48 protein-coding genes, 1 tRNA gene, 1 pseudogene and 1 riboswitch (2 of these 51 only partly in view) are annotated in these 57,016 nt (G+C 64.0%); of the genes and pseudogenes, 29 read left to right on the top strand and 21 right to left on the bottom strand.

The genetic code is table 11. The features are described from left to right. Positions 1-615: the 5' portion of a tetratricopeptide repeat protein gene (locus tag FJ948_RS16620; protein ID WP_140706183.1), read on the bottom strand. The gene continues 216 nt to the left of window position 1, outside the view; 615 of the gene's 831 nt are visible here — the first part of the coding sequence; its start codon is at positions 613-615; the stop codon falls past the left edge of the window. Positions 616-745: 130 nt separating this feature from the next. Between FJ948_RS16620 and FJ948_RS16615 the strand changes: the two genes are divergently transcribed. The 5 genes from FJ948_RS16615 (at position 746) to pdeM (ending at position 6,740) form a co-directional block, all read left to right on the top strand. Next, a complete protein-coding gene (locus FJ948_RS16615; protein ID WP_140706182.1) occupies positions 746-2,110 on the top strand; it encodes a leucyl aminopeptidase family protein in 1,365 nt (454 codons plus the stop codon). 72 nt (positions 2,111-2,182) lie between these two features. Next, positions 2,183-2,533, top strand: a complete 351-nt coding sequence (locus FJ948_RS16610; protein WP_015319324.1) for a MarR family winged helix-turn-helix transcriptional regulator — start codon at positions 2,183-2,185, stop codon at positions 2,531-2,533. A 31-nt stretch (positions 2,534-2,564) separates the two neighbouring features. After that, positions 2,565-3,425: an NlpC/P60 family protein gene (locus tag FJ948_RS16605; protein ID WP_140706180.1), complete on the top strand. Its 861-nt coding sequence runs from the start codon at positions 2,565-2,567 to the stop codon at positions 3,423-3,425. 67 nt (positions 3,426-3,492) lie between these two features. Continuing rightward, positions 3,493-6,027 carry a ligase-associated DNA damage response DEXH box helicase gene (locus FJ948_RS16600; RefSeq protein ID WP_140706178.1) on the top strand — a complete coding sequence of 845 codons (2,535 nt, stop codon included), beginning with the start codon at positions 3,493-3,495 and terminating at the stop codon, positions 6,025-6,027. Continuing rightward, on the top strand, positions 6,024-6,740 hold the full coding sequence (pdeM, locus tag FJ948_RS16595) for a ligase-associated DNA damage response endonuclease PdeM (RefSeq protein WP_140706176.1): 717 nt from the start codon (positions 6,024-6,026) through the stop codon (positions 6,738-6,740). Before FJ948_RS16600 ends, pdeM begins: the two co-directional genes overlap by 4 nt. Positions 6,741-6,743: 3 nt before the next feature. Here the strand turns inward: pdeM and FJ948_RS16590 are convergent, their stop codons facing one another. From FJ948_RS16590 to FJ948_RS16580, 3 genes are read right to left on the bottom strand one after another with little or no spacing between them, the layout of a single operon-like run. Continuing rightward, complete coding sequence (locus tag FJ948_RS16590; protein ID WP_140706174.1) at positions 6,744-7,679, bottom strand: DmsC/YnfH family molybdoenzyme membrane anchor subunit; 936 nt, start codon at positions 7,677-7,679, stop codon at positions 6,744-6,746. Positions 7,680-7,685: 6 nt separating this feature from the next. Then, on the bottom strand, positions 7,686-8,420 hold the full coding sequence (locus FJ948_RS16585) for a 4Fe-4S dicluster domain-containing protein (RefSeq protein WP_140706172.1): 735 nt from the start codon (positions 8,418-8,420) through the stop codon (positions 7,686-7,688). Beyond that, positions 8,417-11,347, bottom strand: coding sequence for a molybdopterin oxidoreductase family protein (locus tag FJ948_RS16580; protein ID WP_181173696.1), 2,931 nt, complete (start codon positions 11,345-11,347; stop codon positions 8,417-8,419). The genes FJ948_RS16585 and FJ948_RS16580 overlap by 4 nt, the downstream gene beginning before the upstream one ends. Before the next feature lie 278 nt (positions 11,348-11,625). On the opposite strand from FJ948_RS16580, the gene FJ948_RS16570 reads away from it, so the two are divergent. Continuing rightward, a complete protein-coding gene (locus FJ948_RS16570; protein WP_140706168.1) occupies positions 11,626-12,528 on the top strand; it encodes a LysR family transcriptional regulator in 903 nt (300 codons plus the stop codon). Between the two features lie 2 nt (positions 12,529-12,530). On the opposite strand, the gene FJ948_RS16565 is transcribed toward FJ948_RS16570, so the two are convergent. From FJ948_RS16565 to FJ948_RS16550, 4 genes are all read right to left on the bottom strand, one after another. Further along, entirely contained in the window at positions 12,531-13,787 is a 1,257-nt protein-coding gene (locus FJ948_RS16565) for an Hsp70 family protein (protein ID WP_140706166.1), read from the bottom strand. 169 nt (positions 13,788-13,956) lie between these two features. Beyond that, positions 13,957-14,745 (bottom strand): TIGR02186 family protein, encoded by a 789-nt coding sequence (locus FJ948_RS16560; protein ID WP_140706164.1) that lies wholly within the window; start codon positions 14,743-14,745, stop codon positions 13,957-13,959. Continuing rightward, the gene (locus FJ948_RS16555; protein ID WP_140706162.1) at positions 14,745-15,668 is read right to left on the bottom strand and encodes a sulfite exporter TauE/SafE family protein; all 924 of its coding nucleotides are present in this window, start codon (positions 15,666-15,668) and stop codon (positions 14,745-14,747) included. The genes FJ948_RS16560 and FJ948_RS16555 overlap by 1 nt, the downstream gene beginning before the upstream one ends. Positions 15,669-15,860: 192 nt before the next feature. Further along, on the bottom strand, positions 15,861-19,976 hold the full coding sequence (locus tag FJ948_RS16550; protein ID WP_140706160.1) for a peptidoglycan-binding protein: 4,116 nt from the start codon (positions 19,974-19,976) through the stop codon (positions 15,861-15,863). A 456-nt stretch (positions 19,977-20,432) separates the two neighbouring features. Between FJ948_RS16550 and FJ948_RS16545 the strand changes: the two genes are divergently transcribed. The 8 genes and pseudogenes from FJ948_RS16545 to FJ948_RS16510 all read left to right on the top strand — a co-directional run bounded on the left by FJ948_RS16545 (position 20,433) and on the right by FJ948_RS16510 (position 29,704). Further along, complete coding sequence (locus tag FJ948_RS16545; RefSeq protein WP_140706589.1) at positions 20,433-20,894, top strand: MerR family DNA-binding transcriptional regulator; 462 nt, start codon at positions 20,433-20,435, stop codon at positions 20,892-20,894. Between the two features lie 264 nt (positions 20,895-21,158). Then, positions 21,159-22,949 carry an acyl-CoA dehydrogenase gene (locus FJ948_RS16540; protein ID WP_140706158.1) on the top strand — a complete coding sequence of 597 codons (1,791 nt, stop codon included), beginning with the start codon at positions 21,159-21,161 and terminating at the stop codon, positions 22,947-22,949. 46 nt (positions 22,950-22,995) lie between these two features. Beyond that, positions 22,996-24,168, top strand: coding sequence for an acyl-CoA dehydrogenase family protein (locus FJ948_RS16535; RefSeq protein WP_140706156.1), 1,173 nt, complete (start codon positions 22,996-22,998; stop codon positions 24,166-24,168). 34 nt (positions 24,169-24,202) lie between these two features. Then, positions 24,203-25,411 (top strand): acetyl-CoA C-acetyltransferase, encoded by a 1,209-nt coding sequence (locus tag FJ948_RS16530; RefSeq protein WP_140706154.1) that lies wholly within the window; start codon positions 24,203-24,205, stop codon positions 25,409-25,411. Positions 25,412-25,425: 14 nt separating this feature from the next. Beyond that, positions 25,426-27,645: a 3-hydroxyacyl-CoA dehydrogenase NAD-binding domain-containing protein gene (locus tag FJ948_RS16525; RefSeq protein WP_140706152.1), complete on the top strand. Its 2,220-nt coding sequence runs from the start codon at positions 25,426-25,428 to the stop codon at positions 27,643-27,645. 31 nt (positions 27,646-27,676) lie between these two features. After that, positions 27,677-28,056 (top strand): annotated as a pseudogene (locus FJ948_RS16520) (thioesterase); the annotation flags it as partial. A gap of 124 nt (positions 28,057-28,180) precedes the next feature. Next, the gene (locus tag FJ948_RS16515; protein WP_140706150.1) at positions 28,181-28,825 is read left to right on the top strand and encodes a helix-turn-helix transcriptional regulator; all 645 of its coding nucleotides are present in this window, start codon (positions 28,181-28,183) and stop codon (positions 28,823-28,825) included. A gap of 9 nt (positions 28,826-28,834) precedes the next feature. After that, positions 28,835-29,704: a thermonuclease family protein gene (locus FJ948_RS16510; protein WP_348642981.1), complete on the top strand. Its 870-nt coding sequence runs from the start codon at positions 28,835-28,837 to the stop codon at positions 29,702-29,704. On the opposite strand, the gene FJ948_RS16505 is transcribed toward FJ948_RS16510, so the two are convergent. Further along, positions 29,670-31,316 (bottom strand): lysine--tRNA ligase, encoded by a 1,647-nt coding sequence (locus FJ948_RS16505; protein WP_140706146.1) that lies wholly within the window; start codon positions 31,314-31,316, stop codon positions 29,670-29,672. The two genes, FJ948_RS16510 and FJ948_RS16505, sit on opposite strands and share 35 nt — an antisense overlap. 158 nt (positions 31,317-31,474) lie before the next feature. On the opposite strand from FJ948_RS16505, the gene FJ948_RS16500 reads away from it, so the two are divergent. Beyond that, positions 31,475-31,888, top strand: a complete 414-nt coding sequence (locus tag FJ948_RS16500; protein ID WP_140706144.1) for a tellurite resistance TerB family protein — start codon at positions 31,475-31,477, stop codon at positions 31,886-31,888. 20 nt (positions 31,889-31,908) lie between these two features. Here FJ948_RS16500 and FJ948_RS16495 read toward each other — a convergent pair whose 3' ends face one another. Beyond that, positions 31,909-32,760, bottom strand: coding sequence for a transporter substrate-binding domain-containing protein (locus FJ948_RS16495; RefSeq protein WP_140706142.1), 852 nt, complete (start codon positions 32,758-32,760; stop codon positions 31,909-31,911). 258 nt (positions 32,761-33,018) lie between these two features. Here FJ948_RS16495 and FJ948_RS16490 point away from each other — a divergent pair, with 258 nt between their 5' ends. The 3 genes from FJ948_RS16490 (at position 33,019) to FJ948_RS16480 (ending at position 35,242) form a co-directional block, all read left to right on the top strand. After that, positions 33,019-33,750, top strand: coding sequence for a LuxR family transcriptional regulator (locus FJ948_RS16490; protein ID WP_140706140.1), 732 nt, complete (start codon positions 33,019-33,021; stop codon positions 33,748-33,750). 98 nt (positions 33,751-33,848) lie between these two features. Beyond that, a complete protein-coding gene (locus FJ948_RS16485) occupies positions 33,849-34,487 on the top strand; it encodes an acyl-homoserine-lactone synthase (protein ID WP_140706138.1) in 639 nt (212 codons plus the stop codon). Beyond that, positions 34,484-35,242, top strand: coding sequence for an enoyl-CoA hydratase-related protein (locus FJ948_RS16480; protein ID WP_181173695.1), 759 nt, complete (start codon positions 34,484-34,486; stop codon positions 35,240-35,242). Before FJ948_RS16485 ends, FJ948_RS16480 begins: the two co-directional genes overlap by 4 nt. Before the next feature lie 64 nt (positions 35,243-35,306). Here FJ948_RS16480 and ppk2 read toward each other — a convergent pair whose 3' ends face one another. Then, a complete protein-coding gene (gene ppk2 / locus FJ948_RS16475; protein WP_140706136.1) occupies positions 35,307-36,215 on the bottom strand; it encodes a polyphosphate kinase 2 in 909 nt (302 codons plus the stop codon). Between the two features lie 111 nt (positions 36,216-36,326). Here ppk2 and FJ948_RS16470 point away from each other — a divergent pair, with 111 nt between their 5' ends. The 3 genes from FJ948_RS16470 (at position 36,327) to FJ948_RS16460 (ending at position 39,544) form a co-directional block, all read left to right on the top strand. Continuing rightward, positions 36,327-37,592, top strand: coding sequence for an ATP-binding protein (locus FJ948_RS16470; protein ID WP_140706134.1), 1,266 nt, complete (start codon positions 36,327-36,329; stop codon positions 37,590-37,592). Between the two features lie 116 nt (positions 37,593-37,708). Continuing rightward, a complete protein-coding gene (gene phoU / locus FJ948_RS16465) occupies positions 37,709-38,434 on the top strand; it encodes a phosphate signaling complex protein PhoU (RefSeq protein ID WP_140706132.1) in 726 nt (241 codons plus the stop codon). Between the two features lie 102 nt (positions 38,435-38,536). Next, positions 38,537-39,544 carry a magnesium and cobalt transport protein CorA gene (locus tag FJ948_RS16460; RefSeq protein WP_140706130.1) on the top strand — a complete coding sequence of 336 codons (1,008 nt, stop codon included), beginning with the start codon at positions 38,537-38,539 and terminating at the stop codon, positions 39,542-39,544. Positions 39,545-39,608: 64 nt separating this feature from the next. On the opposite strand, the gene FJ948_RS16455 is transcribed toward FJ948_RS16460, so the two are convergent. After that, positions 39,609-40,127 carry a GcrA family cell cycle regulator gene (locus FJ948_RS16455; protein WP_127275610.1) on the bottom strand — a complete coding sequence of 173 codons (519 nt, stop codon included), beginning with the start codon at positions 40,125-40,127 and terminating at the stop codon, positions 39,609-39,611. 356 nt (positions 40,128-40,483) lie between these two features. Here FJ948_RS16455 and FJ948_RS16450 point away from each other — a divergent pair, with 356 nt between their 5' ends. The 3 genes from FJ948_RS16450 (at position 40,484) to FJ948_RS16440 (ending at position 43,772) form a co-directional block, all read left to right on the top strand. After that, positions 40,484-41,683: an aspartate aminotransferase family protein gene (locus tag FJ948_RS16450; RefSeq protein ID WP_140706128.1), complete on the top strand. Its 1,200-nt coding sequence runs from the start codon at positions 40,484-40,486 to the stop codon at positions 41,681-41,683. Positions 41,684-41,699: 16 nt separating this feature from the next. Continuing rightward, positions 41,700-42,611, top strand: a complete 912-nt coding sequence (argF, locus tag FJ948_RS16445) for an ornithine carbamoyltransferase (protein WP_140706126.1) — start codon at positions 41,700-41,702, stop codon at positions 42,609-42,611. Positions 42,612-42,740: 129 nt separating this feature from the next. Then, positions 42,741-43,772, top strand: coding sequence for an Hsp33 family molecular chaperone (locus tag FJ948_RS16440; RefSeq protein ID WP_140706125.1), 1,032 nt, complete (start codon positions 42,741-42,743; stop codon positions 43,770-43,772). 188 nt (positions 43,773-43,960) lie between these two features. Here FJ948_RS16440 and apaG read toward each other — a convergent pair whose 3' ends face one another. Then, on the bottom strand, positions 43,961-44,353 hold the full coding sequence (gene apaG, locus FJ948_RS16435) for a Co2+/Mg2+ efflux protein ApaG (protein WP_140706123.1): 393 nt from the start codon (positions 44,351-44,353) through the stop codon (positions 43,961-43,963). Positions 44,354-44,573: 220 nt separating this feature from the next. Between apaG and FJ948_RS16430 the strand changes: the two genes are divergently transcribed. The 3 genes from FJ948_RS16430 (at position 44,574) to FJ948_RS16420 (ending at position 46,413) form a co-directional block, all read left to right on the top strand. Beyond that, positions 44,574-45,725, top strand: a complete 1,152-nt coding sequence (locus tag FJ948_RS16430; RefSeq protein ID WP_140706121.1) for a ceramide glucosyltransferase — start codon at positions 44,574-44,576, stop codon at positions 45,723-45,725. A 108-nt stretch (positions 45,726-45,833) separates the two neighbouring features. Next, the gene (locus FJ948_RS16425; protein ID WP_140706119.1) at positions 45,834-46,103 is read left to right on the top strand and encodes a BrnT family toxin; all 270 of its coding nucleotides are present in this window, start codon (positions 45,834-45,836) and stop codon (positions 46,101-46,103) included. Positions 46,104-46,155: 52 nt separating this feature from the next. Continuing rightward, on the top strand, positions 46,156-46,413 hold the full coding sequence (locus FJ948_RS16420; protein WP_318013091.1) for a BrnA antitoxin family protein: 258 nt from the start codon (positions 46,156-46,158) through the stop codon (positions 46,411-46,413). 30 nt (positions 46,414-46,443) lie between these two features. On the opposite strand, the gene FJ948_RS16415 is transcribed toward FJ948_RS16420, so the two are convergent. Continuing rightward, entirely contained in the window at positions 46,444-47,634 is a 1,191-nt protein-coding gene (locus FJ948_RS16415; RefSeq protein WP_140706117.1) for an O-succinylhomoserine sulfhydrylase, read from the bottom strand. A gap of 56 nt (positions 47,635-47,690) precedes the next feature. Continuing rightward, positions 47,691-47,768: riboswitch (SAM riboswitch) on the bottom strand. Between the two features lie 140 nt (positions 47,769-47,908). Here FJ948_RS16415 and FJ948_RS16410 point away from each other — a divergent pair. Beyond that, the gene (locus FJ948_RS16410) at positions 47,909-49,003 is read left to right on the top strand and encodes a 2'-deoxycytidine 5'-triphosphate deaminase (protein WP_140706115.1); all 1,095 of its coding nucleotides are present in this window, start codon (positions 47,909-47,911) and stop codon (positions 49,001-49,003) included. Between the two features lie 51 nt (positions 49,004-49,054). On the opposite strand, the gene araD1 is transcribed toward FJ948_RS16410, so the two are convergent. From araD1 to chvE, 4 genes are all read right to left on the bottom strand, one after another. Beyond that, positions 49,055-50,047, bottom strand: a complete 993-nt coding sequence (gene araD1 / locus FJ948_RS16405; RefSeq protein ID WP_140706113.1) for an AraD1 family protein — start codon at positions 50,045-50,047, stop codon at positions 49,055-49,057. Between the two features lie 203 nt (positions 50,048-50,250). Then, a complete protein-coding gene (gene mmsB / locus FJ948_RS16400) occupies positions 50,251-51,543 on the bottom strand; it encodes a multiple monosaccharide ABC transporter permease (protein WP_140706111.1) in 1,293 nt (430 codons plus the stop codon). Further along, entirely contained in the window at positions 51,540-53,072 is a 1,533-nt protein-coding gene (gene mmsA, locus FJ948_RS16395; protein ID WP_140706109.1) for a multiple monosaccharide ABC transporter ATP-binding protein, read from the bottom strand. Before mmsA ends, mmsB begins: the two co-directional genes overlap by 4 nt. A 187-nt stretch (positions 53,073-53,259) precedes the next feature. After that, positions 53,260-54,330, bottom strand: coding sequence for a multiple monosaccharide ABC transporter substrate-binding protein (gene chvE, locus FJ948_RS16390; RefSeq protein ID WP_140706107.1), 1,071 nt, complete (start codon positions 54,328-54,330; stop codon positions 53,260-53,262). 291 nt (positions 54,331-54,621) lie between these two features. On the opposite strand from chvE, the gene FJ948_RS16385 reads away from it, so the two are divergent. Next, on the top strand, positions 54,622-55,611 hold the full coding sequence (locus FJ948_RS16385; RefSeq protein ID WP_140706105.1) for a LysR family transcriptional regulator: 990 nt from the start codon (positions 54,622-54,624) through the stop codon (positions 55,609-55,611). Between the two features lie 85 nt (positions 55,612-55,696). Here the strand turns inward: FJ948_RS16385 and FJ948_RS30270 are convergent, their stop codons facing one another. From FJ948_RS30270 to FJ948_RS30910, 3 genes are all read right to left on the bottom strand, one after another. Continuing rightward, positions 55,697-56,017, bottom strand: a complete 321-nt coding sequence (locus FJ948_RS30270; protein ID WP_181173694.1) for a hypothetical protein — start codon at positions 56,015-56,017, stop codon at positions 55,697-55,699. Between the two features lie 271 nt (positions 56,018-56,288). After that, positions 56,289-56,362: transfer RNA gene (locus FJ948_RS16375), tRNA-Gly, on the bottom strand. Between the two features lie 52 nt (positions 56,363-56,414). Next, on the bottom strand, positions 56,415-57,016 hold the 3' end of the coding sequence (locus tag FJ948_RS30910; RefSeq protein ID WP_281405361.1) for an acyltransferase family protein. Its footprint extends 721 nt past the window's final position; the window shows 602 of its 1,323 coding nt (coding positions 722-1,323); its start codon lies off the right edge, out of view; it ends in the stop codon at positions 56,415-56,417.

Raw genomic sequence — 57,016 nt, 5'->3', positions numbered from 1 at the left:
CTGCTGGGCGGCCGAGCGCATATAGGTCTCGGCGGTGCGCAGATCCCCTTCCAGCACATAGGACATGCCCAGATTGGAAAGGATGGAAGGCTCGTTGGGCTTGAGTTCGAGGGCCTTGCGGTAGAGCTGGCGCGCCTCGTCCTTCTGGCCGATCTGATCGAGAATAGCCGCCTCCGCCGACACCAGCCTCCAGTCGGGATATTCCGGCGTCTGTGCGCGGCGCACCGCATCGAGCGCCGGCTCGAACTGGCCGTTGGCGGCCAGCGCCTTGCCATAAGAGGCCAGTACGTCGCGGTCCTTGGGATAGGCGATCGCCAGCTTGCGCATCACGGCGAGCGACTGGTCGGCATCTCCGTCCATCTGCAGCGCCGCCGCGAAGTTGGTCGCGATTCGCTTGTCGGTGGGGTTTCTGGCGTAGGACTGGCCGAGAGCGGCGGTGGCGTTGTGCAATTCTCCCGCCGACATCGTCTCCAGCGGCTTGCCGCTGGTGCGGCCAATCGAGCCGGTGGTGAGTTTGTCGGTCGCGCAGCCCGCGACGCCTGCCGCGAGCGCCAACGCCAAAGCCGTGGTTATGAGCCGTGTTCGCCTGACAGTCATCGTGCGGTTGATCGGCATTGGCACCGGCCTCCATTCATGCGCGTGGCCATTTGCGTGGCCATCTTCCCTCCCGCAGAAATATTCTGTTAACCCTAACGGACAGTTAAGAAACGCCGACTCGGGCTTGGGCTCGGCATGGAGACATCGAATGCCTGTCGAACTCGTCGAGAAGAAATCGGATGGTGCGTTGCCGGTCTATTTCGTCGGCCGTGACGGCTTGGAGGCTGCGGGCCTTGCGCCATCCACCATTGCGTGGGCCAGGGCCAACGGATTTTCCGGTGAATCAGGCAGGATGCTGGCCGTGCCCGGCGAACACGGCGCGCTTGCCGGCGCACTGTTTGGCATTGGCGACGGAGAGGGCGCGCTTGCTCTCGGTGTGTTGTCGAAGACCCTGCCTGAAGGCGACTGGCACTTCGCCTCGGCGCCCGCCGAGCCGGAACTGGCGGCGATCGCGTTGGCGCTCGGCGGCTATGTCTTTACCCGCTATGGCAAGAAGCCGGGCAAGGCGCTGCGCTTCGAATTGCCGGCCGGCGTCGATGCGCGGCGCGTTCGCCGCGTCGCCGATGGCGTCTTCCTGACGCGCGACCTGGTCAACACGCCGACCAGCGACATGGGGCCGGACGATCTGGAACGAGCCGTGCGGACCCTGGCCGAGGCGCACGAGGCCGAGGTATCGGTGATCAAGGGCGACGATCTCCTCGAACAGAATTTCCCGATGATCCACGCCGTCGGCCGCGCCTCGTCCGATGCGCCGCGTCTGATCGACCTGACATGGGGGCAGCAGGGCGCGCCGAAGGTGACGCTGGTCGGCAAGGGTGTCTGCTTCGACACGGGCGGCCTCGATATCAAGCCGTCATCGGGCATGCTGTTGATGAAGAAGGACATGGGCGGCGCGGCCAATGTGCTGGGGCTTGCATCCATGATCATGGCTGCCGGGTTGAATGTAAGGCTGCGCGTGCTGATCCCCGCGGTCGAGAATTCGATCGCGGGCAACGCCTTCCGCCCCGGCGACGTGCTGGCGAGCCGCAAGGGTATCTCGGTCGAGATCGGCAACACGGACGCTGAAGGCCGGCTGGTTCTGGGTGATGCGTTGGCGCTTGCCGACGAAGAGGAACCGCGGCTTCTGATCGACATGGCGACGCTGACCGGAGCCGCCCGCGTCGCGCTCGGCCCCGACCTGCCGCCCTTCTACACCGATGACGATGCGCTTGCCTCGGAACTGGCCGCGGCATCGCTGGCGGTGGAGGATCCGCTCTGGCGCATGCCGCTATGGCGGCCCTACGACGCGAAACTGTCGTCGAAGATCGCCGATATCAACAACGTCACCACGGACGGTTTCGCCGGTTCGATCACCGCGGCGCTGTTCCTCAAGCGCTTCGTAGAGAAGACCGCGAGCTGGGCGCACTTCGACATCTTCGCCTGGAACCCCGCCGACCGTGCTTACGGTCCTGCCGGCGGTGAGGCGCAAGGCATTCGCGCCTTGGAGCAGATCATCTCGAAACGCTTCGGCTGACGGCCGCGAGCAGAGCCGGCAAATCGCGGAAACTGAAACGGAACCGAAACAATTTGCCATCATGCTGGCGCGATGTCGATTGCGATGCGCCCGAGCCAGGCCTTGCGACTGTGGCAGCAAGTGATGCTGTCGCAGGTGCGCGAGGACGCGCCCGACCTGACCATGCGCCAGACGGCGATCCTGTTCACAATCTATCTTGATCCGCCACCGCATACGGTGCGCGGGCTTGCCGCTCGCCTCAACGTCACCAAGCCGGTCATCACGCGCGCGCTCGACACGATGGGCGCGCTCAAACTGGTGTCGCGCCATCGCGACGAACTCGACAAGCGCAATGTCCTGATCAAGCGCACCGTCGAAGGCGCGCTCTTTGTCGAGCGCTTCGGCGATGGTATCATAGCCAAGGCCCACGAACTGCCGATCTGACTGTAGTGCCCATTCAACAGGGTTGCCGATTTTGACCGCTCACGACGCACGCCTTCATGCTTTCCGCTCCGATCTCGCCGATGCCAGGTTGAAAGGAGAGGTCGCCGCCGACCGCTTCGTCGCCGGTCGGCCGGCGCGCATTTCGGTCCCGATGGCCGATATCCGCAAGGCGCCGAAGACGGATTCTGGCGTCAACACGCAAGCCTTGCTCGGCGACGACGTCCTGGTTTTCGAGGATAGAGAAGGCTGGGCCTGGATCCAGGCCGAGCGCGACGGCTATGTCGGCTACGTCGCCGAAGCCATGTTGGGCACGCGCGACCATGCGCCGACCCATATCATCTCGGTGCCGCGCACGTTCCTCTATCCCGGTCCCGACCTGCGCTTTCCGATCGCCGGGCAACTGTCGATGGGATCGACCGTAACGGTGACGAGTGCCGCCGAAACGCGCGGCACGCACTATGCCGTCCTGCCTTCCGGCGAGGCCATCATCGCTGGCCATCTGCGCCCTGTCGGCGAAATGGCCGGCGACTATGTCTCCGTCGCCGAGACGTTTCTCGGCACGCCCTATCTGTGGGGTGGCGTTTCCGGCTTCGGTATCGATTGCTCCGGCCTGGTGCAACTGGCCATGCGCATGGCCGGCCGGCAGGTGCTGCGCGATTCCGACATGCAGGCCGCTTCGATCGGCGAACAGCTTGAGCCAGGCCCTGATTTTTCGGGGTTGCAACGTGGTGATCTCGTGTTCTGGAAAGGTCACGTCGCCATCATGACCGACGCCGAAACCATGATCCATGCCAACGGCCACACCATGCTGGTCTCGCGCGAAGGCCTGAAGGAAGCGGTCGCCCGCATCGGTTATCTCTATGGCGGCCCGACAGGGTTCCGGCGGCCGTAAGGCTTTTCGATCCCCTTTTGTTCCGATTCTGCTTGGCGATTGCGCGTCGCCGCGCTACCTCTGGCGGGTGACCGAGCTGCCGCGCCTCGCCGACCAGAATGCCGCCGTCGCCTTGCCCGAGCCATTCGTAAAATGGTTCGGCGAGAAGGGCTGGTCGCCGCGCGCGCATCAGATCGAACTGTTGGCGAAGGCGCAAGCCGGGCAATCGGTCCTGTTGATCGCGCCGACCGGCGCCGGCAAGACGCTGGCCGGCTTCCTGCCGTCGCTGACCGAACTGGCCGTCAGGCCGAGGCGAAAACCAGGCCAGGCGCGGCGCGGCATCCACACGCTGTACATCTCGCCGCTGAAGGCGCTGGCCGTCGATATCGAGCGCAATCTCGGCAAGCCGGTCGAGGAGATCGGTCTGCCGGTCACCATCGAGACGCGCACCGGCGACACGCCCTCACACAAGCGCCAGCGCCAGAAGCTTGCACCACCCGACATCCTGCTCACCACACCGGAGCAACTGGCGCTGCTGATCGCGGCGGGCGATGCGAGGCGCTTCTTCGAGGATTTGTGCTATGTCGTGCTCGACGAACTGCATTCGCTGGTGACGTCGAAGCGCGGCCATCTGCTGGCGCTAGGGCTGGCGCGGCTGCGCAGCTTCGTCCCTGACCTGCAGATGATCGGGCTGTCGGCGACGGTGGCCGAGCCGGACGAATTGCGGCGCTGGCTGGTCAGCCAGAACCCGCCCGGTGATATGGCGGAATTGATCACCGTGACGGGTGGCGCGAAGCCCGAAATCTCGATCCTCGATTCCGAGGAGCGCGTACCATGGGCGGGGCACTCGGCGCGCTACGCCACGCCGGAAATCTACCGTGAGATCAAGCGCCACAAGACGACCTTGCTGTTCGTCAACACACGCAGCCAGGCGGAGCTGCTGTTCCAGGAATTGTGGCGGGTCAACGAGGACACCTTGCCGATCGCGCTCCATCATGGCTCGCTCGACGTCGCCCAGCGCCGGCGTGTCGAGAAGGCGATGGGCGACAACGCGCTGCGGGCCATCGTCGCCACCTCGACGCTCGATCTCGGCATCGACTGGGGCGATGTCGACCTGGTCGTGCATGTCGGCGCGCCCAAGGGCGCCAGCCGGCTGGCGCAGCGCATCGGCCGTGCCAATCACCGCATGGACGAGCCGTCGAAGGCGATCCTGATCCCCGCCAATCGTTTCGAGGTGCTGGAATGCCGGGCAGCCCTCGACGCCAATTACCTTGGCGCGCAGGATACGCCGCCGCTGGTCAATGGGGGGCTCGACGTGCTGGCGCAGCATGTGCTCGGCTGCGCCTGCGGCGCACCGTTCCGCGCCGATGACTTGTATGAAGAAGTGCGAACGGCGGCGCCCTATGCCGGCCTTGATCGGCCGACCTTCGACCGTGTCGTCGATTTCGTCGCCACCGGCGGCTATGCACTGAAGAATTACGAGCGCTATGCCCGCATCCGCCTGAACAAGGACGGACTGTGGCGGGTATCCAATCCGCGCGTCGCCCAGCAATACAGGTTGAATGTCGGCACCATCATCGAGGTGCCGGCGCTCAACGTGCGCTACGTCAAGGCCGGCAGCAAAGGCGCGGCGTCGCATGGCGGCCGCGTGCTCGGCAAGATCGAGGAGGCGTTCCTCGAAACCTTGACGCATGGCGACACCTTCATGTTCGCCGGCAAGGTGCTGCGCTTCGAAGGCATCCGCGAGAATGAATGCTTCGTCTCGAACGCGCCCGGCAGCGACGCCAAGGTGCCCTATTATGGCGGCGGCAAGTTTCCGCTCTCGACCTATCTGGCCGAGCAGGTCCGCATCATGCTGGACGATCCGCGGCGTTGGAAGAAGCTGCCGGAGCAAGTGGCGGACTGGCTGCGGTATCAGGCCGACAAATCGATGCTGCCGAAGCGCGACGATTTGCTGATCGAGACCTTTCCGCGCGGCAACCGCCATTATCTGGTCGCCTATCCCTTCGAGGGCAGGCTGGCGCACCAGACGCTCGGCATGCTGCTCACCCGTCGCCTCGACAGGGCGGGCGCCAGGCCGCTTGGCTTCGTCGCCACCGACTATGCGCTCGCCATATGGTCGCTGGGTGACATGGGCGCCATGTTCAAAGCCAGGAAACCTTCACTCGGCGCGCTGTTCGACCAGGACATGCTGGGCGACGATCTCGAAGCCTGGCTGGCCGATAGCTGGCTTCTCAAGCGCACCTTCCGCAATTGCGCGCTGATCTCGGGCCTGATCGAAAAACGCCACCCCGGCCAGGAGAAGAGTGGCCGCCAGCTCACGGTGTCGACCGACCTGATCTACGATGTGCTGCGCAGCCATGAGCCGGACCACATCCTGCTTCAGGCGACGCGTGCCGACGCGGCGACCGGCCTGCTCGATGTCAGCAGACTTGCCGACATGCTCTCGCGCATCCAGGGTCGAATCATGCATAAGGCGCTCGAACAGATATCGCCGCTGGCCGTGCCGATCATGCTCGAGATCGGCAAGATGCCGGTGAACGGCGAGGCCGATGAAACGCTGCTGATGGATGCGGCGACGCTGGTCGAAGAGGCCATGGGGCCTGGGATGGTCGACGAATGAATTTTTCGCTGGCGCGCGCATCGCTGATCGCCGAGGCCGACCTTGTCGGCATCGCGGGCGAGCGCGCGGTCTGCGATCCGCGCGGCGTGCTCTATTTTCCCGAGTTCAGGCTGCTGGCGGTTTCCGATCTGCATCTGGAGAAGGGTTCGTCGCTGGCAAGGCGTGGCACGCTGATCCCACCCTACGATACCGGCGCGACCCTGCTCAGGCTGCAGGCTGTCATCGCGGACTACCAGCCATCGGTCGTCATCAGCCTGGGCGACTCCTTCCATGATGGCGGCGGCGCCGGGCGCATGCATTCGAGCTTCCGCGAACGGCTGGAAGCGCTGATGGCGGGCCGTGACTGGTTCTGGGTCGCCGGCAATCACGATCCTGAAGCGCCGGCGGACCTGCCCGGCGAGACCGTGCGGGAACTGGCCATAGGCTCGCTGCTGTTCCGGCACGAGCCATCGAAGGTGCGCGTCGAGGGCGAAATATCAGGCCACCTGCATCCTTGCGCCCGCATCGTGCAGCAAGGCCGTTCGGTGCGCAGGCGCTGCTTTGCCGGCGATGGCGGCCGCATGATCATGCCGGCCTTCGGTGCCTATACCGGCTCGCTCAACGTGCTCGATCGCGCCTATGCCGGCTTGTTCCGGCTGGAAACGCTGATGGCCTACATGCTGGGCAACCAGCGCACCTTTGCCATCTCCGGTTCGATGCTGCGCCCGGGCTGAGTTCTACCGCCCGTAATACAGCATGACCGTGTGCTTCGCCTCGGCGAAGAACAGCCAGCGCTCGACCAGCATGCCGGCGAACTGGGCGATCGCGGCGAACGCCGACAACACCGCCGCAAACGGCCACGGCAAGGCACAGGCAGCAATCAGCAACAGGATCGGCAAGCCGAACGCCAGCGCCTGCGTGATCCGGCGCAGCTTCGCGCCGTGCTTGCGCGCGATGCGAAAACCCATTTCCTTGAGCAGGTAGTTTTCCTCGGTATGCGGCCATTCCAGCGATCGCACCGTGCCGCCGGCGAGCCCCGTCGCCGTGTTTGCATTGGTCGCGATTTCAAGCTGGTCATTGTGGCGCCATGTCGTCAGCTTCCAGCCCCAGCCGAGCAAGGTGAGCAGTCCCGAAGCTGCGAGCAGGACAGTCGAGCCGAGCGCAAACCCTTGCAGCAGGGCATTCACAAGCACGCAGCCGCTCATCGCCGAGAAGATGAGATAGCCGGGCAAGGTGTAAGGGCTGTGCCATTGGGCGATGGGCTTCAGCGAGGCATAGATCATGCCGGTCATGCAGACAGTGACGATGGCACCGACGGTGGCCAGAACGCCCGCGGCCGCCACCCAGCCATCGAGGCGGCCAAGCAAGATCCAGCCCATGCCGAAGAGACCCGCGGGAATGAAGGTGGCGACCGAGGCGAGGCCTTCGCGCGACAGCCATGAACTGCGCCATTGCGAGAACGCCCGCCAGGCACGTTCAGGCCTGCCGAGATGCCCGGTCGAGGACAGCAGGCCGGCCGCGATCAGGCCGAGCGCCAGCCCCATGCCGACAAAGCCCAGCCAGAGATCGGGCGCGACGAAACCGAGCGGGCCGAGCACGCCGAGCAGCGCGAGCAACCCATAGCCGGCACCCGTGGCGGTGGTGAAGAAGACGACCGAAAAAGCTGGATGCATGGATGGTCAGCTTGAAAGCATGCGGTCGACCCAACCGAGGAAGCCGCCCTCGGCCCGTACCGACTCCAGCGCTTTGGCGGGCACGGATGGGGCGCGTTGCGTGTGGGCGCGCGGCGGCAGGTATTTGTTTGTCGGCTTGTAGCCCATCTCCGGCATCAAATCGATACCGCCGCGCTCCGCCACCAATTGCGACACAGCCGATGCGGGATCGCCGAGATCGCCGAAATGCCTGGCACTGGTCGGACAAGCGGCGACGCAAGCCGGCACGCGGTCTTCCTCGGCCAGATTATCATTATAGATGCGGTCGACGCAGAGCGTGCATTTCTTCATCACGCCGACATCCGTGTCGAACTCGCGCGCGCCGTAAGGGCAGGCCCAGCTGCACAATTTGCAGCCGATGCACTTGTCCTCGTCGATCAGCACGATACCGTCGGAGGCGCGTTTGTAGGAGGCGCCCGTCGGGCAGACGGTGACGCAGGCCGGCGTCTCGCAATGCAGGCAGGAGCGCGGAAAATTCACCGTGCGTCCACCCATCTCGGTGATGTGCTCGTAACTGTGCACGCGGTTGAACCAGACCCCGTCGACATGGCCGCCATAAGGGTCGATGTCGGTCAGCGGCGCCATGTGGCCGCCGGTGTTCCATTCCTTGCAGGCGGTGACGCAGGCCTGGCAGCCGACGCAGGTGTCGAGGTCGATGACGAGGCCGAGCTTTTTGTCCGTATGAGAGGGCAAGCAGGTCATTCCGCGGCCTCTCTTGCCCGGCGAAATTCGGCGCCGAAAGTCAGCTTGTCGGGTGACGGTTCGAAATGCGGCGGCTGCTGGAAACGCTCGAATTGCGGTTCGGTGAAGCCGGCCTCTTCCGCCGCGCATTTGACGACGCGCACGCGCAGATCGAACCACGCCGCCTGTCCCGTGACCGGATCGGAATTCGAATAACGTTTGCCGCCGGCATCGGCGGTAGTCTGGTCGCCGATGATGTGGTTGAGCAGGAAGCCGCGATTGCTCTCGGCGGCATCGTCCTTCAGCCCCCAGCTGCCGCGCCTTTTGCCGATCGCGTTCCAGGTCCAGACCGTGCTTTCGTTCACCCCGTCGACCAGCTTGATCTGCCCCTTCACCTTGCCGTTGATGCTCTCGATCCACACCCAGTCGTCATCGACAAGGCCAAGTCCGGCCGCGGTCCGGTGATGCACGAACAGCCGGTTCTGGCTGGTGATCTGCCGCAACCACGCATTTTGCGAACCCCAGGAATGGTACATGTGCATCGGCCGCTGCGTCAGCGCGTGCAGCGGGTACCTTTCCAGGTCGACGGACGCTTCCTCGAAGGGCATGTACCAGAACGGCAGCGGATCCATGTAGGTCTCGATGCGGCCCCGCTCGGTCTCCGGAGCCTGCACCTTGCCATGGCCGCGCGCGGCAAGGCGAAAGCGCTGCATGGGTTCGGAATAGAGCTGGAAGACGATCGGCTCGGCCTTGGGGATGAAGCCCAGTTGAACGGCGAAGTCGAGATAGGAACGGTTGGCCATCTTGTAGTAGCGCTGGTCGTCGGTGAAGTCGTGGTGCCAGAAACCGCCATTGTCGATGTAGCGTTGCAGCTGGTTGGGGTTGACGTCGCCCTTGCCGATCGAGGTTTCATCCTTGCCGCGCCAGCCGGCGAGCGGGCCGATGCCGGGCGTGCGTTCATGATTGACGATGTAGTCGGCATAGTCGCGATACTTCGCCGAGCCGTCGTCCTCGACGAAGCCGGGCAAGCCAAGCCGCGCGCCGAGTTCGATCAGCACCGACTGGAACGGCCTGACGTCGCGGTCGGGCTCGACCACCGGATGGCGGATGGCGTCGCCCGGCCCGTCGGCATGGCTGATCGGCCGGTCGAGCAGGCTGATGCAGTCATGACGCTCGAGATAGGTGGTGTCGGGCAGGACGAGGTCCGCGAACGGCACGGTCTCGGAATAATAGGCGTCGGAATAGATGATGAAGGGGATCCTGTAATTGCCCGCTTCATCATGGTCGGTAAGCATGGCCATGGTCTCGATCGTATTCATCGAGGAATTCCAGGCCATGTTCGACATGTACATCATCAGCGTGTCGATAGGGTACGGGTCGCCGGCCCAGGCGTTGCGGATGACGGTGTGCATCAGGCCATGCGCCGCAAGCGGCGAATCCCAGGAATAGGCCTTGTCGATGCGCAGCGGCGTGCCCGCGTCGTCGACCAGCAGATCGTCGGGTCCGCAGACAAAGCCGAGCGGCATGCCGTCGAGCGGCGTCATTGGCCTCACGTCCTTGCCGCAGGGTTTCGGGCCCGGCGGGGCGGATCTGGGGTAGGGCGGCTTGAAGCGGAAGCCGCCAGGCACGTCCACGGTTCCGAGGAGCACCTGCAGCAGGTGGATGGCGCGGCAGGTATGAAAGCCGTTGGAATGGGCGGAGATGCCGCGCATGGCATGCATCGAAACCGGTCGGCCCTTGATCGTCCCGTGCCGACGCCCAGCCCAGTCGGTCCATGCCACCGGCAGTTCGATCGTCTGTTCGAAGGCGACATGGGCAAGTTCGGCGGCGATCCGGCGGATCGTATCGGCGGCAATGCCGCAACGCTCGGCGACCGCGTCGGGTGCATGGCTCTCGTCGAGATAGCGGTCCGCAATGAGCTGGAAGACAGGAACGCAGCTGCGTCCGCCGACCGTGAAGCTGCCGGTCAGTGCGGGCTTCGCATCCGGATCGGCTGCGTTGACGGTGGTCTTCGCCACGCGGTCCCATGCCAGCGGATTGCCGTCGCCGTCGCGCAGAAAAAGCCCATCATCGGCCGCGCCTGGCTCCTGGACAACCAGGACATGCGCGTTGGTGTAGCGAAGCAGATAATCGAGATCGACGCGGCCGGCCTTCAAGAGTTCGTGGATGAGCGCGAACACGAACAGGCCATCCGTACCGGGCCGGATGCCGATCCAGTCGTCGGCGATCGCATTGTAGCCGGTCCGGCACGGATTGATCGAAACCACCTTGGCGCCGCGCGCCTTGAGCTTGCCCAGCCCGATCTTGATCGGGTTGGAATCATGATCCTCGGCGACGCCGAACAGCATGAAGTATTTCGTGTTGTCCCAATCGGGCTCGCCAAACTCCCAGAACGAGCCGCCGATCGTGTAAAGGCCCCCGGCCGCCATGTTGACGGAACAGAAGCCGCCATGGGCGGCGAAGTTCGGCGTGCCGAACTGGCTTGCCCACCAGCCTGTCAAGGATTGTGACTGGTCGCGGCCGGTAAAGAAGGTGAGCTTCTTGGGGTCGGTCCGGCGGATATGCGACAGCCGTCCGGTGGCGATCGCGAAGGCTTCCTCCCACTCGATCTCGCGGAATTCGCCCGAGCCGCGCGGACCGGTGCGCAGCAATGGCTTCTTCAGCCTGGCCGGGCTGTAGTGCTGCATGATGCCGGAGCTGCCCTTGCCGCAGATCACGCCGCGATTGACCGGGTGGTCCTTGTTGCCGTTGATGTAGCGGACCTTGCCGTCCTTGATGTGCACGTCGATGCCGCAGCGGCAGGCACACATGTAGCAGGTCGTCTTGGCGATGCTGTCCGATACTGCGGGCGAGGTGTCGACGCCGTCGCCTTCATCGGGCGCGCGCGTGTCGGCAAGCGGGCGTTGCGAGGGGGCTGAATTGGCGCCGCGCGGCGGTCCCTGCATCATGATCCCGGGATGCTCGCACGGCCGGCGGATTTGGCGCGTGTCTTCGGCCCGGGGCCGCGCATGTAATGCTCTTCCGGGTGATATCGATCTCCGGCCAACCGCCGCCTTATGCCGCGGGTCCAATGCGCAAGCAGGGATCTGAACCGCCCGATCATTTTGTTCTCTGCGACCTGCAGGCCAATTTTTTCTAACTTCGGCCGAAAAAGTAGAATAAAGCCATCGAACCGTCTAATCAGTTGTTCTTGTAAATTCGATCGGAATTGGTTCTTAATGCAGGCATGACCCTGGACCAGTTGCGCATTTTCGTCGCCGTCGCCGAGCGCGGCCACATGACCAAGGCGGCCGAGCTTCTGGGCATTTCCCAGTCGGCGGCATCGGCGGCCATTCGCGCGCTGGAAGAGCAGCATGGTGTGCATCTGTTCAACCGGGTGGGCCGCAATATCGAACTGGCCCAGACCGGCCACCGGTTCCTGCCCGAGGCCAAGGCCGTGCTGGAGCGGGCCGCCGCCGCCCGCAACGTGCTGGAACATGTTTCGCAGACGGTCGCCGGCAGCCTCTCCATCGCCGCCAGCCTGACCATCGCCAGCTACTGGCTGCCGCGCCGGCTGGCCTCCTTCCACGAGGCCTATCCCGCCGTCCGGCTCAGCGTCACAATCGGCAACACGAGGCAGGTCGAGGCCAGCGTGCTCGATGGAACCGCCGATCTCGGCCTCGTCGAAGGGCGCACCGAGTCCGACATATTGCGACGCGCCAAGGTCGATACCGACCGGTTGATGCTGGTCGTCGCCTCTTCTCATCCCAAGATCGCCGAAATCGCGCCGGGCCGCCCCGATATCACCGGCCTGCGCTGGATCATCCGCGAGGGTGGTTCGGGCACGCGCGAGGTGCTGGAGGATCTGGCGCGCCGCGAGGGGATTTCACTTGCCGACCTGCAGATATTCCTGGTGCTGCCCAGCAACGAGGCGGTTCGCCAGGCCGTCGAGGCGGGCGCCGGGGCGACCATCATTTCAGAGCTGGTCGTCGGGCGCGCGGTCGCCGAGGGGAGCCTGAGGGCCGTGCCGATCGAATTGCCGAAGCGCGACTTCGCCATGATCACCCATCGCGACCGTCAGGCAAGCCTGGCCCAGATGGCGCTCAAGGCGCATCTGGCCGCGGAGACGGACGGGCCTGCGCCAGGGTAGAGTCAGCCGAACTTCCGCTGCGCATCCAAGGCCAGTCCAAGCCCGACCGAGCCGAACATGTCGCCTTCGATGACGGAAGCCCGCGGCACCAACGACAAGATTTCCCGCCTTGCCAGCGGGATCGCCGTCGAGCCGCCGGTCAGGAACACCGCGGTGATGTCGGACGGCTTCACCTGCGCGTCGCGGATGGTTTGCGCCACCGTTTCGGTGACCCGCTCGATATCCCGGGCGATCGTGGTCTCGAGCCAGTCCCGCGTGATCCCGGCGGCGAACGCCGCGTCAGGCAGCTTCACCGCTACCTCCGCCGATAACCTGTCGGTCAGCTCGATCTTGGCTTTTTCGACCAACGCCGCCAGCGCGTGCCCGTAGCGGTGCTCGACGATATGGATGAAGCGGTCGACCAGATCGGCGCGCGCGGCCTCGTACCGGATCTGGCGCAGATGCGTCATCGCCTTGGCGGTGTAGACCAGGTTGATGCGCTGCCATGTGGCGAGATCGATGAAGTAGCTGGCCGGCAGATTGCGCTTGCCGTCCTTGGTCGGCGAGAGGTAGCCGAGCTGCGGCATGACATGGGCGATGCTCAGCAGCCGGTCGAAATCGGTGCCGCCGATATGGATGCCGCGGCTGGCCAGTATGTCGTCCTTGCGGTCTGTCGATCGCGAACGCTCCGGCGAGACCCGCACGATCGAGAAATCGGACGTGCCGCCGCCCATGTCGATGATCAGCGCCAGTTCCTCGCGCGTCACCTTCTGTTCGTAGTCCAGCGCCGCCGCGATCGGCTCGAACTGGAAAGCGATGTGCTTGAAACCCTGGGCGCGGGCGGCCTTCTCGAGCTCGCCTTGCGCCTGCGCGTCGGCTTGCGCGTCGTCATCGACGAACTGCACCGGGCGGCCGAGCACGACGTTTTCCACGGGGCCGCCGGCGTCCTCTTCCAGCCGCGCCTTGAGATGGCCGATGAACAGGCCGATAATGTCGATGAAGCCGATCTGGCGCGCCTTGATACGCGTCTTCTCGTGGGCGAGCGAGCTGCCGAGCACGCTCTTAAGCGAGCGCATCAACCGGCCCTCGATGCTGTCGGTATAGTCGCCGATCGCGCGACGGCCGAAATAAGTATGGCCGTCCTCGAAGTTGAAGAACACGGCACTTGGCAAAGTGGGCTGTTCGCCCTCCAGTGGGACCAGCCGCGCCTTGCCGTTCCGGATCACGCCCACCGTGGAATTGGACGTGCCGAAGTCGATGCCGCCGAATGCCTGGTGCATTGCAGCCTCCTGTCCTTGTTTTCGTGGCGGCAAGACAGCGGCGACGCATCGCGCTGTCATTCGGATGGCCGGACCGCTCTGGCGAATGGTGTGCGTGTTTGCCCTTGGGCTGGGAGGCGGCGGTTTATCGCATGGCGGGAAAAAGGGGAACCCCTCTTTTCCCGGAGCATCAATCTTTGCGGAACACCAGCCGGCCGAGCCAGCCGGTTATCATCGCCAGCGATATGGCGAAGACACCGTAGAGGAACGAATAGTCGTGGGCGACGCGGAAGATCGATTGTTCGAAGCCCGATTTGCGGATTTCGAGCTGCGCCGAACTCTCCTTGATGAACAGGCCGCTCTTGAACAGGAAGGCGCGGGCCTTGTGGGTGCCGACCGGCACATTCGGCGCCAGCCTGACCGTGGCGCGAAACAGGTTCTGCGACAGGAATTGCACGCCGCCGACATTCTCGCTGTAGAGCCCGGCGGCGGCCTTGCGCTCGCGCAGTGCCGCCGTGAATTCCTCGATCGTCGCCGGGCTGTCGCTAGCATCGGCTGGCTGCATGTAGAGGTTGGAGGCGCCGAGCGACAATTGCTTGTAGCTGTTGGGTTCGGTGATGTCCTGCAGGGGCCGTGTGGTCGCCACCGAATAGGACACCGGCACGTTCTCGAAGGTTTCCGAGTCCAGATTGACCCAGACACCCAGCACCCGGTCCTTGCGGCGCACCACCACCGGTTTTGGCGGCCCTTCGAGCACGACGATGACGTCGTAGCGGCCCTGGCGTGCCACCAGTGGGTCGGGATTTTCCAGGGATCCGAAAATGGTCAGATCGGCGCCGGAAAACCCGGCGGTGATCGACACCGCATCGGTGGAAAGGCCGATCTGGATGCCTTCCGTCAGCGGCGTCTGCGCCTTCGCCGGCGCGGCGGCGGTCAGGGACAGGAGGGCGACGGCCGCGAGCGCTTTCAGGCTTTTCATCAATTGAGGCCCACGGCGGACAACGAATAAAGGTTGGGCGGCGTGACGAACAGATCGATGGCGAGCCGGATCGCCACCGCCAGCACCAGCAGCGCCAGCAAGGCCCTCAATTGTTCGCCGCGCAGCCGTTGGCCGGCCTTGGCGCCATATTGTGCCCCGGCCACGCCGCCGGCCATCAAAAGGAAGGCCAGCATCACATCGACGGTCTGGTTGGTGGTGGCGTGAACCAGCGTCGTGTAGGCGCTGGTGAAGATGATCTGGAACAGCGAGGTGCCGATGACGACATTGGTCGGCACTTTCAAGAGATAGATCAGCGCCGGCACCATGATGAATCCGCCGCCGACACCCATGATCGACGACAGGAAGCCGATGCCGGCGCCAAGGCCGAGCACCGGGATGACGCTGACGAAAAGTTTCGACGCCCGGAAGCGCATCTTCAGCGGGAGGCGGTGGACCCAATTGTGCTGGCCCGATTTCTTCAGCACCGGCGCCGCGCCGCGGCGCGTGGCGCGCAGCGCGTTGATGCTTTCGACCAGCATCAGCCCGCCGACGGTGCCGAGCAGCACGACGTAGAGTAGCGAGATGAACAGGTCGAGCTGGCCGAGCCTGCGCAGCAAGCCGAACACGTAGATGCCGCCCGTGGAGCCGACGACGCCGCCGGCCAGAAGGACGCTGCCGAGCTTGAAGTCGAGCGTGCCTCGCTTCATGTGCGACAGCACGCCGGACACGGACGAGGCGATGACCTGGTTGGCGCCGGTGGCGACCGCGATGGCTGGCGGGATGTTGTAGAAGATCAAGAGCGGGGTGATGAGAAAGCCGCCGCCCACCCCGAACATGCCCGACAGGAAACCCACCGCGGCGCCCATGGCCAGCAGCACGAAGACGTTGACGGAAATTTCCGCGATCGGGAGATAGATGCCCACCCGTCAGTCTCGATCAGTTTGCCTGTCGGCGAATAAAGCCGTTGCGGACAGTATCGCATCGAAAAGCCAATTTTTCCTTGCGCCGACGCGGCAGCGGGGTCAAACCCAGCCACCGCGCCGAAACAAAAAACAACTCAATCAGTTAACAGGCAAATGTATGGCGAGGGCGTCGTGGAAACGACGCTTCTGCCGTTATTTGCGCGCCAGCAATGCCTTGACCAGTTTTTCGTCGACCGCGCCGGTCGCCGGCAGCTTGCTGTCGGTCTGGAAAGCGATGATCGCGTTCTTGGTCTTCTCGCCCATCACGCCGTCGGCGCCGCCGGCGTCATAGCCGTTCTTGTTGAGGATGAGCTGGATGTTCTTGACCGCCTTCTTCATGTCGATGCCGGCGGTCGTCTGCGGCGTGCCTTCCTGCCAGGATTCGGGAATGTCCACCGAATTGGCTGCCGCGTTGAGCGGCTTGGCCTTCCACAATTCTGTCGCGGCGCGCGCCCGCTCGAGCTGCTCGGGCCGCAGCGCATTGGCGATCTCGTCGCGCTTGGCCGCGGCATCCTTGTCGCCGGTCTTGGCGACGAGCGCGAACCACTTATAGGACTCTTCCAGGTTCTGCTTCATGCCGACGCCCTTGGCGGCGAGGATGCCAAGATTGAACTGGCTGTCCTTGACGCCGAGGTCGGCGGCCTCCTGAAACCAGTGCGCGGCCGATTCATTGTCGGTCACGCCGTCAGCAGCCATGGCGAACAGCACCGCCAAATTGTGCATGGCGCTGGCGTTGCCCTGCGCGGCGGCGAGCTGGTACCAGGTCTTCGACTTCTTGACGTCGCGTGCGACGCCGATGCCCTTCTCATAGAAATTGCCGATGCGGTATTCGGCCGGAGCGAAGCCGAGTTCCGCCGATTTCTCGTACCATTTGGCAGCCGTCGCCATGTCTTCCTTGACGCCGCGCGACTCCGCATAGCGCGAGCCCACTTCGAACAGTGCCTTGGCGTCACCAGCGGCAGCGGCATCGCGCAGGGCGGCCGGGCCGGCATCGGCCGGGATGTCGAACTTGGCCGCCGCGGTCGCCGCCGGCTTGTCGATGGGCGCAACGGTGCCGGTCGTGTCATTGGCCGTGGCCTCGGTCGCCACTGGCGCGGCAGGGGCCGGTTGGGCATCGGCATCCGTCGCCTGCGTGACGCCGGCGATGGTGGCTGGGGTCGGATCCGTTAAGGTAGGAGCAGCGGTCATCGGAGCAATCGGCGCCGGTGCGGCCGGAGCCATCGCATCGGGAGCGGTCGTGCTCGGGCCGGAAGCCATGGCCGACGCGATCGGTGCCGGAGCGGGCTCTCCCGTGGGCGCCGTGCCGGGCATCGCGTCCTTATCCGACGGCATGGCCATGACGGGCTGCGCCGCCATGTCGTCCTTGGCCGCCGGCGCGGATTGTTCGGCCTGCCTGACGCCGCGGGCCGGCGCGCTGTCCGTGGCGGTCGGCTGGATTTCGGTCTTCGGCTGGCTGGCGGTGTCCAGAGATGCCGTCTGCACCGGCTGCGAGGCGACGATCGGCAGCGCGTCGTTGCTTGCCACCTGGGCGGGATCCGAGAGAAACGCCTTGCCGAGCTGCAGGCCGGCAAGCGCCAGCATGATCGCCGCCGCCGCCATCAGAATCGGCTTGCGCCGCGCCTTGAGCAGATCGCCTATCCTGAGCGCCTTGACCGGGCCCTTCATCGTCGACTGGCGCTTCAGGGCGTCGGCCTCGGCCGCGGCCGCCTGCGCCGCGCGCCGCGCGGCGGCGATGAAATCCGATTTCGCCGCGTCGCCGTCACCGGACTTTGCCGGTTGTCCCCGCTCGTCGCGCACGCGCTTCATGATGGCATTGAGGTCGGGCGCGCCGGAGCCGGGCTCCAGCGGGCGGTTGGCGATTTTGGGGTCGAGCGGCTCATCGAGATCGACACTGGGGATATCGGTGCTCGGCGCCGAGCCGGCAAGCGGCGGAACATCCACCGTCTTCTTGCCCTTGAAGGCACGTGCCAGCCCGCCGAACATCGATTTGCGGCCCGCCGGCTGGTCTTTCTCGGCGCTCGTGTCGGAACCGAGTGCGGCCATCGCGGCGGCGGCGGCGGCTTCCGCGGGCGAACGCGCGCCCGGCCGGGCGGAAAAGCCCGTCTCCACGTGCAGTGCCGGTTCGCCTGATGAGGCAGGCTCGGCGCGCAATATGGCCGCAGCACGCGCGTCCAGATCGGCCATGTCGCCGGTCAGCGGCAGCGGCTCGTCCATGGTCATGGAGGGTGCGTTCACGGCCATCTTGGGCCGCCGCACGCCACGCCAGCCGCTCGGTTCGGCCGGAACCGCATCCAGCAGTTCGCTTACCGCTTCGGACGGTTCGCTGGTTTCCAGCGAACCCAGCCTGTCGACGATCTTGAGCAGTGTATCGTGAATGGCCTCGAAGGTACGTGAATTGCGTTCGTCGGAACGCCGCGTCAATGTCTCCAGCGTCTTCAGGTCCTGGGCGAGGCCAGACACCGCGGCCGTATTGGTGCTCGTTCCGGCCAGCGAGCGCACCGCGTTCTCGGCCGCCTCGCGTGCCGCGCCGAGGATGGAATCGCGGGTGCCGGCCAGGGCTTTTTCGATTTCGTTGAGGCGCGGGCTGATGTCCTCGAAGTCCGGCAGCGGCGTGCTGGGTTTGGAAAGATGCGCCGACAGGCCGGCGACCTGCGCCTCCAGGCTGCGGATCAGCGCCGGATCGATGCCGGCGACCTGGGCCGCCGAAGCGTCCAGACGGCTTGAAATGTCCTCGAGCCGGCTTTCCAGCCCGCGGATGGCCGCCTCGCCGGCCGGATCGGGAGCGCGCGTTTCCATGCGCTTGGCCAGTGCGGTGAAGCGGGCATCGATGGCGTCCATGATGCCGGCGCTGTCGATCTGCGGCATGCTGCGCTGGTCCAGCCGGTCGGCAACCTCGTCCAGCCTGCGCTCGAGATCGCGAAACAGCATGTTGCCCTGTTCGATGGCATCGCCCTGGCGGCGCTCCATCATGCCGGACAGCACGTCGAAGCGCTGCTCCAGCCCGTGGAAGATGTAGTCGGCGTCGGGCATGGCCGGCGCCTGATCGATCTTGTCGGCGATCAGCGCGATCTGCTTGGCAAGCCGTTCCATCGCCTGTTCGGGCAGGTTGGCGCGGCCGGCGAGGTCATCGACTCGGCTCGACAGCGTGTTCAGCCGGTCGATCACGACATTGCCGGGACGGTCCTGCGCCACTTCCTCGATCTGCTGGGCGAGCGAGTCGATCCGCTTCTCGATGCGCTCGAAGGCTTCGTGGTCGATTGAGTTTGCCTGTGCGGCGACGGTCGAGGCGACGATGGCGCGGGAAATCTCGTCCAGCCGCTCGTCGATCATGGCCAGCGTATCACCGCCGCGATTGTCCTGCTGGCTGGCGAAATGGTCGACCGCGCCGGCCAGCGTGCGAACCTTTTCCTCAAGCGAACGCAGCGACAGCGATTCCGGCAGATTGTTGACGGCGTTGCTGATCTGCTCCAGCCGGTCGGTCAGGGCGGCAAGCGCGGGATCGTCGGACCGCTTGCGCTGGTCGGCGTCGACGCGGTCCTCGAAAGCCGTCCAGCGGCGATCGAAATCATCCCAGCGGCGATCGACCTTCTGCACGCTCTCCTCGCGCGCCAGCGTGTCGAGCGCGGCCTTGACCTGCTCGAGTTCCAGCCGCAGCAGGTTGACGCTCCTGTCGTCGCTCTTCTCCGACAGCGATTTGATGGCGCCGGAGAGCCGTTCGAATTCCACGCCGAGTTCCGCGCTGCCCTTGCCCGTGGCGCCGGACTTGGCGTTCGACTGGAAGGCGCGGTCGATGTCCTTGCGCAGCGCATCGAATTCGCGCTGCAGTCCCGATGTCACCTGATGGCGCAGTTCCTCGCGCATGCCGCGCAGTTCGCCGGCGATCTTGCCGACCATGGCGACGCTGTCTTCCTGGCCGCGCACGCGGTCGATGTCACGCGCGATCGCCTGATAATTCTGATCGAAGGCAGGGGAGGGCGCCGGGTTCGGCGCACGCGGTGCCGGCTGCGGATCCTCATACCAGCGCTGCTGGGCGTTCGGCTGCGCGGCGGGATAACGCGGTTCGGTTGCGGGATAACGCGGGTCGGCTGCGGGGTAACGCGGTTCGGCGCCATATTGGCGAGGAGCCGGGCGTGCCGTCGTGTCCTCGCGCGTCTGCCCCAGGCGCTGTTCCAGCGTCTCCAGCGAGCGGTTCAGCTGCTCGAGCGTGGTCTGCGGCTTGCGCTGCCTGCCGGCGTTGAGTGTATCGAGGTAGGACCGCTTGCTGTTCATCGGTGCGTCCGTCTTTCAGATTGGCCGGCTTGCGACCGGCTCCCCAAGTCCCTGCCGGAACGAGGCGACCGCGCTTCCATGCCACGGTGGAAGACAAGCTTCCCGGGGTTTCACCCGCGCTCCGAAAAACCGTGAAAATTCGATACAGGATAACCACGGGTAGCCGACACGCGCACATTTCGCCCAACGTGGTAAACAACGCGTTAACCAAGCTTAAGAAGTTGCAAGGAAGTTGGCTGTCCCCGCCTCCAGTGCGGCATAAAGCACCGTTCTCAGAACGCCCTTGCGTCATGAGGCGGCTATCGGTATAGAATTGACGTAAACGTAAAAGGCGCATCGAGTGTGCTGTTTTGCGATTTGTTTGTCGAAACCACGGCCGGAAGCACGCCCCCGCTTCCAGTCAGGCGACGCATGGTCCGGGACCGCGACGCCACCAGACGGGGAAAGCCAGTGACCATGAAGCTTATCTCGGCCGGCGAGACCGCGGCCAATACCAATAATGCATCCGTCGAAATCGGCGAGGATCTCTCACGCATCGGCGAAATGGCCAAAAAGTACGGCGTGACGCTGCGCACGCTGCGTTTCTACGAAGACAAGGGCCTGCTCAATCCGCAGCGCGACGGTTCGACCCGTCTCTACACGCGCCGCGACAAGGCCAGGCTGAAGCTGATCCTGCTCGGCCGCAAGGTCGGGTTCTCGCTGCGCGACGTCAAGCAGATGATGGACCTCTACGATCCGACCGGATCCAACACCAAGCAGCTGCGGCTGGCGCTGGACAAGTCGGAGAAGCAGCTCGCCCGGCTGCAGAAGCAGCGCGCTCTGATCGACGACGCCATCAATGAGCTCAGCGGCTCGATGTCGGCCGTGCGCCAGATGTTGACCGAGCGTTCGGCGCCGCAGGCGAGCGTCGCCAGCTAAGCCATACTCCGACACTGTCGGGCTCTTCACCATCAAAGCCGCGTGGCCATGCCGCGCGGCTTTTCGCTGTCGTGGCCTGCTGTTCGCGCTGGCTAGAGCAAAGCCGCAACGTTAGGCTCACCGCGCTCGTGGCGGCGGAAATCTTGTCGCATCGAAATATTGACGTTTACGCAAACGTCAATATTTGTTATTGCGACTTCGACATTGGCCCGCTTGCCGCGCACGGCTTGATTTCGGGGCCTCATCCGCATGGTGGAGGAAAGCATGCCGATCTACAGGGCCCCGGTCCAGGACACGCTGTTCGTGCTCAACGAGGTGCTGGGCTATCAGCGCTATTCGAACCTTCCTGGATTCGCCGATGCCACGCCTGACGTGCTGGAGGCAATTCTCGCCGAAGGCGCCAAGCTCGCCGAGAACGTCATGCATCCGCTCAACCGTGTCGGCGACATGGAAGGCTGCGTGCGCCACGACGATGGCTCGGTGACCACGCCCAAGGGCTTCAAGGAAGCGTTCGACCAGTATCGCGAAGGCGGCTGGATGGGTCTGGCGGCCCCCGTCGAGTTCGGCGGCCAGGGCCTGCCCTATGCCGTGCACACGGCGGTGGCCGAATACATGGTCTCGGCCAACATGTCGCTGATGATGTATCCCGGCCTGACCCAGGGCGCGATCGCCGCCATCATCACCCACGGCACCGACGAGCAGAAGGCGACATGGCTGCCCAGGATGGTCGAGGGCAGTTGGACCGGCACAATGAATCTGACCGAGCCGCATTGCGGCACCGACCTCGGCCTGCTGCGCACCAAGGCGGTGCCGAACGGCGATGGCACCTACAAGATTTCCGGCCAGAAGATCTTCATCTCGGCCGGTGAGCACGACATGTCCGACAACATCGTCCATCTGGTGCTGGCCCGCATCGAGGGCGCGCCGGAAGGCGTCAAGGGCATCTCGCTGTTCATCGTGCCCAAGCTCAAGCTCGACGCGTCGGGCAATCCGGGGACAAGGAACACCGTCTCCTGCGGTTCGATCGAGGAGAAGATGGGCATCCACGGCAATTCGACCTGCGTCATGAACTATGACGAGGCCGAGGGCACGCTGCTGGGCGAGGCCAATGGCGGCCTCAAGGCGATGTTCACGATGATGAACGAGGCCCGCCTCGGTGTCGGCCTGCAGGGCCTTTCGCTGTCGGAGATCGCCTACCAGAATGCCGTCGCCTACGCCAAGGACCGTTTGCAGGGCCGCTCGCTGTCAGGCCCGAAGGCGCCGGACAAGAAGGCCGATCCGATTATCGTTCATCCCGACATCCGCCGCTCGCTGATGACCATGAAGGCCTTCAACGAGGCCGGCCGTGCGCTGGCGCTGTGGACGGCGATCAAGTCCGACATCGCGCACCGCTCCGCCGACGACAAGGACCGCCAGGCGGCCGACGATTACACCGGCTTGATGACGCCGGTGGTCAAGGGCGTGCTGACCGACAAGGGTTTTGATCACGCCGTCATGGCGCAGCAGGTGTTCGGCGGCCACGGCTATATCGAAGAGCACGGCATGAGTCAGTTCGTGCGCGATGCCCGCATCGCCATGATCTATGAAGGCGCCAACGGCATCCAGGCGCTCGACCTCGTCGGCCGCAAGCTCGGCTTGCATGGCGGCCGCGCCATCCAGGTCTTCTTCAAGGAAGTCGGCGAGTTCTGCGAGGAAAACCGCGCCGACGAGAAGATGGCGCCCTTCACCAAGGGTCTGAAAAAGGGTCTCAACGATCTGCAGGCGGCGACCATGTGGCTGCTTCAGAACGGCATGGCCAAGCCCGACAATGCCGGTGCCGCCTCGACCGACTACATGCACCTCTTCGGCCTCGTGGCGCTGGGTTACATGTGGGCGCAGATGGCCAAGGCGGCGCAGGGCAAGACCGGCGCCAACGGCTCCCAGTCCTTTTACGACAACAAGGTCGTGACGGCGCGCTTCTTCATGGAACGGATCATGCCGGAAACCTCGGCGCACCTGGCCCGTATTTCGAGCGGCGCCGATACGCTGATGGCCCTGCCGGCGGAAGCGTTCTAAGCTCGGTCCCGCTAGCCTTTCTGCCTGTCGATACGCGGAGGAAATCGTGGCGACAAATCCAGCTGAAGTGCTCTCCTTGCCGAAGCCCGCCTGGGCGGCCGACGAGGTCGGCATGCTCTACGACATGGCGACCCGCTTCATGGCGGAGGAAATCGCGCCGCGCTATGACGAGTTCGAGAAGAACGAGATGGTCGACCGCGAGAGCTGGCTGAAGGCGGGTGCGGCCGGCCTGCTCTGCGCTTCCATGCCGGAGGAGTATGGCGGCTCGGGCGGCACCTTCGCGCATGAGAGCGCCATCATCGAGGCGATCGGCCATGTCGGCGTCGACGGCTTCGGCATCGGCTTGCACAATTCGATCGTCGCCCCCTACATCCTCCATTACGGCTCGGAGGAGCAGAAGAAGAAATGGCTGCCCAGGCTCGCCACCGGCGAGCTGATCGGCGCGATCGCCATGACCGAGCCTGGCGCCGGCTCCGATCTGCAAGGCGTCAAGACCCGTGCCGAAAAGGATGGCAACCAGTACAAGATCAACGGCTCCAAGACCTTCATCACCAACGGCCAGCTGGCGAACTTCATCATCGTCGTCACCAAGACCGATCCGGAAAAGGGCGCCAAGGGCACCTCGCTGATGATCGTCGAGACCGATGAGGTCGAAGGTTTTGAGCGCGGCCGCAACCTCGACAAGATCGGGCTGAAGGCCAACGACACGTCGGAACTGTTCTTCAACGACGTGCGCGTGCCGACCGCCAATCTGCTCGGCCATGAAGAAGGACAGGGTTTCGTCCAGCTCATGCAGCAATTGCCGCAGGAGCGGCTGCAGATCGGCACAGGCGCCATCGCCATGGTCGAGCGGGCGCTGGCGCTGACCATCGATTACGTCAAGGAGCGCAAGGCCTTCGGCAAGGCGATCATCGACTTCCAGAACACCCAGTTCAAGCTGGCCGAGTTGAAGACCGAGGCCACCATCGGCCGCGTCTTCTACAATGACTGCGTCACCCGCCACATCAATGGCGGCCTCGATCCCGTCACGGCCTCGATGGCCAAATACTGGCTGTCCGACCTGCAGGGCAAAGTCGTCGACGAATGCCTTCAATTGCATGGCGGCTATGGCTACATGAATGAATATCCGATCGCCCGCATGTTCCGCGACGCTCGCGTCCAGCGCATCTACGGCGGCACCAACGAGATCATGAAATTGCTGATCGGACGCTCGCTCTGAGCAGCTCTCTTCAGCGAACCCAAGGAGCATGAAAATGACTGATGCTTATGTCTATGACGCCGTGCGCACGCCGCGCGGCAAGGGCAAGAAGGACGGATCGTTGCACGAAGTGCCGGCAGTGCGGCTCGCCGCCAGGACGCTGGAAGCGCTGCGCGACCGCAATGGGCTCGACACCGGCGCGGTCGACGACATCATCTTCGGCTGCGTCGACCCGGTCGGCGAGGCGGGCTCGGTCATTCCGCGCGCCGCCGCCTTCGAGGCCGGCTACGACACAAAGGCGCCGGGCATGCAGATCTCGCGCTTTTGCGCTTCCGGGTTGGACGCCATCAATTTCGGCGCCGCCAAGATCGCGCAGGGCGCCGATGAAATCGTCATTGCCGGCGGCGTGGAATCGATGTCGCGCGTCGGCATGGGCGCCTCGGGCGGTGCCTGGTTCATGGACCCTTCGGTGGGCCTGCCCGGCTGGTTCGTGCCGCAAGGCATTTCGGCCGACCTGATCGCCACCAAATACGGCTTCTCGCGCGACGATGTCGACGCCTACGCGGTCGAGAGCCAGAAGCGCGCCGCGAAATCCTGGGCCGACGGCCGCTTCAAGAATTCGGTCATTCCGATCAAGGATCAGAACGGCCTGACCATTCTCGACCATGACGAGCACATGCGGCCGTCGACCGACATGCAGTCGCTGGCCTCGCTCAACCCGTCCTTCGTCATGCCGGGCGAAATGGGCGGCTTCGACGCGGTCGCGGTGCAGAAGCATCCGGAAGTCGAGGAGGTGAACCACGTCCACCACGCCGGCAATTCGTCCGGCATCGTCGATGGCGCGGCTGCCGTGCTGCTCGGCTCCAAGAAGGCCGGCAAGGCGATGGGCCTGAAGCCGCGCGCCCGCATCCGCACCTTCGCCAACATCGGCTCCGAACCGGTGCTGATGCTGACCGGTCCGGTCGACGTCACCGAGAAGCTGTTGAAGCGCGCCAAGATGAAGCTGTCGGATATCGACCTGTTCGAGCTCAACGAGGCCTTCGCCTCGGTGGTGCTGCGCTACATGCAGGCCTTCGAGATCCCGCACGACAAGATCAACGTCAATGGCGGCGCCATCGCCATGGGCCATCCGCTCGGGGCCACCGGCGCGATGATCTTCGGCACCGTGCTGGATGAACTCGAGCGCCGCGATCTCAACACCGCGCTGGTGACGCTGTGCATCGGCGCCGGCATGGGCACAGCAACGATCATCGAACGCGTCTGACGGGGAGAAGAATCATGAGCTACACCAACTTCACCCTCGACACCGACGCCGACGGCATCGCGCTGGTCACCTGGAACATGCCCGACCGCTCGATGAATGTGTTCACCGAAGAGGTGATGAACGAACTCGACAAGATCATCGACCAGGTCGTGGCCGACGCCGGCATCAAGGGCGCGGTCATCACCTCGGGCAAGGACAGCTTCTCCGGTGGTGCCGACCTCACCATGCTGCAGAAGATGCTGACGGTGTTTGCCACGGAAAAGGCCAGGGATCCGGAGAAGGCGGCAAAGCTGCTGTTCGACAATGCCGGCCGCATGGGCGGCCTGTGGCGCAAGCTCGAAACATCCGGCAAGCCGTGGGTTTCGGCGATCAACGGCACCTGCATGGGCGGCGCCTTCGAATTGTCGCTCGCCTGCCATGGGCGCGTCGCGGCCGATTCAGACAAGGTCAAGATGGCCTTGCCGGAAGTCAAGGTCGGCATCTTCCCCGGCGCTGGCGGCACGCAGCGCGTGCCACGGCTGACCGACCAGCAGCAGGCGCTGCAGATGCTGACCTCGGGCCAGAACCTGTCGCCACAGAAGGCGAAGGCCATGGGCCTCATCCACGAGATCGCTGAACCAGCCAAGCTGGTCGAGACGGCAAAGGCCATGATCAAGAACGGTCTGAAAGCCGTTCAGCCATGGGACGAAAAGGGTTTCAAGCTGCCCGGCGGCCCGGTCTATTCGGCGGCCGGCGCCAATCTGTGGCCGCCGGCCATCGCCATCCTGCGCCGCGAGACCCATGGCAATTATCCGGCCGCCGCCGCGATCCTGAAATGCGTCTATGAGGGCCTGCTGGTGCCCTTCGACACCGCGCTCAGGATCGAGCAGCGCTATTTCACCGAGATCATGCAGTCGAAGGAAGCGGCGGCGATGATCCGCTCGCTGTTCGTGTCGCTGCAGGAGCTGAACAAGGGCGCGCGCCGCCCGGCCGGCGTGCCGGACACCAAGTTCAAGAAGATCGGCATCCTCGGCGCCGGCTTCATGGGCGCCGGCATCGCCTATGTCACCGCCAAGGCCGGCATTCCGGTGGTGCTGCTCGACCGCGACCTGGAGTCGGCGCAGAAGGGCAAGGCGCATTCCGACAGCCTGGTCTCCGATCAGGTCAAGAAGGGCCGAGCCAAGCCCGAGGAGAAAGACAAGCTGCTCTCGCTGATCACGCCGACCGCGGACTATGCCGACCTCGCCGGCTGCGATCTCGTCGTCGAGGCCGTGTTCGAGGATTCAGGCGTCAAGAAGGCCGCCACCGAACAGGCTGAAGCGGTGCTGAAGTCGTCGGCGATCTTTGCCTCCAACACCTCGACCATCCCGATCACGGGCCTTGCCAAGAATTCGGCGCGGCCGAAGAATTTCATCGGCATCCACTTCTTCTCGCCGGTCGACAAGATGATGCTGGTCGAGATCATCCTGGGCAAGAAGACCGGCGACAAGGCGCTGGCCACCGCGATCGATTTCGTCCGCGCCATCAAGAAGACGCCGATCGTCGTCAACGACACGCGCGGTTTCTACGTCAACCGCTGCGTGCTGCGCTACATGTCGGAAGCCTACAAGATGCTGATCGAGGGCGTGCCCGCGCCGATGATCGAGAATGCCGCCAAGGCCGCCGGCATGCCGGTCGGCCCGCTGGCGCTGACCGACGAGACGGCCATCGACCTTGCCCAGAAGATCATGAAGCAGACCATCGGGGATCTCGGCGACAAGGCCGTCGACCCCAGGCAGATGGCGCTGATCAACACAATGGTCGACGACCATGGCCGCTTCGGCCGCAAGAACGGCAAGGGCTTTTACGATTACCCGGCCAAGCCGGCCAAGAAGAAGCTGTGGCCGGGGTTGAAGGACCTTTATCCGCAGATCGAGCCCGAAAAGGTCGACTATGAGGAACTGCAGCAACGCCTGCTGGTCACCATCGCGCTGGAGGCGGCGCGGGTGATGGAAGAGGGCATCGTCACCGATCCGCGCGAGGCCGATGTCGGCTCGATCCTGGCCTTCGGCTTCGCGCCCTACACGGGGGGCGCGCTCTCCTACATCGACGGCATCGGTGCCAGGCGCTTCGTCAAGATCGCCAAGGGCCTGCAGAAGAAGTATGGCGCCGAGTTCAAGGCGCCCAAGCTGCTCCTCGACATGGCCGAGAAAGGCGAGACCTTCTACGAACGCTTCGATCCCTATGCCAAGCGCGATGTGAAGCAGGCAGCCTGACATAGCGTAATGTATGTCTGGGCGCTGTAGGCGCATCGACCTGTTCGTCCGCGCCGGCCTAATCACGCTGGCGAGGAAGAATGGCTGGGCGCCGATGATGGGCGGGCTGCAGGCCGTCTACGCCCGCGAGATCCGGCTGTGGCGCCGCTTCGAAGTGGTGTCGTCGATAGAGACCTGGGCGGGTACCCAGGTCATCGGCAAGCACCGCTTCGTCCTCGACAATGGCGAGGCGGCCGCCCTGATCCTGACGACCGCCGGCGTCTACGGCCGCAAGGCGCGCCCGCTTCCTCGACATTGACGAGGTGGTCGCAGCCCTAGGTCGCGCGGTGACCGCGACCGCCGACAGAGGCGGAACGGATTTTCATGACCTCGCACCAGGGTTTGCGCGGTCTGGCAAAGGCGGGCGATTGATCCCGACAATCGGCCTTCCGCGGTGGACAAGAATGTGCGCCGCGGTAGCGCGGCCAGTGGACAAGCCGGCGTTCGAAGACTAGAAGGAAGAGGCATTTTTTCCTGTTTCGGAGGAGAGCACGTCATGCTCTCGCACGACCGCGTCTGGGCTGCCATCGATGCTCTTGCCGAGCGCTATTCGCTTTCGGCTTCGGGTTTGGCAAGGCGCGCGGGGCTCGATTCGACCGCCTTCAACAAATCGAAACGCCTGTCTTCCGACGGGCGGCCGCGCTGGCCTTCGACCGAATCGCTGGCCAAGATCATGGAGGCGACGGGTGCCTCGCTGGATGAATTCACCGGGCTGATCGAGGGGCGGGGCGAAGTCGTCGTCGCGACGTCGCACAGGCGCGCCGTGCCGTTGCTGGGCTTTGCCCAGGCAGGCGCGGGCGGCTTCTTCGACGATGCCGGCTTTCCGGCGGGACAGGGCTGGGATCTCGTCGAATTGCCCGCGCAATCGACCGAAAGCTCCTATGCGCTGCAGGTGCAGGGCGATTCCATGCTGCCGCTCTACCGCAACGGCGACGTCCTCATCGTCGAACCGGGCGCCGTCACGCGCAAGGGCGATCGCGTAGTCGTCAAGACCACGTCGGGCGAGGTGATGGCCAAGGTGCTTGAACGCCAGACCGTCAAGTCGATCGCGCTGGTCTCGCTCAATCCGGAGCATCCGGACCGCGACATCCCCATGCGCGAGGTCGAGTGGGTGGCGCGGATCGTCTGGGCAAGCCAATAGGTGCAACGGGTGCGACTTCCTCATCTTGTCCTGGCGGTTCTGATGGTCCCGGCGATGGCGGCGCTGGTCGTTGCCGGCGGACGCACGCTGAAAGGCAGCGAAAGCACTGTCGTGGTGGATCAGATCGACCCCGGCGCCGATACGATCCCGCAGGCTGACACCGGGACGGCGCCCGAGGAACCCGCCACCTCCGCCATACCTGCTTCGCAGCCGCCAAAGCCGGCGGCGCATTCGCGGGCGATCGATCCGGATGTCGTCGCGCCGCCGGAATTGCCCACCGAGGAGCTCGAGCGGGTCGAGCCGCGCGCGCCGTTGAGCAAGCTGGCGCTCGCCGTGCCGCCCAAGCCGAAGATGCCAGACGATTGGAACGGCACGAAGCTGTTCCAGCCGGTTGCATCCGCCGCCGGGCTGATCGAGGCGAAAGGCTATTCGGTCGCGGTTTCCGGCATCGATGTCGTCAGCCAGGACGAGACTTGCACCACCGACGGCAAATCCTGGCCGTGCGGGGTCCGTGCACGCACGGCATTCCGCGCCTTCCTGCGCGGCCGCGCGGTGGTCTGCACGGTGCCGCCCGAAGGCGGCCGCGACCGGATAGCGGCGGAGTGCCGGATCGGCAAGCAGGATGTCGGTCAATGGCTGGTCGAAAACGGCTGGGCGCGTGCCGCCAAGGGCGGGCCCTATGTCGAGGCCGGCGACAAGGCACGAACTGCCAGGAAAGGCATTTTCGGATCGGCGCCGAACCTCGCCGGCATCTCGGCGGCGCCGGCCGCCACCGCCCCGGCGCCTCAGGCGCCGGGCTCGATCCTGGAGGAGGGCTCGATCCTGAAAGAGGAGGGCGGCGCCCTCAAGCCAGCTGACCAGCCAACGCCTTCTGAATGAGAGAGCGGGTCTCGCCGACACCGTAGAGCGCGGCGAAGGACCCGAAGCGTGGGCCGCGTTCCTGGCCGATCAGCACTTGATAGATCATCTGGAAGAAGGCGCCTGAAACGCCCGGGCCGCCTTCCGGGCTCTGCTTGGAATGATCCTGGTAGCGTTCGATCTTGCGCGCCACGTTGAGTGAGGCGTTCTGGATCGCCTCGCCGCTGGCGCCCGCCGGCAATTCGCCGAGTGCCTTTTCGAGAGCCACCAGCGCTTCGCGTTCGACTTCGTCGGCCGGGCGGAAGGTTTTCGTCGGCTTCACGAAATCGTCGAAATAGCGGATCGCATAGCCCGTCAGCCGGTCGAGTTCGGGATGGGTGGCCGGCGTCACGCCTTGCACATGGCGCGAGATGAAGCCCCACAGCACATCCTTGTTCTGCGCATTGGAGGCGCTGACCAGGTTGAGCAGCAGCGAGAACGGCACCGGCATGTCGATGGCGGGCGGATTGCCGTCATGCATATGCCAGACCGGGTTGCCCAGCCGCTCCTTCCAATCCTGGCGGGGGTAGGCCGCGAGGAACGTGTAATATTCGTCGACCGCCCGCGGGATGACGTCGAAATAGAGCTTCTTGGCCTGCCTTGGCCGCTGGTACATGTAGAGCCCGAGGCTCTCCGTCGGCGCATAGGTCAGCCATTCGTCGATGGTCAGACCATTGCCCTTCGACTTCGAGATCTTCTGGCCATTCTCGTCGAGGAACAACTCGTAGACGAAATGCTCCGGCGCCCGCCCGCCCAGAATGTTGCAGATGCGGTCATAGACCACGGCATTGGTCTGGTGGTCCTTGCCGAACATTTCGAAGTCGACGCCGAGTGCCGCCCAGCGCATGCCGAAATCCGGCTTCCATTGCAGCTTCACTTTGCCGCCGGTGACCGGCAGCGTGGTTTCGGTGCCTTCATCGTCGAAGGTGATGGTGCCGGCCTTGGCGTCGACATGCTTCATGGGAACGTAAAGCACGCGCCCGCTCTTCGGCGAAATCGGCAGGAAGGGGCTGTAGGTCGCCTGCCTCTCCGGCCCGAGCGTCGGCAGCATCACCGCCATGATCTGGTCGTAGCGTTCGGCGGCGCGCAACAGCATCGCGTCGAAGCGGCCCGACTTATAATATTGCGTCGCGCTGGCGAATTCGTAGTCGAAGCCGAACGTGTCGAGGAAGCGGCACAGCATCGCATTGTTATGGTCGGCGAAGCTCGCATAATCGCCGCCGAAGGGGTTGGGCACCGATGACAGCGGCTTGTGCAGATACGGCTCGAGCGCTGCGCGATCCGGCACGCTGTCGGGTATCTTGCGCATGCCGTCCATGTCGTCGGAAAAGCACAGCAGCTTGGTCGCGACCTTGTCCTGCGTCAGCACGCGGAACGCATGGCGCACCATCGAGGTGCGCGCCACCTCGCCGAACGTGCCGATATGCGGCAGGCCCGACGGTCCATAGCCGGTCTCGAACAGGATCGTTTCGGGAAAGTCGGCGCCCTTGTAGCGCTCGATGATCTTTTTGGCTTCCTCGAACGGCCACGCCTTGCTCTCGGTCGCCGCCGCCAGCAGTTCGGGATTGAGATCGATGATGTTTGATCCCGCCATGGTCCTGTTTTCCAAAATTATTCGCCGCTCGGGCTGCAAGTGTCGATTTTCAACCGGTCTCTAGGCGCGCATGGCCGGAGCGTCAACGCGTGGGGCGCTTTTTCCTTGCGGCCCTTGGCTCCCCTTCCTACCTTCGAGCCCTGTTGAAGGAGTAAAGAATGCCGTCGCCGACCCCGCATGACGCCCTCATCTACCTGATGGTCATCGCCTCCGCCTCCGACCGCGACATGACCGATATCGAACTGGCCAGGATCGGCGACGTCGTCCGCTCATGGCCGGTGTTCGAGGATTTCAAGCAGGACCGGCTGGTTGCCGTGGCCCAGGCCTGCCAGAAGATGCTGCATGAGAAGGATGGGCTGGAAGGTGTCCTGGCCCAGGTCGCCGAAGCGCTGCCGGAGCGGTTGCACGACACCGCCTATGCGGCCGCCTTCGAGGTCGCCGCCGTCGATCTGGAGATGCGGATGGAAGAGGTGCGGGTGCTGCAGCTGATCCGCCGGCAGCTCGATCTCGACACGCTGACCGTGGCGGCCATCGGCCGTGCGGCCAAGGCGCGGCTGCGCACGCTCACCTGAAGGCGGGCGTTACGCTCGGATCAGAAAAAGCTGACCGGAAAGTAGCGAAGATAGAATTCGGCGAAGGTGCCCTTCATCGAAATCTCCTGCAAGGCGTAGTCGAGGGCCGCGGCCAGGGCCGGATTGTCCCCTCGCGTGGCGATGGCCATGCCGGTGCCCAGATATTCGGGCGCCAAATAGGGGCCGCCGGCAAACCGGCAGCAGCCGGCCGCATCGGAGCCGCCGAGCCAGAAGGCGAAGCGCATGCCATCGCCAAAGGCCGCGTCGATCTTGCCGGCCTTGAGATCGCCGTAGAGCGCTTCCGGTCCGTCGAAGGGGACGACCTGGACCGTGCTGAAATAGTCGCGCAGCATGCGTTCATGCGCCGAGCCCGCTATCACGCCGACGCGCTTGCCGTGCAATTTGTCGAAGATCGGTTCCACCAGCGCCTTGCTCTTGGGCATGATGAAGCGCGCCGGAAACTGCAGGTAGGAGCGCGAGAAGGCGTATGTCTGGCGCGATTGCGGCGTTGCGGCGATGCCGGCGATGACAGCTTCGCCTTCGCCCTTGTCGAGCGCGCCTTCGAGCTCCGCCCAGGGCAGGGCCTGGATCTGGCACTTGTCGACGATGCCGAGTTCCACGCAGATGGCGCGCGCCAGATCGATGTGGAAACCGGACAGCTTTCCCGCGCCGTCGAGGAAATTGAAGGGCGGAAAATCCGTCGTCGTCAGGAACCGCAGCCGCGGCAGTGCCGAAAGGTCCGGCTTGGGCAGCCGCTCCTTCGCGTCCCATAGCACCGGCACCTGCGGTTCCGCCGCGCGCGCGCCCGCAACCCATGACAGTGCCACGACGAGCACAGCTGTCAGGACCTGAGACCTCCATTGGAACGCCACGATAGAACTCCGCCGCACCGTGCTCGTGCCGGTTCTGGTACGAAAATGATACAGGCACAATGCTTTTTGATTTCAACGCGTCGATTTCAGGATATGGTTTGGTGGGTTGCAAACAGCGGTGGCTGCCCTGGTGGGGGTACCAGGGTCGAGAACCACAACCGGAAGCGGGCGCTTTGCAATCCGTGGTCGGTGGCAAAGTGCCGGCAAGGCGCGGACCATGGACTTTAATGCATGAGGCAACATGGGGTTGATGTTGCGATGAGTCAGTTCGATCGAACGCTGGAATACATCGACCAGCTGCAGCATGCCGCGACGGCGGCCGCGGTCTGCGAGAAACTGTTGGGCGTAACATCGGAATTCGGCCTGACCGCGCTGATGGCCGGAACCGTCCCGAAGCCGGGCACGCCGACGGGGCAGCAAAAGCAGCATGTGCTGCTTTGCGACTGGCCGGTCGAATGGCTCGAGCGCTATGTGACGCGCAACTATGTCGATCACGATCCCGTCGTCAGTCACATGAAACAGCTGCAGGCGCCGTTCCAGTGGCGGGAAGCCGCCCAGGGCATTCGCATCGACAAGAGCAGTGGCGAGGTGATGGGCGACGCCGGCGCCTTCAAACTGCGTGACGGGCTCGCCTTCCCGCTGATCACGCTCGACGGCGAGATCGTCATGGTGTCCCTGGGGGGCGAGGCCGTGGAACTGTCGGCCGCCGAGTTCGGCCTGGTCTCGCTGGTCTCGACCTACGCGGTCGGCCGCGCCATGCAGCTCCACACCATGGCCGGCAAGATCATCGACCATATCGAATTGACGCCGCGCGAACGCGAGTGCCTGCAATGGGCCGCCGTCGGCAAATCCGAATGGGAGATTTCGCAAATCCTAGGCATCTCCGAACACACGTCGGAGAAACATCTTCTTAACGCCAAAAGCAAACTCGGTGCCGTCAACCGGGTGCAGGCAGTCGCCGAGGCGATCAGGCGCGGATACATTAGCTAGGTCGGCCGTGCCGGCCTAGAATTTCTTGCCTACGTGATCACGCAATTTTCGCAGCGAAGCACGGCCGTATCTTCCCCTGAAACACAGGAGACTACGGAATGCTTTTTTGTCTTACGACCAAAGAATTGATGGAACGTCCCGACCTCTGGGAGGCCGTCCATCGGCTGCGCTATCAGATATTCGTCGAGGAAATGGGATGGGAGGACCTGCGCCGCCCCGACGGATTCGAGGTCGACCAGTTCGACCATGACGAGGCGGTGCATCAGATCGTCATCAGGGGCAATGAAGTCGCGGGCTACCAGAGGATGTTGCCGACCACACGGCCGCATCTCTTGACCGAGGTGCTGACCGACCTTTCCGAAGGAACGCCGCCGGCGGGTCCCAACATCTGGGAGTTGACCCGCTATGCGGTGGCTCCGGGTTTTCGCGATGGCCGGCGCGGCCTCTCGACCGTCGGCACGGAATTGATAGCCGGTTTCGTCGAGTGGGGTCTGAAGCGCGGCGTCGACAAGGTGATCATCGAGTTCGAGCCGATGTGGGTGCTGCGCGCATTGCAACTGCACTTCCTGGCGACGCCGCTCGGCTATCAGCGCACCTATGGCAACCAGCAGGTCGTGGCGACGCTGCTCACCTTCAACGAGCACACGCTGGACGTGGTGCGATCACGGCGCAATCACCATGCACCCGTCCTGGCCAGGGGATATCCCGACATGTTCGGTCAAAGGAGAGCCTCATGAGACCGGAGACCGCCATGCATCCGCGGCCTGAACTGCGCAACCACGCGCTGATCGTCACCGTCTCATCGAGCGACGGCCGGCCGGTGCTCGACAGGAGGGCCTATGAGAACCTTGCCAGGACGTTCCACGAAGCCGCCGACAATGACGAGGTGCGCATCGTCGTGCTGCGTGGCCTGGCGGGCTGCTTCTGTCTCGGCGGCGACTTTTCCGAATTCCTGGACGCCACCAAGCATCAGAAGCTGATCGCCGCCGTCACCGACATGTTCCGCACGCTGGCGACGTTTCCCAAGCCGATCCTGGCCTGCGTGGACGGCGATGCCGTCGGGGTCGGGTGCACCATCCTGTTCCATTGCGACATGGTGATCGCCTCGGGCAAAAGCACGTTCAGGGTGCCGTTCGTCGATTTCGGCCTGGTGCCGGACGCGGCGACCAGCATCCTGGCGCCGCAGAAGCTCGGCTATGCCGGTGCCTTCCGCTTCTTCTGCCTCGGCGACACGCTTCACGCCGAGGATGCCAGGGCGCTCGGCCTCGTCGCCGAGATCGTGCACGACGGCGTCGAGGAGGCGACGCTCGGCCGAGCCAGGCAACTCGCCAAGAAGCCGGTTGCGGCATTGCTGCAGACGCGCGGCCTGCTCAAGGGCAACACCGCCGCGCTATGCGACCGCATCGACCAGGAGATATCGCTGTTCCAGCAGGCGCTGCAGGACGACACCACGCTGCGGCGGCTGCAGCGGATTGCACGCCTGGCTGCCTGAGCCGACGAAGAGGAAGTCCATCAACAGCGCCGCGCTGCCTTCTGGCCGCGCGGCGCCAACAACCTCAGTCCTGCTTGCCCAGGAATGACGGACCTTCGCCGATGATCTTCTTGTCTTCCTTGCCGACGATATCGAGATCGCGCCCCTCATAGGGCAGCGACAGGAGGATGCGCCGCATCACCGCCAGCCGCGCGCGGCGCTTGTCGTTGGCGCGCACGACGATCCATGGCGCGAACTCCTTGTGGGTGCGCTCGAACATGGTGTCGCGCGCCTTGGTGTAATCGTCCCACTTGGTGATGCCGGCAATGTCGATCGGCGAGAACTTCCAGCTCTTCAGGGGGCTGTAGCGGCGATCGTGAAAGCGCTCGAGCTGCGTCTCCTGGCCGATGTTCAGCCAGAACTTGAAGAAATGGATGCCGTCGTTGACGACCATTCGTTCGAAATGCGGCGTCTCGTCGAGAAACTTCTCGTGCTGTTCGGGGGTGCAGAATCCCATCACGGGCTCGACGCCGGCGCGGTTGTACCAGGAGCGGTCGAAGGTGACGAATTCGCCCGCTGTCGGGAAATGGTCGACATAGCGCTGGTAGTACCATTGTCCCAGCTCCGTCGGCGTGGGCTTCGTCAGCGCGACGTTACGCGCGGTGCGCGGGTTGAGATACTGGCGCAGCACGAAGATCGTGCCGCCCTTGCCGGCGGCGTCACGGCCCTCGAACAGCGCCATCACCCGCTTGCCGGTCGCCTGCAGCCATGCCTGTGCCTTGACCAGCTCGATCTGCAGTTTCTCAAGCGTCTCGTCATACTCCTCGCCCTTCATCTTCTTGTCGTAGGGGTAGCCGCCCGCGGTCAGCTTGTTCTCCTCGACCCAGTCCGGAAGCTCTGGATTCTCGATATCGAACTCCCGTTCCTTGCCGCCGATCCTGATTTTCAGCGGACCTGAAGTCGGCGTGACGGAGTTTTCCTTGGCTTTTTTCATGCAGACGAACCCTTTCCAGCATCCGGACTCATGCTATTGGGAGCCTCCGGAGCGGTCCAGCGGAAGTTTCCGCCGCCGTATGACCGGTGGAAGTTAGGCGTGGGCGCGCGAATGACTGACCTGGGCGCGGAGCAGAAAGGTACGGGGCAAGCCATGGCCGCCCGGCTGTGGAGCAGCCGCTGGCTGCTTGCAGCCGGTGTCTTGGCGGTTCTGATCGCCTATGGCTTCGCGGCTATTTCCGCCTATGTGCTCATACCGGCGCTGCTCCTGCTGCTGGCGGCGGCAATATTACCGGTGGCCGGCGCACGCCATTCCGGCGAGAGCGCCAGCGCAATCGAGGCGATGGGCCTGCAGCGTCTGTCGGGCGAATATCTGGCGGCCGCCGTCGCCGACCCGCTCATCATCTTCGACCAGGCCGCCACCATCGTCCACGCCAACGCCGCCGCCTTTGCCGCCTTTGGCGGCATCGCGCCCGGCATATCGCTGCCGCTGAAATTCCGGGCGCCGGAAATGCAGACGCTGCTGGACAGCGTGCTGTCGGGCAGCGTCGCCTCGGATGTCGTCGACTACACCGAGAAACTGCCCGTCGAACGGGCCTACCGGGTCAGCGCGTCCTCGGTCGGGCATGGCACCGACCTCTATGTGCTGGTCTTCAAGGACCAGAGCGAGACGCGGCGCATAGACCGCATGCGCGCCGACTTCATCGCCAATGCCAGCCACGAATTGCGCACCCCGCTGGCTTCGATCGCGGGCTTCATCGAAACGCTGCGCGGACCGGCCCGCAACGATCCGGCGGCGCGCGAGCAGTTCCTCCAGATCATGCAGAACCAGACCGGCCGCATGGCGCGCCTGATCGACGACCTGCTGTCGCTGTCGCGGCTGGAGATGAAGCCCTATCTGAAGCCCGGAACCGAAGTCGACCTGCGCCAGACCGTCGACAGCGTCATCGACTCGCTCGGACCGCTCGCCCGGGAAAACAATGTCGCCATCGAGCGCGATTTCGCCAACGGGCCGCTCGATGTGCCGGGCGATCGCGACGAGCTGTTCCAGGTCTTCGAGAACCTCCTGGAGAATGCCTGCAAATATGGCCAGTCGGGCGGTCGCGTCGTGGTGTCGATCGCGCGCGGCGATGACGTCTCCGAGCCAGGCATCGACGTCACGATCAGGGATTTTGGCCCCGGCATCCCCGAGGAACATATCCCGCGCATCACCGAGCGCTTTTATCGTATCGATGTCGAGACCAGCCGGACCCAGAAAGGCACGGGGCTTGGCCTGTCGATCGTCAAGCACATCCTGACGCGCCACAACGCCAGGCTGACGATCAGGTCCGAGGTCGGCAAGGGCGCCGCCTTCTCGGTCCATTTGCCGGCGCACTGATAGTGCCCTAGTTATCCACGGCACCGTTTCTTTTTTCTGTCATCCGGCTAGCGTATCAGCGGGGATTCGAGGAAACGACTCAAAATCAGACACCCCCGTGGGAAGGCATTTCGTCCATGCAGTCCGTGCACATCATGAGCGCCTTTGACGAGGAACTGAAATATCTCTCCAAGCGCATCGCAGCGATGGGAGGGCATGCCGAGCGCATGGTCGAGCAGGCGGTCGCCGCCTTGGTCAATGCCGATCCAGGGCTGGCCCAGAAGGTCATTCGCGATGACGTCGTTCTGGACGAAGGGCAGCGCGAGATCGACGACAAGGCGATCATCATCATCGCCAAGCGCCAGCCGATGGCGACGGACCTGCGCGAGATCGTCGGCGCCATCCGCATTTCGGCCGACCTCGAGCGGGTCGGCGACCTCGGCAAGAACGTCGCCAAGCGGGTCGTCGCCGTCATCGACGGCCGTCAGCCGACCAGTCTTTTCCGTGGCCTGGAGGCCCTGGCCAACCTGGCGCTGACCCAGCTGAAGGAAGTTCTCGACGTCTATGCGTCGCGTTCGGTCGACAAGATCGGCTTCGTGCGCGACCGAGACGACCAGATCGATGCCATGTACACGTCGCTGTTTCGCGAATTGCTGACCTACATGATGGAAGATCCGCGCAACATCACCCCCTGCACGCATCTGCTTTTCTGCGCCAAGAACATCGAGCGTATCGGGGATCACGCCACCAACATCGCCGAGACCATCTATTACATCGTCACCGGCGACCAGATGCCGGCCGAGCGGCCGAAGAGCGACAAGACCGACAAGATCGGTCTTCCGGCGGCGCTGCCGGTGAAGTGAACGCGGGTCCTCTCGAACGCTTGATCATAATGCGCTAAACTATCCTGAGAGAAGCCCTGTTGGTTCCCCTCTGGGGGAAGGCAGCGCTTCCGGGAGGCTGCGATGGAATATGTCCGGGAGTTCAAGCCCGTGCCGCCGGCATCGGGCATCATCGCCTGCGGCGTTTATACCGCCGGGCACCGCATCGCCGATATTCCGATCGAGGAAGCGGGCGAATGGGCCAAGAAATCGGGGCACGTCGTCTGGATCGGGCTGCTTGAACCCGACCGCGACCTTCTGCTGCGCGTCAAGGCGCAGTTTCATCTGCATGAGCTGGCCATCGAGGACGCCGAGCACCCGCACCAGCGGCCAAAGATCGAGCAATATGGAGATGCGCTGTTCATCGTCGCCCGCACCGCGCAGTTGATCGACGGGCGCGTCACCTTCGGCGAGACGCATCTGTTTGTCGGCTCAGGCTATATCGTCAGCGTCAGGCACGGCCCTTCGACGTCCTATGCCGCCGTGCGCCAGCACTGGGAAAGCTGTCCGCACTCGCTGGCCAAGGGCGAGGACTTCGTCCTCTATGCCATTCTCGACTTCATCGTCGACAACTACATGCCCGTGCTCGAGCAGATCGAGGACGAGGTCGAGGCGATCGAGGATAAGGTCCTGCTGAAGCCGATGACCGGCCCCGATATTGAACGCCTCTACATGCTGCGCCGCGACCTCCTGCGCCTGCGCAACGCGGCATTGCCCCTGGTGGAAGTCTGCCGCCGGCTGACCAGCGCCGAGCTGCCGCAGATCCATTCGGCCATGCATCCGCTGTTCCGCGACGTGACGGATCACATCCGCACCGTCCAGGAGAAAATCGACAGTCTGCGCGAGGTGCTGGCCTTCGCCTTCGAGGCCAGTCTCCTTGTCGGCCAGAGCCAGGAAACGGCGATCTCCAAGAAACTCGCCTCGTGGGCGGCCATCCTGGCGGTGCCGACCGCATTCGCCGGCATCTACGGCATGAACTTCACCGACATGCCCGAATTGAAGATGGAATATGGCTACCCGATGGTGCTGACCATGATCGCGCTGATCTGTTCGTTCCTGTACTGGCGTTTTCGCAAGAATGGATGGCTGTGAAGAAGTGGGTAGTCAGTAGTCAGTAGTGGTTGGTAGGGGTGATCCTACTCACTACTCACTCCGCTTATCTGTTCCGCCGCCGTTCCGCCGCGGGCTGGAACGCCACGCGGGCATGGTATTTGCAGTAGGGACCTGTCTCGGCGGCCTCGTTGCCGCAGAAATTGAAGTCTTCCGAAAGCGGATCGCCGTTTGGCCACTTGCAGGTGCGCTCGGTCAGTTCGACGAGCTGCAGATGCCGTGAGATCGGTACCACGACGTTCTCGACCGGGCGGATGTAGTGCCTTGCCACGGGTTCGGCGTCGAACTGCGTTTGAAGGGCCGTCGCGCCGATCGAAGTCGTGACATGACGTGCCGTGGTCGCGGCGCGTGCCACCGACTTCTGGACGGTCGAGCCCTGCGACGCCTTCTTCTGGCGTGCCGGCGTCGCCGTCGCACGACCGCGGCCCGACAGCTTCAGCCGGTGCACCTTGCCGATGACCGCGTTGCGGCTGACCCCGCCAAGCTGTGCGGCAATCTGGCTTGCGCTCAGACCCTCCGACCACAATTTTCTCAAGAGTTCTACCCGCTCGTCAGTCCAGTTCATGACCGCGCTCCTCATCAGCGTGCGGCAATCAGAATCCATTCCCGACCCAGCACCACTGCTGGGGCAGACACCACATATATCTGGTGATTAGGTCCGCCGCACGAAATCTAGTTATTTCTCGACTACAACTACTCTATGCGCTGACTCGGTGACAAGAGTCCCAAGTGCAACACGAATCGGTTTTTTCGGTTTTCCCCAACTTGCCCGGTCGCTCATGAGCCGGCGTTGCGTCGGGGGGCTTGCCGCGCGCCACTACGCGACGTTTTCGTTGACTTCATGACCGAAAAACACGATAAGCCGCAGAAGGCCGCCGCTTTGGCGGCTTTTTTGATTTTCCGGTACCGGAGACGCATATAATGAGCGGTTCGGCGCTTTACGAGACCTTTGCTCGCGCACCCCTGGTCTTCGACCGAGGGGAAGGCACCTGGCTGGTTACCGACAAGGGCGAGCGATATCTCGATTTTGCCGGCGGCATCGCTGTCAATTCGCTGGGTCACAGCCATCCGCATCTGGTCGCGGCCCTCACCGAACAGGCGGCGAAACTCTGGCACGTCTCCAATCTCTATGAGATCCCGGGGCAGAGTCGGCTTGGCGAGCGGCTGGCTGATGCCACCTTCGCCGACAAGGTGTTCTTCACCAATTCCGGCGCCGAGGCACTGGAATGCGCGATCAAGACGGCGCGGCGCTACCACTTCGTCAAGGGACATCCCGAGCGCTTCCGCATCATCACCTTCGAAGGCGCCTTCCATGGCCGCACGCTGGCGACCATCGCCGCAGGCGGCCAGTACAAATATCTCGAAGGCTTCGGACCCAAGGTCGAAGGCTTCGACCAGGTCGGCTTCGACGACATCGACGCCGCTGAAAAGGCGATCACACCCGAGACCGCCGCGATCCTGATCGAGCCGGTGCAGGGCGAGGGCGGCATCCGCCCGGTGCCGACACAGTCGTTGAAGCGCCTGCGGCAGCTCTGCGAGCAGCACGGGCTGCTCCTGATCTACGATGAGGTCCAGTGCGGCATTGGCCGTACCGGCAAGCTGTTCGCGCATGAATGGTCTGGTGTGACGCCCGACATCATGGCAATCGCCAAGGGCATTGGCGGCGGCTTCCCGATGGGCGCCTGCCTTGCCACCGACGAGGCGGCCGTCGGCATGACCGCCGGCGTGCACGGCACCACGTTCGGCGGCAATCCGCTGGCCATGGCCGTGGGCAACGCCGTGCTCGACGTGGTGCTGGAAGACGGTTTCCTCGAGGACGTCCAGCGCAAGGCGCTGCTCATGAAGCAGGGCCTGGCCGCGGTTGCCGACGAATTCCCCGAAGTCATCGAGGACATCAGGGGCAGCGGGCTGATGCTCGGCCTCAAATGCGCGATGCCCAATGGCAAGGTGAACCTGGCGCTGCGCGACCAGCATTTGCTGGCGGTTCCGGCCGGCGACAACGTCATTCGCCTGCTGCCGCCGCTCACCGTCACCGATGCCGAGATTCACGAAGCGCTCAACCGCATCCGCGCCGGCGCCAAGGGCCTGTCGGAGGCCATCGCCTCCGCCGCCGCGAAGTAATCCGGAACCATTCCTGATGTCAGTTCGCCATTTCACCGATCTTTCCACCGTTTCCGAAGGCGATTTGCGCTTCATGCTGGATGACGCGGTGACGCGAAAGGCGCGTCTCAAGGCCGGCGAGCGGACCAAGCCGCTCGAAGGCAAGGTGCTGGCCATGATCTTCGACAAACCGTCGACGCGCACGCGCGTCTCCTTCGACGTCGGCATGCGCCAGCTTGGCGGCGAGACCATTATGTTGACCGGCACCGAGATGCAGCTCGGCCGCTCCGAGACTATCGCCGACACCGCCAAGGTGCTGTCGCGCTATGTGGATGCGATCATGATCCGCACCACCTCGCATGAGCGGCTGCTGGAGCTGACCGAGAACGCCACCGTGCCGGTGATCAACGGCCTGACCGACGATACCCACCCTTGCCAGCTGATGGCCGACATCATGACCTTCGAGGAGCATCGCGGTCCGGTTGCCGGCAAGACCATCGCCTGGACCGGCGATGGCAACAACGTGCTGCACTCGCTGCTCGAGGCGTCGGCGCGCTTCCGCTTCAATCTCAACGTCGCCGTGCCCGAAGGCAGCGAACCGGCGCAGAAGCATGTCGACTGGTCCAGGGCGCATGGCGGCAAGCTGCATTTCACCCGCTCGCCCGAGGAAGCCGTCGACCAGGCCGACTGCGTCGTCACCGACTGCTGGGTGTCGATGGGCCAGGAACACCGCGCCCGCGGCCACAATGTCTTCTCGCCCTATCAGGTCAACGCGGCGCTGATGGCCAAGGCGAAGCCCGACGCGCTGTTCATGCACTGCCTGCCGGCCCATCGCGGCGAGGAGGTGACCGACGAGGTCATCGACGGTCCGCATTCGGTGGTCTTCGATGAGGCCGAGAACCGGCTCCACGCCCAGAAGGCGGTGCTTGCCTGGTGCCTCGGTGCTTAAAGGGCCTCGCTGCTTGAAGAGCTGGGGCGCTTGAAGTGTCTGGGCGCTTGATCTGCGGCGGCGCGATGCCTATCTGCGCCGCATCACGCAAATCAAGCGCGTTTGGACGCATGTGCCCACCAGGGCCGCATGGCCGCGCCCTGGAGCTTTGTCATGTTGGAAACCCATCAAGTGACTGAACATCACCCCAAACTCGGCGAGTTCGGCTATGCCGGCGACGATCACGTCGTTCCCTTCGAGGTCGGCCCGCTCGACGTGCGTGGCCGCACGGTCCAGCTCGGGCCGATGCTCGACGCCATCCTTGGCCGCCACGACTATCCCGAGCCGGTTGCCCGCCTGCTGGCGGAAGCCTGTGTGCTGACGGTGCTGCTCGGCACCTCGCTCAAATTCGAAGGCAAGTTCATCCTGCAGACCCGCACCGACGGGCCTGTCGACATGCTGGTGGCGGACTTTTCCACGCCCTCGGCGCTGCGCGCCTATGCCCGTTTCGACGCCGACCGGCTCGAGGCGCTGGTGGCGGCCGGCGAAACGTCCCAGCAGACGCTGCTTGGCAGCGGCGTGCTGGCGCTGACAATCGACCAGGGCGCTCATACACAGCGCTATCAAGGGATCGTACAGCTCGACGGCGAGACGCTGGAAGATGCCGCGCGCACCTATTTCCGCCAGTCGGAACAGATCCCGACCGATATCAGGCTGTCGGTTGCAAAGCTGCTGACGCCCGCCCCTGGTGGCGCGCGTGAACAGTGGCGGGCGGGCGGCATCCTGGCGCAGTTCCTGCCGCAGTCGCCGGAGCGCATGCGCGTGCCCGATATTTCGGGTGGCGACGGCGATCCGCGCGACGTGACGCACGATCCGGCCGACAATTCCTGGCAAGAGTTGCTGGCGCTGCTCGGCACCATCGAACCGACTGAGCTGATCGACCCGACCGTGGGCGCCGAACGGCTGCTCTACCGCTTGTTCCACGAGCACGGCGTGCGCGTCTTCGGCGGTGTGCCGGTGGCGGACCAGTGCTCATGCTCCAGGGACAAGATCCGTGGCATTCTCGAGGGCTTCTCCGCCGAGGAAATCAGGGAAAGCACCCAGGATGGCGGCATCCATGTCGCCTGCGAGTTCTGCTCGACGCAGTACGACTTCGATCCGGCGGAATTTGCCGCGCAGTGAAGCCTTTCCTTCTCCCCGTTTACGGGGAGAAGGTGCCCGAAGGGCGGATGAGGGGCAGCGCCAGCGTTGGTGATGGTAGCGCCCGCCGTGGGCGACGCTGCCGTCTGCCTTGACGAAAATCTCAAAGGCCGGCGCCGCCCCTCATTGCCCTGCCGGGCATTTCTCCCCGTGAACGGGGAGAAAGAAGCCTAATTCACCGTCCGCCTAGTCCCTGGCAGATCGAGCGAAAACGCGGGGATGGCGATGTCGAAGGTCTCGCCGCGCTTGTTGCGCATCGTGTATCGCCCGACCATGATCCCGGACGGCGTCGAGAGCGGGCAGCCGGACGTATATTGATAGCTGTCGCCGGGATTGAGTTCCGGCTGGTCGCCGACGACGCCCGGGCCGCGCACTTCCTCGACCCGGCCGGTGCCGTCGGTGATGTGCCAATAGCGCGACAACAACTGCACGAACTCGTCGGACTGGTTGTCGATCGTTATCTGATAGCCCCAGACATAGCGGTTTTCCGAGGGGTCCGAACGGTCCTCGAGATAGAACGGCCTGACCTGCACTTCGATGTTGCGCGTCACGGCGCGGTACATGAGCGGCTCCAAAACAATCCGATGACTTTCGACGCTCGCGGCGAGCGGGTCAACATGCGCGTCTTGTCGCGCCTGACCTTGAACGCAGGTGCCGGCAAAGAATGTCATTTAAGTGACACACGACAATGGTGGTGTGCACGAACCGGGCGACTCGGCGCTCTGTCGAACTGTTGAAAAACGGCCACGGTGCGGGCCGCCTTTCCGGAGTGACCAGATCTCGATGGAACTCACCTTCATAGCCGCCTCGCTTTCGACCGCGCTCATCCTTTCCAACGCCGCCAGCATTGCGCTCGCCGCTTCACGGCTGAAACGGCGCTCCATGATCGCCCCGCCGGCCGGCAAGTCGCCGCCGGTCTCGGTCATCGTCCCGTCGCGTGGCGTCGAGCCGTTCACGAATGAGACGCTGGAACGCGCCTTCGCGCTGGACTGGCCACGCTACGAACTGATCTTCTGCGTCGCCCATGCCGACGATCCGGTGGTCAAACTGATAAACAGGGCGATTGCCCGGTTTCCCAAGGTGCCGGCCCGGCTGTTGATCGGCGACGACCGTGTCAGTGCCAATCCGAAGCTCAACAATTGCGTCAAGGGCTGGGAAGCGGCGCGCCACGACTGGGTCATTCTTGCCGATTCCAACGTCTTGATGCCGAGGGACTATGTCGAGCACATGATGGCGGCGTGGCGGCCCGATACCGGCCTTGTCTGCTCGACGCCGATCGGTTCGCGCCCCGAAGGTTTCTGGGCCGAGGTCGAATGCGCCTTCCTCAACACGCTGCAGGCCCGCTGGCAGTATGCCGGCGAGGCGCTCGGCCTCGGCTTCGCCCAGGGCAAGAGCATGCTGTGGAACAAGCCGATGCTGGATGCCAATGGCGGCATTCGCGCGCTGGCCGCCGAGATCGCCGAGGACGCCGCCGCGACCAAGCTGGTGAACGGCCTCGGCCTGCGCGTCAATCTCGTGGCGGCACCCTTCGAGCAGCCGCTTGGTCGGCGCACGCTTGGCGAGATCTGGTCGCGCCAGGCCCGCTGGGCGCGCCTGCGCCGCGTCACCTTCCCGCTGTTCTTCGCGCCCGAAATCCTGACTGGAGCGGCGGTGCCGCTGGTGCTTGCTCTGGTTGCGGCGGCGAGCGCGGGCGTCAGTCTGCCACTGACGGCGATCGCCGTGTTGGCGGCCTTCTACCTTCCGGAATACGCCCTGGCCTTGTCCAAAGGCTGGTACGTGTCGTCGCGCATGGTCGCGGCCATGATGGTTCGCGACCTGATCCTGCCGGCGATGTGGACGCGCGGCTGGCTTGGCGGCGCCGTCGACTGGCGCGGCAACGCGATGACCATCCGCACCAAGACAGCCGAACTGGAGGAGACGCCGTCGCGCGCCTGAAGGCGCGGAAGTTCCGTCTGTTTTCAGCTGTAATTATCGTATATACAGAATTATTGACTCGCACGCTATTTTTGTGTATACGCAATTTACGGGACGCACCGTCGGCGAATGCTGTTCGAGTGGGATGAAACCAAGGCAAGGACAAACCGGGCCAAACATGGCGTGGACTTTGCGATCGCCTCGTCCTTTGATTTTGCCAATGCCCTTGTCAGGCTTGATGACAGTGAGGACTTTGGTGAGGACCGTCTTGTTGCCATCGGTCTGATCGAGGCTGGCGTTTATGTGATGGTTTATGTCGAGCGAGGCGATGCCGTCCGCGTTATTTCGTTACGCAGGGCCACAAGGCAAGAAATTATGGACTATGTCGAAAACCTCTAAGACAGTTGTGCGCCGTGAGGCTGCTCCGCCAAAACGGTCACGTGCAAAGGCTTTGTCGCTCGCACGCAAGGCGCTTGCCGCGATGACCAACGAGGAAAACGCTGCGATCAGCGTTGCGGCCGAGGCTGATCCGGATGCGCAGCCGACCGATGTCGTCTCGCGCCGCAAGGCCGGCAGGCCGCCGCTGGCGCGGCCCAAGCGTGCCATACAGTTGCGGCTCGACGCCGATGTTCTCGACCGTTTCAAGGCCGATGGCGATGGCTGGCAGACACGCATGAATGAAGCGCTGCGCAAGGCGGTGGGTTTGTAACTCTCCGCCCCGCTGCCTGCTGCTGAGCAGCTACTTGGCCGTCTTCAGCGCCTGCGCGATATCCTCCAGCAGGTCGTCGGCGTCCTCCAGGCCGACAGACAGCCTGAGCGTACCTGGCCCGATGCCGAGTTCGGCGCGGGCCTCGTCGCTCAGGTTCTTGTGCGTGGTCGTCGCCGGGTGGGTGATCAGGCTCTTGGCGTCGCCGAGATTGTTCGAGATCAGCACGATGTCGAGGGCGTTCTGCAGGGCGAAGGCCGCCGGCTTGCCGCCCTTGACGTCGAGGCAGATCAGCGTCGAGCCGCCCGACATCTGTTTCTTGACGATGTCGGCCTGCGGGTGGTCGGCGCGGCCGGGATAGATCACACGCGCGATCTGCGGCTGCTCGGCCAGGAAATCGGCGATCCTGCCGGCGCTTTCCGTCTGCTGGCGCACGCGCAGCGGCAACGTCTCCAGGCCCTTCAGCAAGGTCCAGGCATTGAAGGGCGACAGGCTCGGGCCGGTGTGGCGGAAATAGTCGTGCAGGTTCTCGTCGATCCACTTCTTGTCCGACAGGATGACGCCGCCGAGACAACGGCCCTGGCCGTCAATGTGCTTGGTGGCCGAGTAGACGACGATGTGCGCGCCAAGCTGCAACGGCTTCTGCTGCAGCGGCGTGGCGAAGACATTGTCGACGACAAGCCGCGCGCCGATCGAATTGGCAAGCGAAGCGACTGCCGCGATGTCGACCACTTCCAGCGTCGGGTTGGTGGGGCTTTCCAGGAAAAACAGCTTGGTGTTCGGCCTGACCGCCTTTTCCCAATTGGCGATATCGGTGCCGTCGACCAACGTGGCCTCGATGCCGTAGCGCGGCGCCAGCGTCTCGACCACCCAGCGGCAGGAGCCGAACAGCGCGCGCGCCGCCACGATATGGTCGCCGGCCTTGACGCTGCACAGAAGGGCCGCCGTCACCGCCGCCATGCCCGATGCCGTGGCGCGCGCGTCCTCGGCGCCTTCCAGCGCGCACATGCGCTTTTCAAACATGTCGACGGTCGGGTTCGCGTAGCGCGAATAGATGAAGCCTGGCTCTTCGCCCTTGAACCGGGCTTCCGCCGCCTGGGCGGTCTTGTAGACATAGCCCTGGGTCAGATACATCGCCTCGGCGGTTTCGCCGAATTGGGAACGCAGGGTTCCGCCATGCACCAGTGCGGTTTGAGGCTTCCAGTTGCGCGTCTTGCTCGTCATCGTCCTGTCCAAACACAAAAAAACCGGCCGCGAAAAGTCGCAACCGGTCCATACGGCCTTGCGGCCCGACGGTCCTTTAGCGACTTGTTTAACGTGGCTGCAAGCCGACCGGCCAAATCACCACGGGATAACGACCCTTTAGACCCGCGCCACGCTTGCGTCAATTGCCGGCTTCATTAAGAGGTTTGTACCAAGGCAGGTTCCGCGAAAGTGCCCAGCGGTTTTGCGGCAAGAACCTGCAACAAAGGGACCAGTCTTGGGGCGGAGCCAGACTTTGCGGCAGACAGGCATTCTTCCCGATCAGGACATTTCGGCGCTGTTCCAGTCCGGCGCGCTGAAGTCGCCGCGCGCCCTCGATCCCGACCAGATCCAGCCCGCCAGCCTTGATCTCAGATTGGGCGAAAAGGCCTGGCGGGTGCGCGCCTCGTTCCTGCCCGGTCCCAACCACAAGGTTTCGGAAAAGCTCGATCGGCTGCAACTCCACGAGATCAATCTGACCGAAGGCGCGGTTCTCGAAACCGGCTGCGTCTATATTGTGCCGCTGCTCGAAAGTCTGGCGCTGCCGGCTGACATTTCGGCCTCGGCCAATCCGAAGAGCTCGACCGGGCGGCTCGACATCTTCACTCGCGTGATGACCGACCGTGGCCACGAGTTCGACAAGATCGCCGCCGGCTATCACGGTCCGCTCTATCTCGAAGTCAGCCCGCGCACCTTCCCGATCATTGCGCGCACCGGGTCGCGCCTGTCGCAGATCCGCTTTCGAACGGGTAACGCATTGCTTTCGGAAGCCGAGTTGCACGAGTTGCACCGCGCCGAAATGCTGGTCGCCACCGAGCCGCCCAACATTTCCGGCGGCGGCATCGCGCTTTCGATCGACCTCAACGGCGACAAGGATGGGCTGGTCGGCTATCGCGGCAAGCACCACACCGGCCTCGTCGATGTCGACAAGCGTGCCGCGCAGGATGTCGTCGACTTCTGGGAGCCGATCCACAAGAGCGGTGCCGGCGAGCTGGTGCTCGATCCCGACGAGTTCTACATCCTGGTCAGCCAGGAGGCGGTGCATGTGCCGCCGCTCTACGCCGCCGAGATGACGCCCTTCGACCCGCTGGTCGGCGAGTTCCGTGTCCACTATGCCGGCTTCTTCGATCCGGGGTTCGGCCATTCGGCGTCCGGCGGCACCGGCAGCCGGGCGGTGCTCGAGGTGCGCAGCCACGAAGTGCCGTTCATCCTCGACCATGGCCAGATCGTCGGCCGGCTGGTCTACGAGCACATGCTGAAGCGGCCGCGGGCGCTTTACGGGACCGATCTGGGCTCGAACTACCAGGCGCAAGGCCTCAAGCTCTCAAAGCATTTCCGCCCGGTGCGGTAAGGTCGAAGCCGCCGATCTCCCCACGAGAGGGAGATCCCGCGCTCATGGCTTTCAAAGCGCCTTCACCGCCACCTTCACCGGCTTTTCGATTTCCAGCGGGTTGCGCAGCGGCAGTCCGAAATCCCCTGCCTCGATCTCGAACACGTCGCCGGCCTCCGTATTGATGCCGTCGGCGAAGGAAAGCGTGGCGGTGCCGAACATGTGCACATGCACGTCGCCCGGCTGGCGGAAGGCTGAATATTTGAAGTGGTGGTGTTCGAGATTGGCGATGGTGTGCGACATGTTCGTTTCACCCGACAGGAAGGGCTTTTCCCACAATGTCTTGCCGTCGCGCACGATGCGCGACGTGCCTCTGATGTCCGAAGGCAGATCTCCGATCAGGATCTCCGGCCCGAATGAGGCATTGCGCAGCTTGGAGTGGGCGAGGAAGAGATAGTTCACGCGCTCGGTCACATGGTCGGAGAATTCGTTCGACAGGGTGAAGCCGACGCGGAACGGCGCGCCATCGTCGCCGATGACATAGATCCCGGCGACTTCGGGTTCCTCGCCGGCATCCTTGGCAAAGGCCGGCGACATGAGCGCCGCGCCCGGCGCGACCGCCATGGTGCCGTTGCCCTTGTAGAACCATTCCGGCTGCACGCCGACCTGACCTTTCGCGGGTTTGCCGCCTTCCAGTCCCATGCGGAACATCTTCATGGAATCGGTGAGCTGCTCCTCGCCGTCGGTGCTGAGCTTCTTGTGCATGGAATCGCGCGTTGCCGCCGAGCCGAGATGCGTCAGCCCCGTGCCGGTCAGGTGCAGATGCGCCGGGTCGGGGTGATTGATCGGAGACAGCAGGCGCCCCCTTTTATAGGCGGCGTCGAGATCGATCGTCTCGCCGAGCCCCTTGCGTTCGATCAGGGCGGCGAGGCCCACACCCGTACGGGCGGCCTCCATCGCCAGCGAATAGACGCTTCGCGCCCCGTTGATGATCCGGGTTTTGCCGCCGCTGCGGGCAACGACACGGATCGTCTCGGCGTCGTCGAGAATCTGCGAGATCAGCATGATCAGTCCTCTCTCATTTATCTGTATCCGGCTGCCAATCGGCAAAATCCGCACCGGCGCGGCGCGGGAACGCGCCACGGTTGAAATGCTTCGTCCGGATTGCGTTCGCGAGCCTGGTCCTCGACGGACTTCTTGGTGCCGACGGTCTGCCGGCAGCTTCGCGGTCTAGAACCCGTATGCCTCCTAGTCTGTGCCCCCAGCCCTTAAGCCTTGTTCTTGTTGTAGACGTCGAAGATGACGGCGCCGAGCAGCACCAGGCCCTTGACCACCTGCTGCCAGTCGACATTGACGCCCATGATCGACATGCCGTTGTTCATCACGCCCATGATAAAGCCGCCGACCACCGCGCCGATCACCTGGCCGACGCCGCCCATCGCCGAGGCGCCGCCGATGAAGACGGCCGCGATCACGTCGAGCTCGCTGCCGAGGCCCGCCGCCGGCACGGCCTGGCCGAGACGCGCCGCGATGATCAGGCCGCCGAGCGCCGACAGCACGCCCATATTGACGAACACCCAGAGCGTCAGCCTTTCGGTGTTGATGCCCGACAGCTGCGCGGCCTTGGCATTGCCGCCCATCGCATAGATGCGCCGGCCGATGGTCATGCGCTTGGTGACGAAGACGAACAGCGAGATCAGCACGCCCATCACCAGGAGCACGATAGGCAGGCCCCGATAGGTCGCGAACTGGAAGACCAGGAAGAGCGCCAGCGCGCTGCCCACCAGGGTCTTGATGACGAACAGAGTGAAAGGCTCTGCCTCATAACCATGAAGCTCGCGCTTGCGCCGCGTCCTGAAGCCGAAATAGGCATAGGCCAGCACGGCGATCAGGCCGAGCACGACCGTCGTCATGTGCAGCGTCAGGCCGCTGCCCAAAATGGTCTTGCCGGCCGCGTTAACCGTCGGCGGGATCAGCGTCAGCGGGCCGATCACGTCCGGGATGAAGCCGGAACTCAGCGCCTTGAAGCTGTCGGGGAGCGGGCCGACCGAGGAGCCGCCGCCAAGCAGGGCCTGGCAGATGCCGCGGAAGATCAGCATGCCGGCCAGCGTCACGATGAAACTCGGAATGCGGTGATAGGCGATCCAGTACCCTTGCGCGGCGCCGATCAGCCCTCCGACGATGAGGCAGACGATCGACACCACGAGCGGATTGCTGAATATGCCGAGCGGCCAGATCACCATCATCATCGCGGCAAGCGCGCCGATGAAACCGGCGACCGATCCCACGCTGAGATCGATATAGCCGGCGACGATGACCAGCAGCATGCCGAGCGCCATCACGATGATGAACGAGTTCTGCTGCACCAGATTGCTGAGGTTGACCGGTTTGAACAGCGTTCCCGACGTCGTGTACTGGAAGAATAGCATGATGACGATCAGCGCGATGATCAGGCCGTATTCGCGCAGGTTCGTCGTCAGCGCGGAGACGGCGACGCGAGACCCCTGCTTGACGTCCTCGGCGGTGCCGCTTTGCGGCGCGGGAGCGCTGTCTGTGCTCATGATGCTTTTCCTTCTCCGCGGACAATGGCGCGCATGATTTTTTCCTGGCTGGCGTCGCTTGCCGCCATCTCGCCGACGATGCGTCCTTCGTTCATGACATAGATCCGGTCGGTGATGCCGAGCAGTTCCGGCATTTCCGACGAGATGACGATGATCGCCTTGCCCTCGGCGGCGAGGCGGGCGATGATTGTATAGATTTCGTACTTGGCGCCGACGTCAATGCCGCGCGTCGGCTCGTCGAGGATCAGAACTTCCGGGTCGGCGAACAGCCATTTCGACAGCACCACCTTCTGCTGGTTGCCTCCCGAGAGGTTTCCGGTCAGCTGATAGACGCTCGACGCACGGATATTGGTCTTCTTGCGATAGTCGTTGGCGACGCTCATCTCGCGCATGTCGTCGATGACGCCGCCGCTGGAAACGCCGCCGAGGTTGGCCAGCGTCACATTGTGCTTGATATGGTCGATGAGGTTCAGCCCATAGGTCTTGCGGTCCTCGGTGACATAGGCGACGCCGTTCTGCACCGCCTTGCCCACTGTCGAAAGGTCCACGGGCTTGCCGTTGAGCAACACCTCGCCGCTGATGCGCCGGCCATAGGAGCGACCGAACAGGCTCATGGCGAATTCGGTGCGGCCGGCGCCCATCAGCCCGGCGATGCCGACCACTTCGCCCTTGCGCACCTTGAGGTCGATGCTCTTGATCACCTGCCGTTCGGCATGGATCGGGTGGTAGACCGACCAGTCCTTGACTTCGAAAATGACGTCGCCGATGTTTGGCTCGCGCGGTGGATAGCGGTCGTCGAGTGAGCGGCCGACCATCGAGGTGATGATCCGGTCCTCGCTGATCTCCTTCCTCGGCAATGTTTCGATCGTGCGCCCGTCGCGGATCACCGTCACCTTGTCGGCGACGCGGTTCACTTCGTTGAGCTTGTGGGAAATCAGGATCGAGGTCATGCCCTGCCGCTTGAACTCGAGCAGGAGATCGAGCAGCGCCTGGCTGTCCTTTTCGCTGAGCGACGCCGTCGGCTCGTCGAGGATCAAGAGCTTCACTTCCTTGCTCAGCGCCTTGGCGATTTCGACCAGCTGCTGCTTGCCGACGCCGATATGGGTGATCAGCGTCTTGGGGTCTTCCCTGAGCCCGACTTTCTTCAACAGCTCGGCCGTGCGCGCCTCGTTGGCGTCCCAGTCGATGACGCCGTGTCTCGCGCGCTCGTTGCCGAGGAAAATGTTTTCGGCGATCGACAGCATCGGCACCAGCGCAAGCTCCTGGTGGATGATGACGATGCCCTTGTGTTCGCTGTCATGGATGCCTTTGAAATGGCATTCCTGGCCCTGAAAGATGATCTGGCCGTCATAGGTGCCGGAGGGATAGACACCCGACAGCACCTTCATCAATGTCGATTTTCCAGCGCCGTTCTCGCCGACCACGGCATGGATTTCGCCTTCCTCGACGCTGAGATTGACGTTCGACAACGCCTTCACGCCGGGGAACGTCTTGGTGATGTCGCGCATCTCCAAAATCGTCGAAGTCATTAGGCAAGCTCCTCCTAGACTTTCTTGTTTTTACGCAATTCCCTAGGGAAAGCGCCAGGCGCTTTTCCAGGAAAACCGCCGCGCGCTTTTCCTGGAATTGCTCTAGGCCGGCAGAAACAATACCGGGGTCGCTTGTGAACGAAAAGGGGCCCTGCGTCGCGCAGGACCCCTGTCCTTGTAACCGGGATTACTTCAGGTCTTCGGCCTTGATGTAGCCGGAGTCGACGACCAGCGCCTGGTAGTTCGACTTGTCGACCTCATGCGGCGTCAGCAGGATCGAGGGAACCACCTTGACGTCGTTGTTGTAGGTCTTTTCATCGAGGCCGTCCGGCTTGCCGCCCGAGAGCACCTTGTCGACCAGCTGCACTGTGGCCTTGGCCAGTTCGCGGGTGTCCTTGAACACGGTCGAGTACTGCTCGCCCGAGATGATCAGCTTGACCGAGGCGGTCTCGGCGTCCTGGCCGGTCACGATCGGCCAGGGCTGTGCGTCGGTGCCGTAGCCGACGGCGCGCAGCGAGGCGGTGATGCCGCGCGACAGGCCGTCATAGGGCGACAGAACGCCATCGACGCGGCTGCCGTCCGAGTAGTTGGCCGACAGCAGGTTGTCCATGCGCGCCTGGGCGGTGGCGGCGAGCCAGCGCAGCGTGCCGACCTTGTCCATGCCGGTCTGGCCGGACTTGATCTTGATCGAGCCGTCGTCGATCAGCGGCTGCAGGACCGAGATCGCGCCATTGTAGAAGAAGAAGGCGTTGTTGTCGTCGGGCGAACCGCCGAACAGTTCGACGTTCCACGGCTTGGTGTTCGGGAAACGCTCCTTGAGGCCCTTGACCAGGGAATTAGCCTGGATCACGCCGACGCCGAAATTGTCGAAGGTGGTGTAATAGTCGACGTTCTTGGTCTTCTTGATCAGGCGGTCATAGGCGATGACGACGACGCCCGCGTCGTTGGCCTTCTGCAGCGCATCCGACAGGGTGGTGCCGTCGATCGAGGCGATGATCAGCGCCTTCGGGCCCTTGGTGATTTCGTTTTCCAGCTGGCTGAGCTGGTTGGGGATGTCATCCTGCGCATATTGCAGGTCGACCGTGTAGCCGAGAGCCTCGAGCTGGGACTTGACGGCGTCGCCGTCATTGATCCAGCGCTGCGAGGTCTTGGTCGGCATCAGCACGCCGACAAGACCCTTGTCGGCCGCGTGCGCCTGATAGCTCATGGCAGCGATGCCAAGGGCCGCCACGGCGGCCAGCGTCTTGATAATCTTCACATTACTCTCCCTGGTTGATGGACGCGACACCTCGGGGCTTCGCGGGCCGCGCGGCCAAGCAGGAGCGCAAACGCGCCGCTGTCGGCTTTATCGATCTCCGGTATCCTCCCAATCGGCTCCGCGACGCAGTTTCAATCGATACGATTTTGGCCGTCGCCGACCCCTGCGCTTCGGAACGCGCGAAGGGTGGGTCGCTTTGACATAACTGTCAAATGCGATCTCTGGTGATTGCTATACCGAAACCGGTATGATTTAGCATGCGGAAGGAACCGGCGGAAAGATTGGAAGATCATGGCGGCATTGCGCGATCCCGATGCAATTCCAGTGAGTTACGAGAAGCTCCCCAGAGACGGGGAGACGCTGCTGCGGAGCGGCCTGAGCTTGCGCCACATGCGCATGATCGCCGCCCTCGACGATCACGGAAGGGTGAGCGCCGCGGCCCAGGTCATGAACATCTCCCAGCCGGCCGCCTCGCGCATGATCGCCGAGATGGAGGCGGTGCTCGACGTCAAACTGTGCGAACGGCTGCCGCGCGGCGTCACCCTCACGCCCTATGGCCAGGCACTCGCCAGGCGAGCTCGCTCGATCCTGCTCGAGATGCGCGAGGCCGACCGCGAGATTGCCGAGCTCAAGGCCGGCAAGGGCGGCGCGGTCTTCCTCGGCGCGGTAACCGCGCCGGCAATCGAATTGGCGGTGCCGGCGATCCGCGAGATCCGCCGCATCTACCCGCGCATCGAGATCACCATGCAGGTCGAGACGTCTAACGTGCTCGCCCGCGAGCTGATCGCCTCGCGCCACGACTTCATCATCGCCCGCATTCCCGACGACCTCAATCCGCGGCTGTTCGAATCGCGTGTGATCGGCGTCGAGAAGGCCTGCCTGATCGTGCGCCGAGGCCACCCGCTCGCCAGGGGCAATGTGGTGCGGCTGGAAGACACCGCTGCCTATGACTGGGTCTTCCAGTCGGGCGGTTCGCCCTTGCGCCAGGCGATGGAGAGCAACTTCCTGAACCGCAACATCGCGCTGCCGGACCGCATCTTGAACACCAGCTCGCTGCTGCTGACCCTGGTCATGGTCGCGCAATCCGATGCCATCGCGCCGGTCTCGGTGCAGGTGGCGAAGTTCATCCAGAACCCGGACGGGCTTGCCGGCGCCATCGATGTCGTCCAGACCGAATTCGACATCGAGGTCAGGCCCTACAGCCTGATTACGGTCAGGAATCGCGTACTGTCGCCGGCGGCCAAGATGCTGCATGATTTCATCCTGCGCGAAGTGGGATGATGGAACGAGAATTGCAGTCGCGCGTTCAAACCAATCGGCATGCGCGCTGGAGCCTTTTTTGGGCGAGGGAACGAGGTGTCGATGGTCAACAACTCGGGAGGTCTTTATGGAACGTCGGTTGTTTCTTACTGGATTGCTTGGCGTTGCGGGGGCAGTGGCGTTTGCTGGTGTAGCCGGAACCGGCCGCGCGGTTGCAGGTGTTCCCCAGGGCAACGGAATTCTCGATGAGCTGGACAAGCCGGATTCGGCGGTCTTCGAAGGGGATGAGGCGGTCGAGCTGGAGCAGGTCTCGCATCGCAGCGGGCATCGTGGCCACCATGGGCACGATGGCTACAATGGCCGCTGGCGCCGTCGCCACGGGCGTCGTCGCGGTTGGAGACGAGTTTGCCGCAGCTACTGGCGCCATGGCCGCCGCCGTAGCCGCTGCTGGCGCGAGCGCGTCTGGCTCCGCGCCTGGCTGTAATCGGCTTCTGACTGAGTAGGCGCCGGCCTACAGCATGGCCGGCGCCTGCTCCCGATTCCAGGAACAATGAATGCGTTCGGCGCCGTGACATGGGTCGGGTCGTGCTGCAGCGACAGGACCGCCTTCGCAGGCGATTTCCTGTGGCCGGGCGAAGGCGCAGGTGCGAATCGGGCGGGCCTAACAAGCCGACAACCTAGATACTGCGATGTCAGGCTGGAGCGGGTAGCGGGAATCGAACCCGCGCGTTCAGCTTGGGAAGCTGACAGGCTACCATTACATCATACCCGCGCTGCAGCCTCGTTATCATGACGCCATGGCGTCGGGCAATCGCAAACCGGTCTCACAATGCGGGCTTCGCCAGTTCGCCGGTGACGGTCGGCGCTGGCTCCCTGGCCTTCGCGACTTCGCCGCCGGCGGCGAAGCTCGGCCAGTATTTCGAGATGGCCAGCGTCGCGCCGGCGGAAGAGAAATGGCCGTAGTCGAAATAGAGGAACTGCTTGCTGGCGGCATCCGCGTAGGAACAGCCAGTGGCGTCGCACAGATAGGCGAGCGGATCGATGAAGGTCGCGCCCTTGGCGTAGGGCTGTACCTCCTTGTTGATGTCGGGATCCATGGCCATCGGCCAGGATGTGCTCACGGCGCCCTCGTGTTTTGCAAAGAAGGCGATCTTCTGGACATCGGCGATGAACTCCGGAGACTGGCCGATGACATAGACCTTGACACCCATGTCGCGCAGTCGGTCGATCGTCGTCTGCAGCCCGTCGAAGCCCCTGGCCTGGTAGTCGGTCCATCGGCCGCTCAGGATCACCGCCTGGATGTTGGCCTCGCGGATGATCGACAGCGCCCGTTCGTTGAAGCGGGTGCAGGCCGGCCGGGCGTAGGAAAAATAGGTCAGGTTGGGCGGGCAGCCGGCATAGGTATATTGGATGACGTTGGCCTGGA

Origin of the sequence: Mesorhizobium sp. B2-3-12, assembly GCF_006442205.1 — a bacterium.
Taxonomy (GTDB): domain Bacteria; phylum Pseudomonadota; class Alphaproteobacteria; order Rhizobiales; family Rhizobiaceae; genus Mesorhizobium.
This window is presented reverse-complemented; position numbering and strand designations above follow the sequence as displayed.

Excerpts from the sequence above, each read along its gene's own strand:
- FJ948_RS16570 (WP_140706168.1), top strand. The coding sequence starts at position 11,626 with ATGACCCTGGACCAGTTGCGCATTTTCGTCGCCGTCGCCGAGCGCGGC.
- argF (WP_140706126.1), top strand. The coding sequence starts at position 41,700 with ATGTCAGTTCGCCATTTCACCGATCTTTCCACCGTTTCCGAAGGCGAT.
- FJ948_RS16580 (WP_181173696.1), bottom strand. The coding sequence starts at position 11,347 with ATGATGCAGGGACCGCCGCGCGGCGCCAATTCAGCCCCCTCGCAACGC.
- FJ948_RS16590 (WP_140706174.1), bottom strand. The coding sequence starts at position 7,679 with ATGCATCCAGCTTTTTCGGTCGTCTTCTTCACCACCGCCACGGGTGCC.
- FJ948_RS16585 (WP_140706172.1), bottom strand. The coding sequence starts at position 8,420 with ATGACCTGCTTGCCCTCTCATACGGACAAAAAGCTCGGCCTCGTCATC.
- phoU (WP_140706132.1), top strand. The coding sequence starts at position 37,709 with ATGCAGTCCGTGCACATCATGAGCGCCTTTGACGAGGAACTGAAATAT.
- FJ948_RS16425 (WP_140706119.1), top strand. The coding sequence starts at position 45,834 with ATGCTGTTCGAGTGGGATGAAACCAAGGCAAGGACAAACCGGGCCAAA.
- FJ948_RS16415 (WP_140706117.1), bottom strand. The coding sequence starts at position 47,634 with ATGACGAGCAAGACGCGCAACTGGAAGCCTCAAACCGCACTGGTGCAT.
- FJ948_RS16385 (WP_140706105.1), top strand. The coding sequence starts at position 54,622 with ATGGCGGCATTGCGCGATCCCGATGCAATTCCAGTGAGTTACGAGAAG.
- FJ948_RS16550 (WP_140706160.1), bottom strand. The coding sequence starts at position 19,976 with ATGAACAGCAAGCGGTCCTACCTCGATACACTCAACGCCGGCAGGCAG.
- FJ948_RS16615 (WP_140706182.1), top strand. The coding sequence starts at position 746 with ATGCCTGTCGAACTCGTCGAGAAGAAATCGGATGGTGCGTTGCCGGTC.
- FJ948_RS16515 (WP_140706150.1), top strand. The coding sequence starts at position 28,181 with ATGCTCTCGCACGACCGCGTCTGGGCTGCCATCGATGCTCTTGCCGAG.
- apaG (WP_140706123.1), bottom strand. The coding sequence starts at position 44,353 with ATGTACCGCGCCGTGACGCGCAACATCGAAGTGCAGGTCAGGCCGTTC.
- FJ948_RS16470 (WP_140706134.1), top strand. The coding sequence starts at position 36,327 with ATGACTGACCTGGGCGCGGAGCAGAAAGGTACGGGGCAAGCCATGGCC.
- FJ948_RS16545 (WP_140706589.1), top strand. The coding sequence starts at position 20,433 with ATGAAGCTTATCTCGGCCGGCGAGACCGCGGCCAATACCAATAATGCA.
- FJ948_RS16480 (WP_181173695.1), top strand. The coding sequence starts at position 34,484 with ATGAGACCGGAGACCGCCATGCATCCGCGGCCTGAACTGCGCAACCAC.
- FJ948_RS16560 (WP_140706164.1), bottom strand. The coding sequence starts at position 14,745 with ATGAAAAGCCTGAAAGCGCTCGCGGCCGTCGCCCTCCTGTCCCTGACC.
- mmsB (WP_140706111.1), bottom strand. The coding sequence starts at position 51,543 with ATGAGCACAGACAGCGCTCCCGCGCCGCAAAGCGGCACCGCCGAGGAC.
- FJ948_RS16440 (WP_140706125.1), top strand. The coding sequence starts at position 42,741 with ATGGCCGCGCCCTGGAGCTTTGTCATGTTGGAAACCCATCAAGTGACT.
- FJ948_RS16450 (WP_140706128.1), top strand. The coding sequence starts at position 40,484 with ATGAGCGGTTCGGCGCTTTACGAGACCTTTGCTCGCGCACCCCTGGTC.
- FJ948_RS16500 (WP_140706144.1), top strand. The coding sequence starts at position 31,475 with ATGCCGTCGCCGACCCCGCATGACGCCCTCATCTACCTGATGGTCATC.
- FJ948_RS16490 (WP_140706140.1), top strand. The coding sequence starts at position 33,019 with ATGAGTCAGTTCGATCGAACGCTGGAATACATCGACCAGCTGCAGCAT.
- pdeM (WP_140706176.1), top strand. The coding sequence starts at position 6,024 with ATGAATTTTTCGCTGGCGCGCGCATCGCTGATCGCCGAGGCCGACCTT.
- FJ948_RS16505 (WP_140706146.1), bottom strand. The coding sequence starts at position 31,316 with ATGGCGGGATCAAACATCATCGATCTCAATCCCGAACTGCTGGCGGCG.
- ppk2 (WP_140706136.1), bottom strand. The coding sequence starts at position 36,215 with ATGAAAAAAGCCAAGGAAAACTCCGTCACGCCGACTTCAGGTCCGCTG.
- FJ948_RS16565 (WP_140706166.1), bottom strand. The coding sequence starts at position 13,787 with ATGCACCAGGCATTCGGCGGCATCGACTTCGGCACGTCCAATTCCACG.
- FJ948_RS16455 (WP_127275610.1), bottom strand. The coding sequence starts at position 40,127 with ATGAACTGGACTGACGAGCGGGTAGAACTCTTGAGAAAATTGTGGTCG.
- FJ948_RS16525 (WP_140706152.1), top strand. The coding sequence starts at position 25,426 with ATGAGCTACACCAACTTCACCCTCGACACCGACGCCGACGGCATCGCG.
- FJ948_RS16530 (WP_140706154.1), top strand. The coding sequence starts at position 24,203 with ATGACTGATGCTTATGTCTATGACGCCGTGCGCACGCCGCGCGGCAAG.
- FJ948_RS16540 (WP_140706158.1), top strand. The coding sequence starts at position 21,159 with ATGCCGATCTACAGGGCCCCGGTCCAGGACACGCTGTTCGTGCTCAAC.
- FJ948_RS16610 (WP_015319324.1), top strand. The coding sequence starts at position 2,183 with ATGTCGATTGCGATGCGCCCGAGCCAGGCCTTGCGACTGTGGCAGCAA.
- FJ948_RS16430 (WP_140706121.1), top strand. The coding sequence starts at position 44,574 with ATGGAACTCACCTTCATAGCCGCCTCGCTTTCGACCGCGCTCATCCTT.
- FJ948_RS30270 (WP_181173694.1), bottom strand. The coding sequence starts at position 56,017 with ATGGCGCCAGTAGCTGCGGCAAACTCGTCTCCAACCGCGACGACGCCC.
- araD1 (WP_140706113.1), bottom strand. The coding sequence starts at position 50,047 with ATGCTGATCTCGCAGATTCTCGACGACGCCGAGACGATCCGTGTCGTT.
- mmsA (WP_140706109.1), bottom strand. The coding sequence starts at position 53,072 with ATGACTTCGACGATTTTGGAGATGCGCGACATCACCAAGACGTTCCCC.
- FJ948_RS16460 (WP_140706130.1), top strand. The coding sequence starts at position 38,537 with ATGGAATATGTCCGGGAGTTCAAGCCCGTGCCGCCGGCATCGGGCATC.
- FJ948_RS16485 (WP_140706138.1), top strand. The coding sequence starts at position 33,849 with ATGCTTTTTTGTCTTACGACCAAAGAATTGATGGAACGTCCCGACCTC.